The sequence below is a fragment of the Microcoleus sp. B5-D4 genome (genome assembly GCF_036705145.1).
Classification (GTDB): domain Bacteria; phylum Cyanobacteriota; class Cyanobacteriia; order Cyanobacteriales; family Microcoleaceae; genus Microcoleus.
This window is the reverse complement of the sequence record NZ_JAUBTV010000068.1, coordinates 1-43161: the sequence shown is the minus strand read 5'-3', so window position 1 is coordinate 43161 and position 43161 is coordinate 1. Positions and strand designations below refer to the sequence as shown.

Annotated in this window: 48 protein-coding genes and 1 pseudogene; 28 read left to right on the top strand and 21 right to left on the bottom strand. The window is 45.5% G+C overall.

Annotation, left to right across the window (positions count from 1 at the left end; translation table 11 throughout):
• Positions 1–426 precede the first annotated feature (426 nt).
• A complete protein-coding gene (gene serS, locus QUB10_RS25165; protein ID WP_333205942.1) occupies positions 427–1707 on the top strand; it encodes a serine--tRNA ligase in 1281 nt (426 codons plus the stop codon).
• A 224-nt stretch (positions 1708–1931) separates the two neighbouring features.
• Here the strand turns inward: serS and QUB10_RS25160 are convergent, their stop codons facing one another.
• Positions 1932–2948 (bottom strand): hypothetical protein, encoded by a 1017-nt coding sequence (locus tag QUB10_RS25160; RefSeq protein WP_333205941.1) that lies wholly within the window; start codon positions 2946–2948, stop codon positions 1932–1934.
• Between the two features lie 246 nt (positions 2949–3194).
• Between QUB10_RS25160 and QUB10_RS25155 the strand changes: the two genes are divergently transcribed.
• Positions 3195–5063 (top strand): 3-oxoacyl-[acyl-carrier-protein] synthase III C-terminal domain-containing protein, encoded by a 1869-nt coding sequence (locus QUB10_RS25155; protein ID WP_333205940.1) that lies wholly within the window; start codon positions 3195–3197, stop codon positions 5061–5063.
• Positions 5063–5992 (top strand): DUF6999 family protein, encoded by a 930-nt coding sequence (locus tag QUB10_RS25150; RefSeq protein ID WP_333205939.1) that lies wholly within the window; start codon positions 5063–5065, stop codon positions 5990–5992. The genes QUB10_RS25155 and QUB10_RS25150 overlap by 1 nt, the downstream gene beginning before the upstream one ends.
• A gap of 259 nt (positions 5993–6251) precedes the next feature.
• Here the strand turns inward: QUB10_RS25150 and QUB10_RS25145 are convergent, their stop codons facing one another.
• Positions 6252–6389, bottom strand: a complete 138-nt coding sequence (locus QUB10_RS25145; RefSeq protein ID WP_333205938.1) for a hypothetical protein — start codon at positions 6387–6389, stop codon at positions 6252–6254.
• 317 nt (positions 6390–6706) lie between these two features.
• Between QUB10_RS25145 and msrA the strand changes: the two genes are divergently transcribed.
• The 4 genes from msrA to QUB10_RS25125 all read left to right on the top strand — a co-directional run bounded on the left by msrA (position 6707) and on the right by QUB10_RS25125 (position 8889).
• The gene (gene msrA / locus QUB10_RS25140) at positions 6707–7360 is read left to right on the top strand and encodes a peptide-methionine (S)-S-oxide reductase MsrA (RefSeq protein WP_333134197.1); all 654 of its coding nucleotides are present in this window, start codon (positions 6707–6709) and stop codon (positions 7358–7360) included.
• A gap of 126 nt (positions 7361–7486) precedes the next feature.
• A complete protein-coding gene (locus QUB10_RS25135; protein WP_333205937.1) occupies positions 7487–7810 on the top strand; it encodes a hypothetical protein in 324 nt (107 codons plus the stop codon).
• 121 nt (positions 7811–7931) lie between these two features.
• Positions 7932–8273 (top strand): YtxH domain-containing protein, encoded by a 342-nt coding sequence (locus tag QUB10_RS25130; protein ID WP_333205936.1) that lies wholly within the window; start codon positions 7932–7934, stop codon positions 8271–8273.
• A gap of 37 nt (positions 8274–8310) precedes the next feature.
• Positions 8311–8889, top strand: coding sequence for a DUF948 domain-containing protein (locus QUB10_RS25125; RefSeq protein ID WP_333205935.1), 579 nt, complete (start codon positions 8311–8313; stop codon positions 8887–8889).
• A 14-nt stretch (positions 8890–8903) separates the two neighbouring features.
• Here the strand turns inward: QUB10_RS25125 and QUB10_RS25120 are convergent, their stop codons facing one another.
• Both QUB10_RS25120 and QUB10_RS25115 read right to left on the bottom strand, forming a co-directional pair.
• Positions 8904–9740, bottom strand: coding sequence for an Rpn family recombination-promoting nuclease/putative transposase (locus tag QUB10_RS25120; protein ID WP_333205934.1), 837 nt, complete (start codon positions 9738–9740; stop codon positions 8904–8906).
• Positions 9741–9899: 159 nt separating this feature from the next.
• A complete protein-coding gene (locus tag QUB10_RS25115) occupies positions 9900–10400 on the bottom strand; it encodes a DNA-binding response regulator (protein WP_333205933.1) in 501 nt (166 codons plus the stop codon).
• A 227-nt stretch (positions 10401–10627) separates the two neighbouring features.
• Here QUB10_RS25115 and QUB10_RS25110 point away from each other — a divergent pair, with 227 nt between their 5' ends.
• Both QUB10_RS25110 and QUB10_RS25105 read left to right on the top strand, forming a co-directional pair.
• Entirely contained in the window at positions 10628–10843 is a 216-nt protein-coding gene (locus QUB10_RS25110; RefSeq protein ID WP_333205932.1) for a hypothetical protein, read from the top strand.
• A gap of 312 nt (positions 10844–11155) precedes the next feature.
• Entirely contained in the window at positions 11156–13510 is a 2355-nt protein-coding gene (locus tag QUB10_RS25105; RefSeq protein WP_333205931.1) for a dynamin family protein, read from the top strand.
• 213 nt (positions 13511–13723) lie between these two features.
• Here the strand turns inward: QUB10_RS25105 and QUB10_RS25100 are convergent, their stop codons facing one another.
• The 4 genes from QUB10_RS25100 to QUB10_RS25085 form a co-directional block, all read right to left on the bottom strand.
• Positions 13724–14095 carry a XisI protein gene (locus tag QUB10_RS25100; RefSeq protein ID WP_333205930.1) on the bottom strand — a complete coding sequence of 124 codons (372 nt, stop codon included), beginning with the start codon at positions 14093–14095 and terminating at the stop codon, positions 13724–13726.
• Complete coding sequence (locus QUB10_RS25095; RefSeq protein ID WP_333205929.1) at positions 14083–14502, bottom strand: element excision factor XisH family protein; 420 nt, start codon at positions 14500–14502, stop codon at positions 14083–14085. Before QUB10_RS25095 ends, QUB10_RS25100 begins: the two co-directional genes overlap by 13 nt.
• Before the next feature lie 241 nt (positions 14503–14743).
• Positions 14744–15142 (bottom strand): type II toxin-antitoxin system VapC family toxin, encoded by a 399-nt coding sequence (gene vapC, locus QUB10_RS25090; protein WP_333144407.1) that lies wholly within the window; start codon positions 15140–15142, stop codon positions 14744–14746.
• Positions 15139–15339 (bottom strand): type II toxin-antitoxin system VapB family antitoxin, encoded by a 201-nt coding sequence (locus QUB10_RS25085; protein ID WP_333144406.1) that lies wholly within the window; start codon positions 15337–15339, stop codon positions 15139–15141. The genes vapC and QUB10_RS25085 overlap by 4 nt, the downstream gene beginning before the upstream one ends.
• A 436-nt stretch (positions 15340–15775) precedes the next feature.
• Between QUB10_RS25085 and QUB10_RS25080 the strand changes: the two genes are divergently transcribed.
• Positions 15776–15985, top strand: a complete 210-nt coding sequence (locus QUB10_RS25080; RefSeq protein ID WP_333205928.1) for a BrnT family toxin — start codon at positions 15776–15778, stop codon at positions 15983–15985.
• Between the two features lie 186 nt (positions 15986–16171).
• Entirely contained in the window at positions 16172–16468 is a 297-nt protein-coding gene (locus QUB10_RS25075) for a hypothetical protein (protein WP_333205927.1), read from the top strand.
• A gap of 119 nt (positions 16469–16587) precedes the next feature.
• On the opposite strand, the gene QUB10_RS25070 is transcribed toward QUB10_RS25075, so the two are convergent.
• Together QUB10_RS25070 and argB are read right to left on the bottom strand one after the other, a co-directional pair.
• Positions 16588–16851, bottom strand: coding sequence for a DUF4926 domain-containing protein (locus tag QUB10_RS25070; RefSeq protein ID WP_333156511.1), 264 nt, complete (start codon positions 16849–16851; stop codon positions 16588–16590).
• Positions 16852–17014: 163 nt separating this feature from the next.
• Entirely contained in the window at positions 17015–17926 is a 912-nt protein-coding gene (argB, locus tag QUB10_RS25065) for an acetylglutamate kinase (protein WP_333079227.1), read from the bottom strand.
• A gap of 246 nt (positions 17927–18172) precedes the next feature.
• On the opposite strand from argB, the gene QUB10_RS25060 reads away from it, so the two are divergent.
• Entirely contained in the window at positions 18173–18964 is a 792-nt protein-coding gene (locus tag QUB10_RS25060) for an HAD family hydrolase (RefSeq protein ID WP_333205926.1), read from the top strand.
• A gap of 80 nt (positions 18965–19044) precedes the next feature.
• Here QUB10_RS25060 and mreD read toward each other — a convergent pair whose 3' ends face one another.
• The 3 genes from mreD to QUB10_RS25045 all read right to left on the bottom strand — a co-directional run bounded on the left by mreD (position 19045) and on the right by QUB10_RS25045 (position 21513).
• A complete protein-coding gene (mreD, locus tag QUB10_RS25055) occupies positions 19045–19611 on the bottom strand; it encodes a rod shape-determining protein MreD (RefSeq protein ID WP_333205925.1) in 567 nt (188 codons plus the stop codon).
• Complete coding sequence (gene mreC, locus QUB10_RS25050) at positions 19611–20414, bottom strand: rod shape-determining protein MreC (protein ID WP_333205924.1); 804 nt, start codon at positions 20412–20414, stop codon at positions 19611–19613. The genes mreD and mreC overlap by 1 nt, the downstream gene beginning before the upstream one ends.
• Before the next feature lie 91 nt (positions 20415–20505).
• Complete coding sequence (locus QUB10_RS25045) at positions 20506–21513, bottom strand: rod shape-determining protein (RefSeq protein WP_006632285.1); 1008 nt, start codon at positions 21511–21513, stop codon at positions 20506–20508.
• A 146-nt stretch (positions 21514–21659) separates the two neighbouring features.
• Here QUB10_RS25045 and QUB10_RS25040 point away from each other — a divergent pair, with 146 nt between their 5' ends.
• From QUB10_RS25040 to QUB10_RS25025, 4 genes are all read left to right on the top strand, one after another.
• Positions 21660–21854 (top strand): hypothetical protein, encoded by a 195-nt coding sequence (locus tag QUB10_RS25040; RefSeq protein WP_333205923.1) that lies wholly within the window; start codon positions 21660–21662, stop codon positions 21852–21854.
• On the top strand, positions 21844–22203 hold the full coding sequence (locus QUB10_RS25035; protein ID WP_333205922.1) for a single-stranded DNA-binding protein: 360 nt from the start codon (positions 21844–21846) through the stop codon (positions 22201–22203). The genes QUB10_RS25040 and QUB10_RS25035 overlap by 11 nt, the downstream gene beginning before the upstream one ends.
• A gap of 47 nt (positions 22204–22250) precedes the next feature.
• A complete protein-coding gene (locus QUB10_RS25030) occupies positions 22251–22772 on the top strand; it encodes a tetratricopeptide repeat protein (RefSeq protein WP_333205921.1) in 522 nt (173 codons plus the stop codon).
• A gap of 824 nt (positions 22773–23596) precedes the next feature.
• Positions 23597–25429 carry a hypothetical protein gene (locus QUB10_RS25025; RefSeq protein WP_333205920.1) on the top strand — a complete coding sequence of 611 codons (1833 nt, stop codon included), beginning with the start codon at positions 23597–23599 and terminating at the stop codon, positions 25427–25429.
• Between the two features lie 269 nt (positions 25430–25698).
• Here QUB10_RS25025 and QUB10_RS25020 read toward each other — a convergent pair whose 3' ends face one another.
• Complete coding sequence (locus QUB10_RS25020; RefSeq protein ID WP_333205919.1) at positions 25699–26760, bottom strand: hypothetical protein; 1062 nt, start codon at positions 26758–26760, stop codon at positions 25699–25701.
• Positions 26761–26812: 52 nt separating this feature from the next.
• Here QUB10_RS25020 and QUB10_RS25015 point away from each other — a divergent pair, with 52 nt between their 5' ends.
• From QUB10_RS25015 to QUB10_RS24995, 5 genes are all read left to right on the top strand, one after another.
• Complete coding sequence (locus tag QUB10_RS25015) at positions 26813–28117, top strand: metallopeptidase TldD-related protein (RefSeq protein ID WP_333205918.1); 1305 nt, start codon at positions 26813–26815, stop codon at positions 28115–28117.
• Between the two features lie 213 nt (positions 28118–28330).
• Positions 28331–29155 carry a DUF3153 domain-containing protein gene (locus QUB10_RS25010; protein WP_333205917.1) on the top strand — a complete coding sequence of 275 codons (825 nt, stop codon included), beginning with the start codon at positions 28331–28333 and terminating at the stop codon, positions 29153–29155.
• A 200-nt stretch (positions 29156–29355) separates the two neighbouring features.
• On the top strand, positions 29356–29745 hold the full coding sequence (locus QUB10_RS25005) for a LapA family protein (protein ID WP_333205916.1): 390 nt from the start codon (positions 29356–29358) through the stop codon (positions 29743–29745).
• Positions 29746–29811: 66 nt separating this feature from the next.
• Entirely contained in the window at positions 29812–30630 is an 819-nt protein-coding gene (locus tag QUB10_RS25000; RefSeq protein WP_333205915.1) for a segregation/condensation protein A, read from the top strand.
• Positions 30631–30947: 317 nt separating this feature from the next.
• The gene (locus QUB10_RS24995; protein ID WP_333156524.1) at positions 30948–32111 is read left to right on the top strand and encodes an NDP-sugar synthase; all 1164 of its coding nucleotides are present in this window, start codon (positions 30948–30950) and stop codon (positions 32109–32111) included.
• A 252-nt stretch (positions 32112–32363) separates the two neighbouring features.
• Here QUB10_RS24995 and speA read toward each other — a convergent pair whose 3' ends face one another.
• From speA to QUB10_RS24980, 3 genes are all read right to left on the bottom strand, one after another.
• Positions 32364–34373, bottom strand: a complete 2010-nt coding sequence (gene speA / locus QUB10_RS24990; RefSeq protein ID WP_333205914.1) for a biosynthetic arginine decarboxylase — start codon at positions 34371–34373, stop codon at positions 32364–32366.
• Between the two features lie 310 nt (positions 34374–34683).
• The gene (locus QUB10_RS24985; protein ID WP_333205913.1) at positions 34684–35832 is read right to left on the bottom strand and encodes a helix-turn-helix domain-containing protein; all 1149 of its coding nucleotides are present in this window, start codon (positions 35830–35832) and stop codon (positions 34684–34686) included.
• 175 nt (positions 35833–36007) lie between these two features.
• On the bottom strand, positions 36008–36598 hold the full coding sequence (locus QUB10_RS24980) for a DUF3611 family protein (protein ID WP_333205912.1): 591 nt from the start codon (positions 36596–36598) through the stop codon (positions 36008–36010).
• Between the two features lie 167 nt (positions 36599–36765).
• On the opposite strand from QUB10_RS24980, the gene QUB10_RS24975 reads away from it, so the two are divergent.
• The 6 genes and pseudogenes from QUB10_RS24975 to QUB10_RS24955 all read left to right on the top strand — a co-directional run bounded on the left by QUB10_RS24975 (position 36766) and on the right by QUB10_RS24955 (position 39853).
• Positions 36766–36936: a hypothetical protein gene (locus QUB10_RS24975; protein WP_172186391.1), complete on the top strand. Its 171-nt coding sequence runs from the start codon at positions 36766–36768 to the stop codon at positions 36934–36936.
• A 354-nt stretch (positions 36937–37290) separates the two neighbouring features.
• On the top strand, positions 37291–37584 hold the full coding sequence (locus QUB10_RS24970) for a hypothetical protein (protein WP_333134164.1): 294 nt from the start codon (positions 37291–37293) through the stop codon (positions 37582–37584).
• A gap of 111 nt (positions 37585–37695) precedes the next feature.
• A complete protein-coding gene (locus QUB10_RS24965) occupies positions 37696–38271 on the top strand; it encodes an IS607 family transposase (RefSeq protein ID WP_333205911.1) in 576 nt (191 codons plus the stop codon).
• A pseudogene (locus tag QUB10_RS34310) lies at positions 38249–38296 on the top strand (hypothetical protein); the annotation flags it as partial. The gene QUB10_RS24965 and the pseudogene QUB10_RS34310, both read left to right, overlap by 23 nt.
• 6 nt (positions 38297–38302) lie before the next feature.
• Positions 38303–39352, top strand: coding sequence for a transposase (locus tag QUB10_RS24960; RefSeq protein ID WP_333205910.1), 1050 nt, complete (start codon positions 38303–38305; stop codon positions 39350–39352).
• Positions 39353–39424: 72 nt separating this feature from the next.
• Positions 39425–39853: a heavy metal-responsive transcriptional regulator gene (locus tag QUB10_RS24955; protein ID WP_333205909.1), complete on the top strand. Its 429-nt coding sequence runs from the start codon at positions 39425–39427 to the stop codon at positions 39851–39853.
• Between the two features lie 469 nt (positions 39854–40322).
• On the opposite strand, the gene QUB10_RS24950 is transcribed toward QUB10_RS24955, so the two are convergent.
• Positions 40323–41246: a fused MFS/spermidine synthase gene (locus tag QUB10_RS24950; RefSeq protein ID WP_333205908.1), complete on the bottom strand. Its 924-nt coding sequence runs from the start codon at positions 41244–41246 to the stop codon at positions 40323–40325.
• 402 nt (positions 41247–41648) lie between these two features.
• Here QUB10_RS24950 and QUB10_RS24945 point away from each other — a divergent pair, with 402 nt between their 5' ends.
• On the top strand, positions 41649–41912 hold the full coding sequence (locus tag QUB10_RS24945; protein ID WP_333205907.1) for an ISAs1 family transposase: 264 nt from the start codon (positions 41649–41651) through the stop codon (positions 41910–41912).
• A 162-nt stretch (positions 41913–42074) separates the two neighbouring features.
• On the opposite strand, the gene QUB10_RS24940 is transcribed toward QUB10_RS24945, so the two are convergent.
• The 3 genes from QUB10_RS24940 to QUB10_RS24930 form a co-directional block, all read right to left on the bottom strand.
• A complete protein-coding gene (locus tag QUB10_RS24940) occupies positions 42075–42302 on the bottom strand; it encodes a type II toxin-antitoxin system HicA family toxin (protein WP_333205906.1) in 228 nt (75 codons plus the stop codon).
• Positions 42295–42507: a type II toxin-antitoxin system HicB family antitoxin gene (locus QUB10_RS24935; RefSeq protein WP_333148509.1), complete on the bottom strand. Its 213-nt coding sequence runs from the start codon at positions 42505–42507 to the stop codon at positions 42295–42297. The genes QUB10_RS24940 and QUB10_RS24935 overlap by 8 nt, the downstream gene beginning before the upstream one ends.
• Before the next feature lie 145 nt (positions 42508–42652).
• Positions 42653–43072, bottom strand: coding sequence for a LeoA/HP0731 family dynamin-like GTPase (locus QUB10_RS24930; RefSeq protein ID WP_333205905.1), 420 nt, complete (start codon positions 43070–43072; stop codon positions 42653–42655).
• Between the last annotated feature and the right edge of the window lie 89 nt (positions 43073–43161).

Sequence of the window (43161 nt, the reverse complement as noted above, 5' to 3'; positions counted from 1 at the left end):
CGTCCTTTTTGGACGGGCGGGACGCCCATCCCACAATAACAATTAAAATTGTAAGTTATTTAATTCGCGATCCTAACCTAGTCCAGGACGCAAAAACCCTGTTTCTTGACGTAATTGCCTCATTTGAGACGATAATCGCGAGAAACCGGGTTTTTTTAGACTGATAGTGCATTCAGGGCTTCAATTCCATGCCACACAACAAAAAAACCCCTACCATCGCTGGCTGGGGTAGAAAATTATCAGGGTGCATCTACTAATATTTGCAACTATAACATACATTTGTGGGGTGTCACCCTTCAGGGGTAACACCCAACGACGATTTTAGGTCAGAATAAATTATGATTTAATATGCCAATGATTAACAAAGCTTTTATATCATCTCGTTCTGTCCCAGCCGATCTAAAATTTAAGATTTAGAATAAATCTGTGCTAGACCTCAAATTAATCCGAGAAAACCCGCAAGCCGTGCAAGAAAGCCTCAACCTGCGCGGAGGTAACTATGAAATCGAGCCGATCGTCCAATTAGACAAACAGCAGCGGGAGTTGGAAGGCAAGCGATCGCAACTACAAGCCCGCAGCAACGAAATTGCCAAACTCATCGGTCAAAAAAGAAAATCGGGTTTACCCCTCGAATCTCCCGAAATTCAGGAACTGCAGGCAGAAGGCAACGCAGTCGGCACTGAATCGAACGAATTGCAAGCAGAGGAAAAAGACCTAAAAGCTCAAATAGAAGCTTTATTGCTACCGCTGCCAAACTTGCCGGGTTCCTCAACGCCGATCGGCAAAAATGAAGAGGAAAACGTCGAAATCCGGCGCTGGGGAGACGAATACATTCCCCAAAATTCCGGTATTTTGCCGCACTGGGAAATCGGCGAAAAATTAGGAATTCTCAACTTTGAACGGGCAGTAAAAATTGCTCAGCCCCGCTTTGTGAGCTTAATGGGAGCTGGTGCAGCCATGGAAAGAGCGATTATTCAATTCATGCTAGACCGCCACACAAAAGCCGGTTATGTAGAAGTAATTCCCCCATTTTTAGTTAACACAGAATCCCTCACTGCTACGGGTCAATTACCCAAATTTGCTGAAGAAAGTTTCAAGTGCGACCAAGATGATTTGTGGTTAATTCCTACTTCCGAAGTTCCGGTTGTCAATTTGTACAGAGGTGAAATTTTGACAGCCGAAGAGTTGCCAATTTATCACTGTTCTTACACTCCTTGTTTTCGCCGCGAAGCTGGCAGTTACGGCAAAGATACGAGGGGATTAATTCGATTGCACCAATTTAATAAAGTTGAATTGGTAAAACTTGTGCATCCGAGTACCTCCGAGGCAGAGCACGAAAAGTTAGTGCAGGATGCTGAGGGAGTTTTGCAGGCGCTGAAATTGCCTTATCGGGCGATCGCACTGTGTACCGGCGACTTAGGTTTCGCGGCCGCCAAAACCTACGATTTAGAGGTGTGGCTGCCATCGGCGGGCAAATACCGCGAGATTTCGAGTTGTTCCAACGTGGCAGATTTTCAGGCGCGGCGGGCAAATATTCGCTTTAAAGAAGCGGGTAAAAAAGGCACTCAATTCGTTCACGCCCTCAATGGTTCCGGTTTAGCTGTGGGCCGGACAATGGCGGCAATTTTGGAGAATTACCAGCAGCCAGACGGAACTGTAAAAGTGCCGGAAGCCTTACAACCCTATTTGGGGCGGGAAGTTTTATAGACAAGATGATTCGGCGATTAACTGGTTGCCCAGGCTCTGCCTGGGAACCGAAGTACAGAGGCTCTGCCTCGCTTGCTTGCGAAAATTGGAGGCAGAGCCTGTGGAGCTGCGTTACCAGGCTCTGCCTGGTAACGAGTAGAATATCCTCCTTATTTCTTAGTCCGCGTAGGCGGACTTTGTTTGAGAAGGAGCGGTTTCAACCGCCGAATCATCGCCGAATCATCTTACAGTTTAACTAATGCTTCCTTGATATCCAACGCTAAAAATCTATCCAATGCTAGATACATCCAATAAACAGATAATTGACTATCGCTGCTAGTCTTCTGAAATCCCAAAGCCAGGGACTGTTTTTCGTACATGGGGTGAATCATCAGGGTGTACAAGTCGCAAAGATTGGGAAAATCTGTTTGCATTTCGCCTAAAACTTTTTGTGCGTCTTCGAGAAAAGCAATGCGGTATTCTGACAAATACTGCGGATCGATCATCCAACTGCGGACAAATACTGACTGGCAATTTTGATCTCCTGGTAGCGCCATCTTGAAAGGATCGATATCGGAAATAGAACTTAAATGAAGGCTTTTGCTAGGAGCGTTAAAAAAATTGACTTCTGATTCGCTAGCTGTGGGATAAAGTAAGTAAAACCCGACTGGATTGAGATTATCTGAGCGGCGCAAAACTCGCATTCCCTTTGAGTATTTATCGGCCAAAAGCCGCAGGATTTTAGCAATTTTGTGGGGAACGGCGTTAGTGTTGCGGTTCATCCAGTTGTAATTGGTAGCTAATAAATTGGCAACGATAATTGCGTCGCACCGAGGGTTGAAATCATCTAATTCGAGTTGTACAGGCTTTTGAGGTTCGGCGGTTTCTAAAATTTCTGAAACTGGTTGAATTTGAATTGCCGTAGCGTTACCATCAAAGTGTTTTGCGATTAATCCGAGTGCTGCTAATTTATCTAACATCATTCCGGCGGCGCGATCGCTCCCGCGATCGGAATCGCAGTAAAATAGTTCGGCGGCTTCCCGGTGAGTGCACTGCACTTCTGTTGCTGGCACTTCCAGTTTCGCCAGCGGTGGTTTGAGACGGGGCTGGCTTTCCTGAAGCTGTTTCACCGATAAGTAAACCCAAAGCCTGATAAAGCATTCAGCCCTAGTGCGAGTTACGCCTACTCGTTTCATCAACAGCGAAACAACCGTGCGGCGTTGAGAAGGAGAATACCAAGTATCTAGTTTTGCAATATCCATTTCAGTCGGGAAGCTGCGAAGGAACTCTAGTTACATATTGGCTCAATTACATAAAACTTCACCCCGCTTCAGGTAACTTGTTGTCGCTGTTGCTCAACTTGCCTGATTTCCGGCGACTCTACAAGATAGCTGCTTCCTCCTTGCAACTTCACTGCTTCCCAAAGCACAATCAATTTTAGATGTTTTCTGGCTTGATTTAAGAAACCAACGCACCCGACTAAATTAGCAACTTTGGAGGTTTACGCCATGTACAGTGCTTATATCAATCGGATTGGAAAATTTTTGCCGGGAGAACCGATTAATAATGATGATATGGAAGAATATCTTGGCAAAATTGCCTCGCGCCCTTCGAGAGTCAGGCAGCGAATTCTCAACAGCAACGGGATTCAACAGCGCTACTACGCGATCGACAAACAGCAGCAAACACTATATTCTAACAGCCAAATGGCAGCGTTTGCCGTCCGTGACGCGATTTCTCAGTCAAATCTGGAACCAGGGGCGATCGACTTATTGGCCTGCGCTACTACTTTACCAGATTTATTAGTACCGGGATTTGCCAGCACAGTACATGGGGAACTTTCCGAATTATCTCCCCTAGAAATAGTCTCAACTCAAGGAGTTTGCTGTGCCGGAGTTAGTGCTTTAAATTACGCCGCCTCTCAAATCGAACTCGGCAAAAAACAAACCGCCATTGCCGTCGCTTCCGAATTTCCCTCGCGCCTGTTCAAAAACACCAAATTTGAAACAGAGACTTCACTGCAAGCGGGAAAAATCCTGCCTTTCGATACAGAATTTCTCCGCTGGATGCTCTCCGACGGTGCCGGAGCATTGTTGCTCCAAAACCATCCCAGCGCAACAGGAATTAGTTTAAAAATAGAATGGATTGAACTCGTTTCTCACGCCAATGCTTATCCTGTTTGTATGTATTCAGGATTAGCCAACGAAACATCCACTAAAAGCTGGCTGGATTATTCCTCCTACCTCGATGCAGCCACAGCAGGAGCTTTTGACTTGCGGCAAAATATTCGCTTGCTGGACAATGTAATGAAATTAGGCGTTGAAGGTTGGCTGCGGTTGATTAAAGCCGGGAGAGTTTGTCCGCAGGAAATCGACTGGCTGCTGTGCCACTATTCGTCTCACTTTTTCCGGGGGCAAATTGTAGAACTTCTGGAACAAGCAGGCTGCATGATTCCTGAAGAAAAATGGTTTACCAACTTATACACACGGGGAAATACAGGCTGCGCCTCGATTTATTTAATGTTAGAGGAATTGTTCAATTCGGGCAAGTTGCAGCCGGGACAGAAAATCTTTTGTTTTGTCCCGGAAAGCGGGCGCTTTACAACGGCATATATGATGTTAACTGCTGTGGAAAATACCCATAAGCCTATGATTTCTCAATTCTCTAACTTTCATGAGGTTCCGGAAGCTTCGCCTCTCGAAAGCGTTAAACCCGAACACCCCAACTCTCCGCAAGCTTATTTGTTGCGGGAGTTAGCCTGGATTTGGCTGAAGTTCGAGCGCGAAATTCGTTCTGTTCCTATTGTCCGCAAATTGTACCGCGGAGAGTTTACAATAGAAGATTATCAAGCTTTGCTGTGCAATCTCCGGCCGCAAGTTGTAGAGGGAGCTCGCTGGATTGCTCGCGCTGCTTCTAACATGAGTGACTTTCGCCTGCGATCGACTTTTATCGGCCATGCCCAAGACGAACATCGCGACTATCAAATGCTAGAACAAAATTATGTTTCTGTGGGCGGTGAATTGGCAAAAATTGTGGAATATGATAAGAATATTGGCAGCGAAGCGCTATCAGCTTTTATCTTTCACCAAGCATCGCGGGACAATCCGGTTGATTTAATTGGCAGTATGTTTATTATCGAAGGTTTGGGCAATCAGTTGGCGGGAAAGTGGGCAAGACAAATTCAAGAAACTCTCGGTTTGCAATCAGAACAAGTATCGTTTTTAGCTTATCACGGATCGAATGACGAGTCGCATTTAGCCAAACTGGAAAATTTGATTAATGCCGAATGGATGACAGATGATATTGCCCGTCGCATTGTCAAAACCGCTCGCGTTACTGCTCGTTTATATTTGCTGCAATTGGAGGAAATAGGCTAATGCAAAAGCTGCAAAAACAAGATACCGAAAATCTCCCAGATGAGCGAAAAATTCCTTACGCTACTAAACCCTACAACCGCCGAGATCCGAATGTTTGGGATGTGCTGTTTTGCGATCGATCTATTCCCGTCGATTTAGTGGCAAAAGCCTACATGATCCGGGATTTGCAAAACTGGACTCGCAGTTATTTGCTGATTCCGATCAAAGTAATTGCTAACTTGTTGCTGGCGGTAATTATGACAACAAAGCGCCTGTTGCCATTTCAATTCCGCGCTTACACTTTAATGCACAAATCGGCTGCATTTTTCCTAAATAATTTTGTATCGCCAGAAGCTTGTTATTTAATTGTCCGACACATCTGCATCGGCTCCAACATTATCAACTTCTTGATTGACAACGGCCCCGACACCCAGATAGAAAAGTCAAAGCTTTATCCGCGCACTGTTAGCGATTTAGCTGAGAATGCGTTTCTCGAACACGACTTAATTCTCTATAACTTTGTCTGGGATTACAACCAGGCAATGCTGACAAATCCTAACTGGTTGCAAGTCGTCAAAAAACGGGGAATAAATTATGATAGCATTCAACCTGTAGAAGTTGCCATAGATTTTGAAAAACGCAGATGGCTAAACATTCTGGATTTAGAATCGGCGATCGAATTGTTTAAAGTTTTTTATTCTTTGTGTTTGACTAGCGACGAATTTGCGCGAGCAGTGATGTCGCTTCAGTTAGATGAAAACTTCGGAGTGTACGTCAGCGAGATTATCGGAAATTGCGACTGGAATCATGTAATTGTCAATCGCCATCCGCTAGCGCCAAACAGTCCGTTTAATGCGGCACGCGACTTGTTTTTGCACGGGATAGTTTCGGAATATCTCTATCGGTATTTGGAACTGCAAAAAGAGATGAAATTAACTCCGATTAAATAACCATAAATACCCGTAGGGGCGGGTTTTACCAATAATATTTAAGAAGCGCAAACAATCTAGATAAACCCGCCCCCACACAATGAATAATCTACATCAACGCTGTCTGTGAACGAATGGAAAAAATGTACATTTGGATTGTTCGTCTTGGGAGGGCGGGTTTGTCAGATTATTCGTTTCCGACATAGATGGTTGGTAAAACCCGCCCCTACGCAATCTGAAATTATAGTTGATTTTTCAGGTATAAAATTAAGAGGAAAACTCAAGCGGCTGCTAGCTGTGCTTGTTCTGCGGCTTGGGGCAAATTTTGACTTACGACAATCCACTTGCCTGTAATTGGGTCGCGGTAAGTAATAAACGGATTAGATTTTAAAGGTTGACTGCAAGGTTTAGCGGCCATTTCTACACACTCCCAATAAATGGTATTGAATAACTACTACAACACCATACCTTTAATAATCGGCTGTTTTGCCTAAAATCCGCGTGATTTATACCTCAACAATAAGTGATATTTTAAGTATGTTTTGGTGACGTAGAACACTCCCTAATGTGATTTAAAACTAAGTTAGCAGTGAGCAATATCACCAAAAACCTTCCGTAAAAAAAATCGGCCTTCTGGTTTTTAGCTTCTACCTTTAAGAGGGCCACTATTTTCAGTATACATCTGATATTATTAAGTAAGGTAAAGACGTTTATCAGAGATCCCCTCACAAACTTATGGTGCTATTTGGATTTGGCAAAAAGTCGAGCCTGCCCTCTCCCCAAGAGGCATTACCGGGACGGGCAGAGTCGATGTCGGTACCGGCAAGTCACTTTGTTAACGGCAATCCGCTCAAACCTCCCTTTCCAAACGGCATGGAGACTGCCTTGTTTGGCCTGGGCTGTTTTTGGGGAGCAGAACGCAAATTTTGGCAACAAAATGGAGTTTTTTCGACGGCTGTTGGCTACGCGGCGGGGATTACTCCGAATCCTACTTACAACGAAGTTTGCAGCGGGATGACGGGACACAATGAAGTAGTTCTGGTTGTGTTCGATCCGAAAGTAATTAGTTACGAAACGCTGCTCAAAGTTTTTTGGGAAAGTCACAATCCTACTCAAGGAATGCGTCAGGGCAATGATTCGGGTACTCAGTATCGATCGGGAATTTACACATATTCAGCCAGCCAAAAGCAGCTAGCTGAAGCTTCGCGCGATGCCTACCAGCAGGCTTTGACTCCGGCCGGTTATGGCAAGATTACTACTGAAATTATTGATGCTCCTGAGTTTTATTACGCAGAAAGCTATCATCAGCAGTATCTTGCTAAAAACCCGAACGGTTATTGCGGCTTGGGCGGTACTAAGGTTTGTTTGCCTGCCATGTCTCAGGCTTAAAACTTTTACAAGGGGTATCTTGGGGCTGTTGCAGTCCGGCAGTCCGGCAGGGGTTTAAACCCCTGCCTCAAAGCTTAAGTCGTCTGAAGACGACTGACAGGTTATTGAGATGGTGAAAGGGATTAGTTGAAAGCAGGTAAAATAATGCTGGCTGGTGTGGTAATTATCAATTTAATGATATCTCTTGTCTGTTTTTATATCGCTGCGAAGGTGGGGAAAATTAGGCGGACGATCGCACGTTTGGAACTTCGGATCGCAGCAATCGAACGCTGTAGCAGCAATGTCCTCAGTACGTCGCCGGATTTCCTTGGTAAAAGGCAGCAAGGTACTCGCCAACTGCGACGGCGTTATCAACAACTAGAATTGCAACTGCAACAGGTTCAGCAACTTTTGGGATTGCTGGGTTTGGGACGGATGCTTTGGCCCAGGCGCGATCGACGTTTGAGGTAAGCTATCCTAAAACTGCCGCCCGTGCTAACTCCGTAGGATTTTCAACAATATTTCTACCTTTGTAAAGGGCTGCGATCGGGCAAACGCCCCTAAAATTGGTGTATGGAGAGAAGTTATAAAAATGTCAACTAAACGTTCAGGATTATTTATTGGCGGTTTGCTTGTGGGTTCTGCGATCGGGGCCGTGACTGGCTTGCTGATGGCACCGCGACCGGGCAAGGAGACGCGGCAGATATTGAAAAAATCGGCCGATGCTTTGCCGGAGTTGGCGGAGGATTTATCGACTAGCGTGCAGTTGCAGGCCGATCGACTTTCTGAAACTGCAATCCGAAATTGGGACGAAACTTTGATTAGACTCAAAGAGGCGATCGCGGCCGGTTTGGAAGCGACTCAGCGGGAACGCCAAACACTGGCGGAAACTGAAGCTGAAGTGAGTCCCCCGTCGCGCCCTCCCATCCGCTAAATGGCATGAAATTCTCAACCCCCAATCCGAGATTCAAGTGAGTGATCCCATATTTTGGCTAGGACTTTCGATTTTGCTAGTGGCAGTTAGCCTGACTGCTGTTTTAGTGACTTTAATACCTGCAGTGCAAGCGCTGGCCCGGGCGGCCCGCAGCGTGGAAAAGCTCGCTGACACGCTTTCTCGCGAATTTCCGCCCACTTTGGAGGCGATTCGGTTGACGGGGCTGGAAATTAGCGAGTTGACGGATGATGTCAGCGAGGGAGTACAAAGTGCGGGCGAGGTTGTCAAACAGGTCGATCGAAGTATTGGTAGCGCCAAAAAGCAGGCGCAAAATGTGCAGGTAACTACTCGCAGCCTGGTGACTGGGGTTAAGGCTGCTTGGAAAACTTTAACTCGGAAGCCGCCGATTTCTGGGACAAATCGCCGATCGACAGATAGATTGTCGCCGAGTCAAAGAAGTGCGATTTCGCTGAGGGATTCGGGTTTGGAGGATAGGTATTCTGGGGTTTACGGTGCGGGTGCGAGTAATGGGGAATCGCCACGGTTGAGGGGTAGCGAGGGTTCGGGTTTGCCGGGGGATGCTGAAGAGTTTGAGGAAGTGTCGAAGGATTCTTGATAGTCGATCGCTTTTTACCTGGCTTGTTTCAACTTTTGAATTTCCTCCATACTCAATCCTGTTGTTTGACTAATTGTTGCTTCATCTAACACATCCAGAAGTCCTTTGGCAATGTCGATCGCTTTTGCTTTCACAGCCTGCTTCACAGCTTTAATAGTAGCATTCCGCTGGTCTTGTATGTAAATTTCCTGATGTTCTAAATCTTCCAACTCTTCGCGGGTTAAATCGGCGCGATTGGCAACTTCAAAAGCTTTCTGAATTGCTTGGACTTCTCCCATTTGTTCCGGTACAACTTCTAAACTTTTGGCATTTTTCAGAAAATATATCCACTTATCGGTTAGAGTTTCTAATTCTTCTAATTTTTTGCCAAATTTCGGTAATTCAACAAACACTAACTCGATATCGTAAATTAGATAGTCAACCAGATAATCTCTTTCTTTGAGGACAAAGCGGGAAATTACTTTGTCGAGATTGGGAAACATTTCAAAGTCAGTAATAGTTAAGGCAATTACCGGATTGAGTAGCGTGTAATCTACTCCCGTGTCTAGTTGAATCGAATAAGCTTTAGCAGCATTGTACAAGATCCGCTTTTCAAAGCCTTCTACATTCAATACCTGCATTTTGATAATGACTGTTGGCTCGTTATTCAGCTTGGCTCGGATATCTAAGTAAGTATCTTTAACTCCTCTAATTTTGGGAGGTTGATAGGGATTGAGGATTTCTAAAGATTCGATCGCCGAATTACCTTGGTAGAGGATGGCGTTGAGAAAACTGATGAGGATTTCTTTGTTTTGTTCGTCGCCGAAGATTTTTTTCAATGCCAAATCTGTTTTGGGATTGATAAATCTCATTTTTAAAACCTCCCATGTGAAGGAATCGCTCTGGATTATAATTATACCATTTATACTGTTTGGTTGAGGGTATGATTAGAGCGCAAAGCTTTTCTATAAGATTGGTGGTTGAGGGGCGAGATCCCTTCAGTTAGATTAGTTATAGGGGCGATCGCCCATCTAATCCTCTTTATCCAAATCTTCTTTTTTCGGAGTTTCTGAAGTTGAGGGGAATTCTAGTCGAATGTTGATATCAATTGATACTGTACTTTCTTTAAAACCTATATTAACTATCTTTATTAATGCTTCTGTAGGTACAGAATTATTTATTTTAAATTCAGGAGAAGACTGAGTTTTATATCCGGCTTCCTGTAGCCGATCGCAAATATTGCGCCAATTTCCTACAGGTTCGTTAGGTACATCTGCGAGTTTTTTAACATATTGGTATAAAGTTTTACATAAATAAACCTCTGCACTTTTGGAACTCTGAAACAGTTGGCGGGCGATTTCGGCGGGACTGCAACCGGAAAGCAATCCTCGCAGGTAGAGTTTTTCTGTTTCTGTGAGTCCCCTGCGCGATCGAGGAGAGATTTGCCGTTTAGCTTCTGCAAAAGCTTGGTACAGCCTTTCTAAGTCCCAGTGTTTGGCGGCTTCGGCAAATAAGTCTTCTTTTGATGCCATTGTCGGGTGTGTTGAGATGTGGCTAACGATAGCATAACCGAAATTGCTAGCGTTTGTTAGTTGTTTGCTAACAATAGGTAGTCTAGTATTAAATTACCGACTCATCATCTAAGTGCAAATACTTAGAAAAGCGGGAAAGTGCGATCGTGATATTTCAAATTTTGCCTGTTTAGTTAACTTTCGTTAGTCAAAAAGTTAGTTTTTGTTCCTTACACTGAGGTATTTCAATGGCTAAAGGTGATGAAATAGCGAAAGCGGCAGGTTCCGCTGCTGCGGGTGCTGCTGCGGGTGCTGGTGTGGTAGCTGCTACAGGTTTGACGGCAGTTGGTGCCGTTGGCGGAGGTGCTGGTATTGGTGCTGCTGCTGGGCCCGTTGGTATAGCCGTAGGTGCATTAGCAGGTTTGGCATTTTACGGGATTAGCAAGGCTTTTTCTGACGACTAAACATTGACTCGCGCCAGGGACTTCAGTTTGCACCATTGTCAATAACGGGCAAGATGCCCGTTCCACAAAGAGTGAATTTCTTGTGGGATGGGCATCCTGCCCGTCCCTTCCACAAAGAGTGAATTTCTTGTGGGATGGGCATCCTGCCCGTCCGTTCCACAAAGAGTGAATTTTTCGTGGGATGGGCATCCTGCCCGTCCCTAAAAGGCTTATTGAGAATGGTGCAATACCTCAGTTAAAACCGACTGGAAACGCTCAGGCAATTATCTTTGTGTCTGTTCTCATATTTTATTCAATCAAGATTATTAACTTATGTCTTCTCAAGAATTTCAAGCAGCATACACCAGCATTGACAGTACAGGCACTTTCCTCTTAAAATATCTCAAAGAATTCCGTGACGGACTCCGCATTCAGGGAGATGAAAGTCAAGGACTACAAAGCATTGAAGATGAAATCAACAAAGCTTTAAAGGCTTTGCAAGATCAGAAGTATCAAGTAGCCGTCATAGCAGCAATGAAAGCTGGCAAAAGCACCTTCTTAAATTCTATCATCGGTGCTGATGTACTGGCGAGTGAAACGGCCGCCTGTACTATCTGCCGCACAGATGTCCGACACATTAAACCAGGCGAAACTCCTAAACTTTTAGAGTATCGAGAAGGACAAAAGAAACCAGTCATTCTTGTTGAGGGTGGCGCTGGCGAAATTCAGCAAAAATTCCTGCAGCGTACCCGTGAAATCCGAGAACAAGGCAATCCTGATAACACTACACGCTTTGAGATAGAGCATCCGATTGAAGCAATTAGCCAATTATCTTCTCTCACAGGCTTTACCTTAGTTGATACTCCCGGCCCTAATGAGTGGGAGTCTGCAAACTTCAACATAAATGAACTGAAGCAGACAGCACTAGAAGCACTGCGAACCTGCAATGCCATCCTGTTTATTTTAAACTACGCTTCCTACAAAGATAATGCAGTGGCTGATTTGTTTAAGGATGTAGTTGAAAATCGTAAGGATTTTATAGCTGAGAACACGGGAAAAATTTACTTTATTTTGAATAAAGTTGACCAAAAAACAGAGAGAGACAAAGAAATTGTTGATGTCATTAAAGATTTAGAGCGAGAGTTAGTTGGCTTTGGCTTTTGCAATCCAGTTATTTACCCTGCTAGTTCTCGACAAGGACTTTTAGCGAAACTGATTCAGCAAGGAAAAGCAACTGAAAAGGAGATAAAAGATTTTGAGGATTTCTTTAGTGCCAAATATGCTGAGAGAGATGAAAAAGGTAGGAGAGTAATTCCTTTACCTGAAGAGATTGCACCAAGAGCTTTGCAAGATAGCGGTATTCCGAGCATTCAAGAAACAGTCATTCAAAGGATTACGCAAAATTCAGGCTGGAATCTATTGAGTGAGGTTGTGGCAGAACTTGATAAAGCTGCTAAGGCAATTGAGGATACTCAGAATACACAGATTAGGGGTTGGGAAATAGGAATTGAAGCCCTAAAAGAAAAAGTAGAAGACTACAGAAGACGTTCGGAGAATGCGAGGGCGAACATTGAATCTGTAAAGAAAACTGTAGAGGAACAGAAGCAAACACTAATCAAAGGATTTAGTCAAGGCATTACCACATTTGCTAATGAGGCTAAAGCTCAGATAGCCAGTGAGATAGATAAAATTGCAAAGTCTCGTTCCGCCAACTCTCCAAAGCCAAAAAAAACTCAACAAAGTCGTCAACTACCACCAGCAACATCTGATAATATAGGCTGGGGACAAAGAGTAGGAGACATGGGAGAAGCCGTATTAGAATTAATCCCTGGCTTTGGTCAAAGCCTAGGGAGAGTCTTTAAGTTAGGTGCATCCTTGTTGGATATACTGGGTGAGTCTATTCCACAAGCTTTCAGTACCTCTGCCTCTGAACAGATTGTTGATAGTGAAGAGTTCGATCCGTGCATTATCCGGTGTAAAACGAAGGCAGAAGCTGGGAAAATTGTTGAAACTATCAATGAGTTTTGTGCGCCACACATTCATAATTGGTGGATAGATACTCAAGATGAGCTTGTTCGAGATGGAACAAATATTCGCAAAGAGTTAGCCAAAATAATTCAAAAAGATATCCAAAAAATCTCAGATGAACTGTCTGCTTATCTGGGCGATGCTTTGCAGGTGAAACTAAACATCAACCCGATTCAATTTCCCAGCTTTGATTTTCCCGGAATTGATGCACGGATTAAAGATGTCCAATTAGCAGTAGTTGTCGGAACTAGCAAGAAAGAAACAGGGAGAAAAAGTCGCTGTTGCAATTCAGATGAAGTCTATCATGCTGATGTTCCTGTAACGGAAAATCGCTCCTTCTTTGAAGTTGATTTACGCCAAACATTAGATTCGATCAACCGCAAAATAGATGAGCAGACAGCTAGAAATAAAAAACTGTTAGAGCGAGTCATTGGAAAACAGGTGGAAGCTGATTTCCGAAGTGCAGAACGGCAAATCAATGATTATATCAACAGGTTTCAGAATGACTTCGATCGCGTTTTGAAGGAACGGGAAACGAAAGAAGCAGAAGCGCCGGAAATTCTAGCTCGTCTTGAGTATCAAAAAGCCAAGCTTATTGAGTACCTCAGCCAATTAAGTTCGATTCGGGAATCTCTCAATAGTTGGAAGCCAGTTAAGTAAAGTTAGAGAAAGTACGATCGCCCTTATTGTCCCAAAGTGCGATCGTCCGTCTCTTGTCCCAAATCCATCCTTCGCTGCTACTTTAGCTTGCGTAAGTCAGGCAAGTCGGTATCTAGGAGGACTCGTCAAAGCTCGATCGCCCTTATTGTCCGAAAGTGCGATCGCCCTTTTCCTCCAAATAACCAAAAGGGCGATCGCTCTTCCCCTGCAAATTTAACCCACTTGCAATAATTCTTGAGACTGTATGGAATTTGGTACGCCATAAGCTGTATAAGCTCTTACTTCTGGCGGTTGAAGTCCTAAAACAATTAACTTAGGGGGAATGCCCGCTGCTACTAATTCTTCAGCGATCGAGCGATCGGTATTATTGGCTTGAATCCAAACTTGACCGTCGATAATATCCATGTGTATAACACAATCGTGAATTCTTCTCCCCTGAAACCATCCCATTGATAGTAACATATACCGATCGTTCTCTAAATCGAAAATTACTTGACTTTGTACCTCAATTTCAGAAGCAAAAAACCCTGAGTATTCAGTGAGAATCCCTTTAACAATCTGGCGGCAATCTACTAGGGTATCCATTTAACAATCTCCTCTATTTGTGGATTAAAAACAATCAACTTCAAATGATTATCGACCAATAAAAGATCGGCAAACTTATCTTCAATAAAAAGCTCCTCAAAAGACATCGCAGGTATGGCAAGATAGAGCGTTCTTTCCGGTTCAGTTTGTTCTAAAATTTTCTGATAAAGAATGTATTGTCCCAAAGCCTTCTCTAAATCTAAAATTTTAGAGTCACTGATAAAACTTTTAACTTCAACAGCTATCTTAGACTGATTATTTTCAGCGCCAATCAGTTTTTCTGCTCCGATATCTACAAATAGTTTTCGCTTAGCCCATTTCAATAACAACGGGTCATGAGTAACTTTCCAGCCAGCTTTAACAAGTGCCTGTTTCACAACTGGATGATAGTAATCTTTGGCTGACACTCTTGCTCCTTTTAAACGCTTTCGGACGATGCTTTAAGTATAGCAAAGAAATTACCGACATTACTACCAATGACCCGAAAGATGAATCTTTAGCTTGCGTAAGCCAGTTTGTCGGCATCTATGAGGACTCGTCAAAGCTCGATCGCCCTTTCCTTCCCAAAGTGCGATCGGCCCTCGGACATCTCAAATCCCAAAGTGCGATCGGCATCTCTAAGTTAAGATATAAACTGAGAAATTACCCTCATAGCAATACAACAGGAATGTGCGATCGGAAATTCTCAAAATCTTTATCAGTAGTGAAAATGCTGTAACCACGACGATGAGCAACGGCACATAACAGAAAATCAGTATTTGAACCCTGAATGCCATTACTGCGACAGGTATTGAAAAACTCTGCGGCTAACTCATAATCTTCAGTTGTTAGCTCTAAATCAGGAAAAGCACGAAGATACTCTTGTAATCGAATAAACTGTTCCTTGTAGCGCACCCCAGAAAGCACCTCCTGACGAATAGCCCCCAGTAAAACAACTCGTCCATCTGCAATCAAATCGCGTAGGACTTTAACGATCGCGATCGCATCATTTGTTGTGTTACGCCGCAAAGCCAGCGACCAAACCGAACTATCAACAAGAACATTCATGTTGTTTGTCGCTGTTGCTTGTAGTTATAATCTTCCTCGTATTCAATAGTACCAAACAATTCTAATATTTTTAATTGTTTGCGACGTTGGATGTACTCGCGTAAAGCTGCTTCGATTAATGTAGTAGGTGTTTGATGGTTACTCAAATCAAGGGCTTCTTGAAGAAGAGTTTTGTCAATTTCGAGCGTAGTTACCATGTATTTTCCTCGTGCAAGTAGGGTATCACGTAATTGCCACCGAACAAGGCTGTAATTTTAGTGTAGCACTGAAACTCTATCAATGGGCGATCGCTTTCTGCAATTAGTTCGCGGGAGAATGAAAGGCCTGTTTAGCTTGCGTAAGTCAGGCAAGTCGGCATTTATGAGAACTGCTCAAAGCTCGATCGCGATTTGGAAGTTTTGATTGCAGCCGGCATCCCGCGTCATTTATTTAAAATACTGACTTCCAACGATGACATCGATTTGAAGCCTGTAACGCAATACCTCAAAGCAGTCTCATAATGTCTTGAGTGTAGCGCAATTGTTCTTTTTCCGAAAGTGCGTGAAGCGGAGCTATCCCGTAGGGAATCGTCCTTATTGTCCGAAAGTGCGATCGCTCTTATTTAAATAATGTTAATATCGAAGCCTGGATAGTGTGTACAGACTTCAAGGCGTTGAGTTTGAATGGGACACAAACAAATTTCAGATTAACCTAGAAAAGCATGGCGTTAGCTTTGAAGAAGCCGCAGAAGTTTTCTTCGATCCATTCTATCAGGAGGGAGATGCAACGGCTAATGACGAACAGCGTAACTTTATCCTCGGTTACTCCCGCACTCAACGCCTATTACTGGTTGTTTATGTATAGCGATCCTAAATGATTCACAAAATTTGTAGGGGTAGTGCCCCTGTGCCTACCCCAGATAGAGAGGGGCAACCACGGGGGGATTGCCCCTACCAGAATTATACAAATGATTTAGGATCGCTATAGAACGCAGCTTGCGAATACGCATCATTTCTTCCCGTCCTGCTACCCGCACTAAAAGGAAATTCTATGAACAATTCTGAAGAAGAAATAAAATTGCAATTGCGACCTCGTACAGCGGAAATAGTCTCGCTAAACATTCCAATAGATACTTTAGCATCACTTCAGAAAATAGCGGCGAATCGAGATATGTCTGTAGAAGCATTGCTTAAGTTTTATATAGGGCAAGGCTTACGGGAAGACTTAGCTAAAGTTTTTTCGGAACGCTTGCTGGACAAAACTGCTCAAGTTTTGGCTAGACACCTAGAGTCAGCCGAAGAAATATCAACTATTATTCGAGAAATTCAAGCTGAAACTGCACGTTAAATGATGGCGCGATTTAAGTGCAAAACTAAAAGGCGATCGCCCTTATTTTCCGAAAGTGCGTGAAGCGCAGCTATCCCGTAGGGAATCGCCCTTATCTAACTTCTATTCTCCTCACATTACTAAGCAACTGCAAGTTCATATTGCAGAACTAAAATTTCATCAGCTTTCAACATAGCCATAGCATATTCACTCCCTTGACTATCAGCAAACTCCACCAAATACTGACATTCCTTTCCCATATCATACACTTCAATAATAGTTCCCACAAGTCCAACTGGCAAACTAGAAATAAAGGCGTATTCTGGTTCCACTAGCGCTAATCGCGTATTTGAAATCGGCTTAAGAATCGCAACAGAATCCAAAACTCTAAAGTGTTTGCTCATAGTTTAAGAAAAGCTGAAATTCAACAACGGTTAGAATTAGTTAAAGTAATTTCCCAAAAGTACCTTCTAAAGGTTGGTAGGGGCAGGTTTAGTTAGGATATACGCGATCGCAGCGAGTTTACCCATTTCACGCACCCGCCCTCCCCACGCTAGGATTTACGCCTTACTTAGGCCTTAAGTTCGCGCTGCTAAACTCAGAAGCAACAATCATCGACCCAATCCCCGCATCCGTAAATATTTCTTGCAGCAAAGCATGAGGAATTCGACCGTCAATAATGTGAGCACCCTTCACACCCTGAGCTAAACTCCGCACACAACAATTAACTTTCGGAATCATCCCCCCAGACACAACTCCCGACTCAACCAACTCTCTTGCTTCTTGAATATCTAACTTAGCAATCAGACTCTCTGGCTTGTGATAATCCTCTAAAATTCCCGCAGTATCAGTCATCAAAATCAACTTTTCTGCTCCCAAACCAGCCGCGATTTCTCCCGCCACCGTGTCAGCATTAATGTTGTAAGATTGACCTTTTTCATCCGCCGCCACGCTCGACACCACCGGAATATAACCGCTGTTCACCAAAGACTCCAAAATCTGGATTTTCACGCCGCTGACTTCACCAACAAATCCAATTCCTTCCCGGCCATCTGGACGAGCTTGAATCAGATTGGCATCCTTGCCACACAATCCCACTGCTTTGCCGCCAGCTTGGTTGATTAAGGAAACAATTTCCTTATTTACTTTCCCCACCAAAACCATTTCTACAACTTCCATTGTCGCCGCATCAGTCACTCTCAAACCATCCTTGAATTGCGGCTCAATTCCCAGTTTTTCCAGCCAAATATTAATTTCCGGGCCGCCGCCGTGAACCACAACCGGACGCATCCCCACGCAAGCTAGCAGCACAATATCCCGAACCACCTTGTCTTTGAGATTGCTATCTTTCATCGCCGCACCGCCATATTTGACCACTATGGTGCGACCGGCAAAGTGTTGAATGTAAGGCAGTGCTTCGGACAGCACCTCTACTCGATTAGTGTCCGAATTCCTAACAAAATCGCTTTGTTTGAGCATGGGTAAATTACACAAGACTAAAAACTTAATTCTAAACTTTAATGGCTAAAGCACATATCAACAGCCACAAAAATCACTTTTTCCCTTGAATTTATCCACGCACAGGCTCTCTGGCCCTTATTGAACCCCATCCTCAAAAAATTCATAGGTTTTTTTAATAAAAGCATTAAAATTTATGTATTATAACTTATACATTTTTTGCTACAGTCAAGAAATGTATAACTCCCTAGATTTACTTAACGTTTTATGTTAACTGCTGTCGCCCAAGACTCCGAAAACCTTCAGTACAAGCTACCATCAGAGGCTGACTCGTCCCCCCGGATGACGGTATTTTGCGATTTAGACGGGCCCATAGTCGATGTGTCCGATCGCTACTATGCCACCTATCAACAAGGATTAGCCGACACTCAAGCAGCTTATCTCGATCGGGGAATCAACCTCAACCTTCAAATACTCAGCAAACAGCAGTTTTGGCAAATGAAACAAAACCGAGTGCCCGATGCTGAAATCGCCAAAAGTTCCGGCTTGTCGGGAGAAGAAATTCACGTTTTTCTCGGATGCGTCAGTCAGATTGTCAATCAGCCAGACTTGTTGCACTTAGATCGTATCCAGCCGGGAGTGCAATGGGCGATCGGACTTCTGCACTCCCGGGGCGTGCGGCTGATTTTAGTCACCCTGCGGCCGAGAAATCAAGCCGTTCAACTGTTACAAAATTACGGTTTAGCCAGACTGTTTACCAGCATTCGCGGAACTCAGATGGCGGATGCCGCCTATCACAACTATACAGCCTTAAAAACTGAATTGTTGGCTGAAGTTGCAGAAGAATTTGAGTCATCGCTGGGTTCGGCTTGGATGATCGGAGATACAGAAGCAGACATCCTCGCAGGAAAAGCATTAGGAATACCTACAATTGCCGTTACCTGCGGAATTCGCAGCCGCTATCAACTCCAAAAGCACCAGCCTAATTTCATTCTCACCGACTTGATTATTGCCGTTCATCACTTATTAGGTTCGCGCCAACAAGTCATAGTAGAATGACTCCAGTTAACTGTTGACTGTTAACTGTTAACTGTTAACTGTTGACTAATGACTAATGACTAATGACTAATGACTAATGACTAAGACTTTTCTAAATTCCTGGTCATTTCCCACAAGCGATTGAGGGGAAAATAAATCACCGGAGCCCAAAGACTGCTAAGAATAGCAGAACACAAAGCCACTCGCTGGTGATAGCTCCAAATTTCCAGTAAACCCCGATCGCCCATAGAAAAAAATTGCAGCCCCATCACCGTTTCCGCTACCACTGCCATCCCAAACACAATTAACGCGATCGGAATCGGATCTCTCTCAACAATATCTACCGGAATCGACCAGGTTTTCTGCAAAACAACTGTTAAGACTCCTACAACAACTAGACTCACAGCGTGGCTGGGATGAGGAGCCGTCATCGCATCTTGAAGAAACCCCAAAACCAAGCCCATGCTAGCAGCTCCCCAAACTGTACGTTTCCGCTTAATACTCCAAGCTACCAACCAAATTAACAGCCAGTTAGGCCCAATTCCCAACAATTCCATTCCCGGCATCCGAGTGGGCAATATCAGTATGCACAGCATCACAGATAGAAATGTAACGGCGAAATTGAGAAATTGGCGCGATCGCGAAGACATCCGAGATAAAGCTTTCATTATTGCTGTGCTCCCTCAGATGCTGCTGAAGATTGACTCGGCGAATCCTTCGGTTCGGCTTGCTTAGAGTGGGGGTAAACCACCGCCCACTCCAGAGCATTCATCGGTGCAGAAAACTCAACCACAGCCTCTGGAGCCGGAGTTTTATTCATATCCACCGAAACCACTTTTCCCACCGGCAAACCAGGAGGGAACAACTGACTGTAAGAAGAAGTTGAAACCACATCCCCAGGCTTGACATTGGGAACATTCTCAAAAAACTCCATCACCGCCTGATTTCCGCCTTTCCCGCGCATAAAACCCATGTGACGACTGCGGGTAATTCCCACACCCAATTGACTCGTAGCGTCGCTAACTAACAGCACCAAGCTAGTATTAGGAGTAACGCTGACAACCCTGCCTACTAAACCGCCCGGACTCATCACAGTAAAATCTGTTTTGATGCCATCGTTACTGCCGCGCCCCAAGGTTACTTGCTGCCACCAGTGGTCGGCGCTGCGACCCACAATAGGAGCTACAATCCCTGCTGGTTTCTTAGCCGACACGTAACCTAAAAGCTCTTTTAGCTTCTGATTTTGATTGTCTAATTCTAATACCTGCGCTTGCAATTCTTGAGTGCGCGCTGAGATGAGTTCCTCTTGCGCTGATCCGTTGGCGTGAAACGGACGAGTCACCCAATTGTAAACTTCAAATACTGCCGCACCTTGTGTTTGTCGAACTCCCCAAGCGGCAGTTACAGCGAAACCTAGAAGAGCAATTTGCAGCCGCAGATCCCACCACTTTCGGAATGTATTTTTTAGCATAATTTCACTAATCTAAAATTGTTAAGTCAGGATTTTAGATTTGAGATTGCAGCCGTATTTATTTCTAAATCCACAATCCCAAATTTGTTAACTACATATTACGCGACGACTGCCCGCTGAAAACCCGTTCCAACTGTTTGTTTTCCAATACTCTACCAGTTCCCAAAACCACGCAGCACAGAGGATCGGCTGCCACGTGAGTGACAATTCCTGTTTCGTGACTGATCAGAGTATCTAAACCTTTCATCAGCGCGCCACCACCAGCCAGCATAATTCCCCTGTCAATAATATCTGCTGCTAATTCCGGCGGGGTGCGTTCCAAAGTACGCTTGACAGCTTCCACAATTACTGAAAGCGGTTCCGACATACTTTCGCGAATTTCTGGGCCCTTGATAGTAACAGTTCGCGGCAAACCCGACAGTAAGTGCAAGCCCCGCACTTCCATCATTACATCGTCATCCTCTGGAGTTGGATATGCAGAACCAACCTGAATCTTAATTTCTTCAGCAGTGCGTTCGCCGATGACCAAATTGTGAACTTTTTTCATGTATTGGACGATCGCCTCATTGAGTTCATCGCCGGCTACCCGCACAGACTCACTGATCACCGTACCTTGCAAACTCAAAACCGCAACTTCCGTAGTACCTCCACCTATATCTATAATCATATTGCCAGTCGCCTCAGCAACAGGCAGTCCAGCCCCGATCGCCGCCGCGATGGGTTCATCAATTAACCGTACTTCTCTAGCACCGGCCTGAGTCGCCGCCTCAATGACAGCACGCCTCTCGACTCCGGTGACACCGCTGGGGATGCCAATAATGATCCGTGGCGAAACTAAGCTTCGGCCTTCGTGAACCCTGCGGATAAAAGTCTTGAGCATTAGTTCTGCCGTATCGAAGTCTGCAATTACCCCGTCGCGAAGCGGGCGCAGTGCTATGACATTCCCTGGCGTGCGGCCGAGCATTTTTTTGGCTTCTTCTCCAACAGCCAGCGGTATTTTTAAATCTTGGTCGATCGCCACTACAGAAGGTTCCTGCAGAACAATACCTTTGCCCGATACATAAACGAGCGTGTTAGCAGTACCGAGGTCGATACCCATATCTCTAGATAACGAAAATCGATTGAGAAGACCCACTGATTCGTACCCCCCCCAAAAACTAAAATACTATTGTGTGCAATAATGTTGTTACAAAAGTGTAACCGAGGTGGATTCTATTACGTTTTTCATCCTGAGTCTAGTCAGAAATGTACATTGTCGAGCTCAGGTTGAGCGCAGACTTGCCAATCATCCACCATCAATATGTTCTCCTAACTCGGTGTACAATCAGGATGAAGCCTCACAAGCGTTGTTCCAAGTTCAGTTTGGAGGCTAATGCCCGTATGGACTGTTTAACTACATCACCGATCGACCACATTCCCAAAAAAGTTTATGAGTCTTAATGTTGTGCATTTAGTAGGCCGCGTCGGCGGCGACCCGGACGTAAAATATTTTGAGTCGGGTACAGTTCTGTGCAAGTTGACGCTGGCAGTGAATCGCAGAACCAAGAACAGCGATCAGCCAGACTGGTTCAATCTGGAAATCTGGGGCAAAACAGCGCAAGTCGCTGCTGACTACGTTCGCAAAGGCTCTCAAATTGGAGTAACAGGCTCTTTGAAGTTCGATCGCTGGCAAGACCGCAGTACAGGAGCTAATCGCTCGCTACCTATAATTAGAGTAGACCAGTTAGACTTGCTGGGTTCCAAACGCGACAACGAGTCGGGTATGTCGCAACACAACAGCGAATTCTAGTGTTTGGGGAATTTGGGAAGTAATATTTGTGAATTGGGTGGGTGCTCGTGACTTCAGAAAAGTTAGAAATTGTTCAAACTGAGTACCAAGCTGGGCAAGTAGCTTTTGAGAGTGGCCGGTATGCTCAAGCTGTGCAGAGTTTAGAAACAGCTACCGGTTTAGTCGATCGAAATTCCCGGTTGGGCGGTGAGGTGCAGATGTGGTTAGTGACCGCCTACGAAGCCTCTGGCAATACAGAAAAGGCGATCGAGCTTTGCCGTGCGCTCACCCGCCATCCCCGCCAAGAAACCCGCCAGCAAGCAAAGCGCTTGCTGTTCATTCTCGAAGCTCCCAAACTCACTATCCCTCCTGAATGGATGGTGAAAATCCCTGATTTGGCAGCTTTAGATGAAAATCAATCAATTAATTTTCAAGCTAATCCGAACGCTGATATCAAGTACGCTAAACCCAAGCCAGCCGTAGAGGAACCTGTAGATTTGAGTCAGGTTAATACGAAAGATAATAGGTTTATCTGGGTGGCGTTAATTGCAACAATTGTAACTTTTTGTTGTTTAGTATGGCTAAGTTAGTCATAATTAAATTTATAGAAGGGATAGCCGATTCATCAGGTACGGTAACAGCAGCTTTTCAACCAGTTTGTTAGATGTTACTGACTCCAAGATCCTCTATTTATCTGCCATCTGCTATAGGTTAAACGCAACCTTTGTAACAGGGTAAACGCATCTAATTTTTAAATTCCCATATATAGCGTTTGAGCAGAGACAAAAGCGCTACACGTGGATAAATCGTTCTCAATAAACAACAATAAAGCCGAGTCCGCAGTGCTAAAACCCCTCGTTATTGACAAGATGCGTTTACCCTGCTGCCGTGCGCTTGCGGTGCAACTATTATCGCTCGCCTGCAACTAGAGCGAGTGAACAACTTATTGATAATGATAATCGCTGGTGGTGGAGAGTCCGCAGACGGCGGACTTTCGCACTCTTACTCCTTGTTTGATTATCATTATTATTATTATTTAATAATATATCTACCCAAAGGGGTATTGACAAAATCTACTCCTTTTTAAAATTTTACCAAGGCTCCTTGACAGACTAGGAGATATTTGCTAGAGTTTCACAAGTAGCATTAGCAATTACGAAGTAAACGAGTTGAGTATTTGTTCAGTCTGACCTCAAAGCTCACGGTTGTAGATTAATATTGTTATTTTCCTGTAAGTTTCGATATTTTTCAACGTAACTTCTGATCCGAGTGTGTTAGCAAAACACTACTTCAAGAAAGCATCGAGAAAAAACTTGCATTTCTCGATCGAGTTGTCAGGTGCATCTAATATATTCCTGGAACACCTTTGAGAGTGTTAGTAAATTAAACAATTCTAAATTGGTATTTTTTGATAATGGCAAATATTTTAGGTACAGCAGCAATTGACTTTCTAAATGGAACCCCCAATGCCGACATTATCAGCGGATTGCAAGCACCCGACAAAATATGGGGGCTGGCTGGCAATGACCTGTTGTTTGGAGATCAAGGCAACGACATCATATACGGCAACCAAGGTTCCGACTCCATCTTCGGTGGCCAAAATGACGATGTTATTTACGGCGGCACGGGTAATGACTCTATCTCCGGCGGCAAAGGTAACGATTTTCTGATTGGAGAGCAAGGAGTTGACACACTGACAGGTGGCGCTGGCAATGACATATTTATGGTTGGGAGGGGCAGCGGCTTCAATGTACTAGGAGGACTCACGACTGACGAAGCTGATTCGATTACGGACTTTACTCAAGGTAAAGATCATATAGCTTTGGTAGATAGGTTGACTTTTAATGATGTGGCGGTTGTCTCTGTGAATGGCAACACAGCAATTCAGGAACTGGTAACAGGGAATTTTTTAGCGGTGCTGCCCGGTACGGTCAACCTTACAGAAACGGACTTTATTACATTACAAGTTGCTGGTGAGGGATTCATCACCATTCCTTCGCAAATTGCCGGACCAGCAGGTCCAACCGGTGCAACGGGCCTTCAAGGTCCAGCGGGAGTGCCGGGCCCAACCGGACCTCAAGGTTTAGCAGGAGTAGCGGGCGTCACGGGTGCAACTGGTGCTACTGGAGTTCAAGGGGTGCAAGGATTTACAGGAGCCACAGGAACTGCCGGAACTGCCGGAACTACCGGAGCCACAGGAGCCACAGGAGCCACAGGAGCCACAGGGGCCACAGGAACTACCGGAGCCACAGGAGCCACAGGAGCCACAGGAGCCACAGGGGCCACAGGAACTGCCGGAACTGCCGGAGCCACAGGAGCCACAGGACCTGCCGGAACTACCGGAGCCACAGGAGCTGCCGGAGCCACAGGACCTGCCGGAACTACCGGAGCCACAGGAGCTGCCGGAGCCACAGGAGCCACCGGAGCCACCGGAGCCACAGGAGCTGCCGGAGCCACAGGAGCCACAGGAGCTGCCGGAGCCACAGGAGCCACAGGAGCCACCGGAGCCACAGGAGCCACAGGAGCCACAGGAGCCACAGGACCTGCCGGAGCCACAGGGGCCACAGGAGCCACAGGACCTGCCGGAGCCACAGGAGCCACAGGAGCCACAGGAGCCACAGGAGCTGCCGGAGCCACAGGAGCCACAGGAGCCACAGGAGCTGCCGGAGCCACAGGAGCCACCGGAGCCACAGGAGCCACCGGAGCCACCGGACCAACCGGACCAACCGGACCAACCGGACCAACCATACCAACCGGACCAACCGGAGCCACAGGACCAACCGGAGCCACAGGACCAATCGTACCAACCCTACCAATCGTACCAACCATACCAACCGGACCAACCGGACCAATCGGACCAATCGTACCAATCGTACCAACCCTACCAATCGTACCAACCATACCAACCGGACCAACCGGACCAATCGGACCAATCGTACCAATCGTACCAACCCTACCAATCGTACCAACCCTACCAACCGGACCAACCATACCAACCGGACCAACCGGACCAATCGGACCAATCGTACCAATCGTACCAACCCTACCAATCGTACCAACCCTACCAACCGGACCAACCGGACCAATCGTACCAATCGTACCAATCGTACCAACCCTACCAACCGGACCAACCGGACCAATCCTACCAATCGTACCAACCCTACCAACCGGACCAACCGGAGCTGACGGCTCCACAGGCTCCACAGGTGTGGCATCGGCGGATGCGGGGGGACTGCCACCGGAATAGGTATCGGAGGCATAATCTGAGCCAGCCGGAGCCACGGGAGCCAGGGGAGCGCCCTAGATGCCCTCTCCTGGGAGGGCCCCTCAATCATCAAGTCATCAGTTATCAGTTATGCTATTAACTTTTGACTGATGATTCTGTATCTCAAACTCCAAAAACTCAACGCTAAAAAATTAGGTAACTTGTGCGAAAGTAGGTTGTGAGATTTATGGATTGGGAGTTTACTGCCTTTAGATTTATGGGCTTGCTTCGGCTTTCATGCTTCGCTTAACCTACTTATCAATTCCACAATTCCGCATCCGCAGTTGGTAAGCATTTTGATAAAGTTGTTCTGCCAACTTAGCTCCCGCTTCATCTCCGCTGCGGAGCAAGGCATATTTCAGGACATCGTAAGGTTTTTCATACTGTGCTTCCGGGTATTGAAATCCTATCCTTTGAATACCTTTGCCATAGCCTTGATGTTTGCCCATTGCTATTGACAAATAAGCCCAATTAATCGCTTGAGAGTTCAAGCCTCCATAGTAAGACGCATAGGCTGCTAGCCAAGCTAATTCTGCAATTCCAGCGTGTTTGGTCAACCCTTTGGCACAGGCATTAATGGCTTCTCGCCACTCTTCTAAAGCCAGCAAACACTCCGCTTCTCGGTAGCAAGCCCAAGCTGCTTCTTCGTCCCAACCGTTCAAATTTGCACAATCTCGATAAGCAATTATTGCCTGTTGGTTATTGCCTAAACTTTTGAGAGTTTCTCCCAAGTAAAATAACCAGCGAGTATTAGTTGGTTCCTGTTTCACAAGTCGGCTGAGTATTTCTAAATCTCGGTTAAATTTAGCTAAACTAGCCGCAGCAGTTTTTGGAACTTCGGAAAATGCAAGCGCTTCCATAAAAGTGCGAATTCCTATGCCCACGTCGAAGTATTCGTGAGTCGCGCCGATATATTTTCCTGGTGTCGGGATTCTAAACAACTTTTCTTTGCAGTAAGTTCTGTTAGTTTCGTAAACCAGGAAAATGTCACCGACTAGACTATTTATTACATCTCGAATATTATTTAGATCGAGGTGAATGCGTTCGTCTGTATCTAGGATAATTGCCCAATCAGCTTCTATTTCTTTGGCAACATCAAAGCCAAAATTCCGAGCGAGAGCAAAGTCTGATACCCACTCGAATTTGCGCTCTACATATTTTTCTCTAGCAATGGCTGAGGCAATGGCTAGACTTTCGTCAGAGACGCCGGTATCAATTACAATACAAGCATCTACCCAATGGACGACACTGACTAAAGCAGCTCCTATTAAGTCGGCGTTATTGCCGGTAAGGGTGATAGAGACAATTTTCATGCGAGACAATCGCTAAAATTAAAAAAGAACAGCATAACAGGTTATTATTATTGTGAGCGATTCAACCGTAGACCAGATTTTGAAATTGGCATCTCAACGCGCCGATGCTGCTGAAGTATACTACCTGTCGAGTCAAGACACCCCCATCGAATTTGAAAACAATCGCCTCAAATCCCTACAAACCAAAGCACTGCAAGGCGTAGCACTGCGGCTGATTTCGCACGGCAAAATCGGTTTTGCTAGTTCCACAGATTTAACGCGGATAGACGATTTAGTAGATGCAGCGATTCAAACAGCCGAAATCGGCGACCCCGCAGAATTTGAACTCGCCTCCAGCTTCCACCTAAAAGGCCCGGAAACCACCTACACTCCGCCCACAACTCAAGAATTAGTGGAAAACGGCAAAAACCTGATCGAGCAAGTTCACGCCTACAATCCCGATATTATGGTAGATGTCGGCTTCCACGTCCGCAGCGGCCGCGTGAAAATTGCCACGACGCAAGACTTGTATGCCGAAAGAAGCAGCCAAATAGTCAGCGGCACTATTGCTGGCAATTTGGTAAAGGGAGAAGACTTTATGCAAGCATACAGTTACGACGTAGCGCGCGATCGTCCCCTGGACACCAACAGCATCCTCCAATCACTCCTCGAAAAATACCGCCTCGCCGAACATTCAGCCACCATCGCCAGCGGTTCCTACCCAGTATTATTTACCCCCAGAGCCGCCGCTAGCACCCTCGGCGGCCTCTTTGATACCATCCTTTCAGGCCAAGCAGTAGTTCAAAAAGCCTCTCCCCTAGCCGACAAAATCGGCGAAACCTTATTTGACGAACGCTTTACCTTTTTTGAAGACCCCACTTTAGGCCCTTCTGCTTGTCCCTTTGACGACGAAGGTACACCCACCACCCGCAAAGTCTTGATAGACAAAGGTACTGTCACCGGATTTTATTGGGATCGCAGGTGGGCCGCTCGCGCCGGTGTACAATCAACCGGCAACGGTTTTCGTGGCGGATTGTCTCGCCCAGGCCCTGATTTGACTAACTTTTGCATTTCCCCAGGAAATACCGCCACTCAAGACTTGATTGCTAGCATGGACGAAGGTCTAATAGTAGAGCAGGTTTTAGGTGCCGGTCAGTCCAATCAGTTAGCTGGCGAATTTTCTGTCAATTTGGACTTAGGCTATAAAGTAGAAAAAGGCAAAATTGTGGGTCGCGTCAAGAATACAATGGTGGCAGGCAGCATTTTTGAAGCCTTTAAAAATTTGGCAGATTTAAGTAGCGAAGCCGAATGGGTAGGCGGTGCAGCCTATTTGCCAAGTATGCTGTTTCAACAGTTGGGTGTAGCTTCGAGGCAATAAGTTCAGTGCGGTTTTACTCGTTACCAGGCTCTGCCTGGTAATACAGATGATGAGGCTCTGCCTCGAATTTGGATGAAAGCTTGCGAGGCAAAGCGTCTGGACATGGGTTCCCAGGCAGAGCCTAGGAACCAGTTAAACAAACATAGAAACAGTGTCGGCAATTCAACGCTTTGCTAATTCATGCAAATAGGTAAAAATAGGGAAAAATATATAATGAAAGAGCAAAATGTCAAGGATGGAACTGGGAAGAAGAAAAAGCACTTTTTCTTTCTTTTACCTTTGGTTTTTTGCCTTTTAACTCTAGTGACTGGATGCGTTCAGTACGATGTCGGGGTCAACTTTGAGAGTCAAACTCGCGGCGAAATCGTGCAGCACATTAAACTAGGGGAAAGGTTGACGAGCTTCAGCAGCGAAACTGTTGCAGAATGGTTGAAAAGCGTAGAACGCCGGGTGAGGTTGCTGGACGGAAAAACTAAACGGGTTTCCCCCACAGAAGTTCTAGTGAGGATTCCTTTCAATAATGGAGCAGAGTTGCAAGACAAGTTCAACCAATTTTACAATCCCGTCGCACCAACGACAAAATCTCTGGTTTCAAGTCGGCTAGAAACCGATTTGCCGAAGTTTGAATCTCACCTGAATGTCAAGCAGAATAATTTGTTATTGGTGCTGAGAAATCGGTTGAGTTTGGAATTGGATTTGCGCTCTCTCTCTTTGCTTTCCTCTAACGGCAGTCTGCTGCTGAGTCCGGGGGGACTTTTGGAGCTAGACTTTAGCTTGAACACGCCTTGGGGCGCAGAAAGTATTGAAACTGTCGCCGGTGCGCTGGTTCCCGAAAGCTATCAGCAAGGAAAACAGTTAGTGTGGAAGCTGAAACCCGGAGAAGTTAACTATTTGGAGGCGATATTCTGGATTCCCAGTCCCGTAGGAATTGGGGCGCTGATTATTGCCTTATTTGTGGCGGTGGGCATTGCTTTGAAATATCAAATATTGCCAGCACTGGGAATCGGCAAGAAACCGCAAAACATCGGTCAAACCTAAAGAGGATATGTCCTGCAGGGGCGGGTTAACCAATCTCTTCAATCAACTCTCAGAGCTGCAATAAACCCGCCCCTCCCCGGATATTATGGTTAATTGACCCGATTTGATTTTATAAAAAAAACTGAGAATATCTGCCAAAAAACAGTTGACAAGTGGTAAATAATTTGCTTAACCTGAATTGAGAATTAGGAACAGAGAAAATGCGATCGCTAAATTTCTTCTTCATCTTTCTGATTTGCTTGGCTCTAGTATTATTCAGCATCGAAAATACACAGCCAGTCGCCATTCAAGTTATCGAAGGCGTCCAAGTTAAAGCTCCGCTGTGCGTAGAACTAATTGTAGCGACCGGATTAGGAGCCACACTAGCGTGGCTGTTCAGTCTGTGGTCGAGAATGCAGCGAACCCTCGCCTCGCGCCAACAACTCCGCCAAGTTCGCGAAAAAGAGCAGCGGATTCAGGAATTAGAACAAAATCTTGAACGCTATAAAGCCGAAGTAGAAGGCAAACAACCTTTGTTAGAAAGTGCAGAACCGATAAGTTTAGAAATAGCAGCCATTGAGGCCAAAGCTGCTGAAATAACTGCCAATTAACTTGATATGCTCTCTGGTTTTCTCAGAGGCAAAATCTAAAATCTAAAATCTAAAATCTAAAATCGAATGGCCGTTTCCCGAGACCAAGATGGCTTAGAAACGATTTCCGAGGGGATCGCAATTTTAATTGACCTAGCCGAACGGGGAGAAATTGATCCTTGGGACGTTAAGGTAATTGAAGTGTTCGATCGATGTCTGAGCAAGCTTACGAACGCCTGCGATACAGATCAGAGTAAGGATTTCTCCGATTTGTCCCACTCCGGCCAAGCGTTTTTGTACGCTTCAATGCTGGTTTTGCTCAAAGCAGAAAGTATCGTCCTCTCCGAACCCCCCGCGAATCCCGACTCGGCCGACGAGCCGGCAGTAGAAGACGCAGAGCACTCAGGCGGGCGACACTTGCCGCAGCATTTAGAACGGCAATTGCGCCGTCGCGGTGTAGCTCAACTACCGCAAAAACGCCCGGTGACTCTCCCAGAACTGATTGAGCAGTTGCAGCTAATGAAAGCAGCAATGGAGCAGGAGACAGTTACCCCCCGGCGCCGCCCTACCTCAAAAATGCGATCGCAAGCGGCCCAGGCTATCTTTGAGCTAGCTCACCAAGAAAATCTCGTAGAAACTGCTAGTGAACTCGAACGGTTTCTGGCTCAGCGCGGGGCGGAAATTGACGAGGGTTGGCTGGACTTGGACAAATTGCTAGAACTCTGGCATGATAACGATTTGCACTCTCCTGTCAACCCAGAACACCCGGTATCGACTGGGGAAGTTCACTTGCCAAATCATGACCGCGTGGGTATTTTTTGGGCGTTGTTGCTGCTATCGGCTCAGTCTAAAGTAGAGTTGCTTCAAGAGGAGTTTTACCAAGACCTCAAAATCCGCGCGCTTTGAGCTTGCAGGGTATTAGGTTCTCGGAGGAAACTAATAACTATGCCACTGCGTCGGTTAAGATTCCAGGCAGAATCTCGCTCTATGGCATTCTGTTGCTGAGCCCCGGATGCGGAGAGCGGGAGTGTGAAGTTATTATTGCTGGTTCCCGATACCTGGTTTCTTAAATCCAGGTAAATTCGGAATAAATGATTGATAGCCTGGTACGATGTCGCCTATAAAGAGGTCAGGATTTTGCTGTGATCGATCGATTCGAGCGCAACCGCTAGCATCTAATTGTTCAGTTGATATCAGTTAACAGAGGGTTGAGGAAGTTAATAATGAAAGCGATGATTCTGGCGGCCGGTAAAGGCACTCGCGTCCGTCCTATTACTCAGACAATACCCAAACCGATGATTCCCATCCTGCAAAAGCCAGTGATGGAGTTTTTGGTTGAATTGCTCCGCCAGCACGGATTTGACCAGATTATGGTCAATGTTTCCCACCTGGCAGACGTGATTGAAAACTACTTTCGCGACGGTCAAAAGTTTGGGGTACAAATTGCCTATTCTTTTGAAGGGCGAATTGAGGAGGGAGAACTGATTGGAGAGGCTCTCGGTTCTGCTGGTGGCATGAAACGAATTCAGGATTTCTCGCCGTTTTTTGACGATACTTTTGTGGTGCTGTGCGGCGACGCTTTGATTGACTTGGACTTGACTGCTGCTGTGAAGTGGCACCGGGAAAAAGGGGCGATCGCTACTATTGTTATGAAATCGGTTCCCCGCGAGGAGGTTCCCAGTTACGGAGTGGTGGTAACAGACGAGTCTGGCAAAATTAAAGATTTCCAAGAAAAACCTTCTGTAGAGGAAGCTCTGAGTACCGACATTAACACTGGTATTTATATTTTTGAACCGGAAATATTCAAATACATCCCTTCGGGCCAGGAATACGATATCGGTTCGCAGTTATTTCCCAAGCTAGTAGCAGAAGGCGCGCCTTTTTACGGAATTAGCATGGACTTTGAGTGGGTGGATATCGGCAAAGTTCCTGACTATTGGCGGGCAATTCAGAGCGTGCTGCTGGGACAAGTTAAAAATGTTTCGATTCCGGGAATTGAAGTACGCCCCGGCATTTACGCTGGTTTGAATGTAGCTGTCAACTGGGATAAGGTTGATATTACTGGGCCTGTTTACATCGGCGGGATGACGATCATTGAGGATGGAGCAAAAATTATCGGCCCGACAATGATCGGCCCAAATTGTTGGCTTTGCAGTGGCGCCACTGTGGAAAACAGCGTGATTTTTGAGTATTCCCGTTTGGGCCCGGAGGTGCGGTTGGTTGACAAACTGGTGTTCGGGCGCTACTGCGTTGATAAAACCGGGGCTGCGATCGATTTGCAAGCGGCGGCTCTCGATTGGCTGATTACTGACGCTCGCCAAGTTTTACCGACTCAACACGGAGAAGAGCGGCGCGCGATATCTGAAATTCTCGGTAATGGTGGATAATTGCTAATTGCTAATTGCTAATTGGTAATTGCTCAAGGTAAGGTGCGCTAGGCGCACCCTACTTTTACATTTATGATCTCAGCTTTTAATTCTGGTAATGTGCTTAGGTTGCACCTCACCTCTTCCACCATTCTCAAGAACAGGCAAGATGCCTGTTCCACAAAGAGTAGATTTTCTTGTGGAACAGGCCGGAAAGCCTGTTCATAAAAGGCTTATTGACAGTGGTGCAACATCTCAGTTACACCCTACATTTTAAGACTGAAGATAAGTATATTGGCTGAGACTCCGCTCGTAATTTTGCAGCAAAAGTTGAGCCTCGGAAAGAGTAATTTTATTTTGCTGCAAAGCTGCTTCTGTCTGACGGCGGATGCTTTCCACCAAATTTTCTGCATCATACTGTACGTAGCTGAGGACTTCTTTCATCGTGTCTCCTTTCACAACGTGTTCGATATGATAGCCAGAAGGTGTTAGCTGAATGTGAACTGCATTAGCATCGCCGAATAAGTTGTGAAGGTTGCCCATAATTTCTTGATAAGCACCTCCCAAAAATAGCGCCAAATAGTAAGGTTCTCCAGGTTTGAGAGTATGCAGTTCCAACACAGACTTGACATCTCGCAAATCGATGAATTGGTCGATTTTGCCGTCGCTGTCGCAGGTGAGATCGGCTAAAATACCGCGTTGAGTTGGTTCTTCGTCGAGTCGGTTAATTGGCATTATTGGGAACAATTGGTTAATTGCCCAACTGTCTGGTACTGACTGAAAAACCGATAAGTTGATGTAATAAATGGACGCCATCACCTTTTCTAAATCTTCCAAATCGTCCGATACATATTCTTTTTGCCGCGCGATCGTCTGTATCTTATCGCAGCAAGCCCAGTACAACTGTTCGGTTTTCGCCCGTTCCGCAATTCCCAAATAGCCTAAGTTAAATAAACTGACTGCTTCTTCCTTGAATTGGATAGCATCGTGATAAACTTCTTGGTAATTTTCGGGACTGATAGATTGGTAAATTTCGTAGAGATTGCGCGGAATTTGGTGCGCGTTTTCATCTACTGGTTCTGGTACTTCTCTGGGGACATCGCTAGTACCGAGTACGTCAAAAACTAACACTGATTGGTGAGAAGCGATCGCCCGCCCGCTTTCGCTAATGATAATGGGAACCGGGATTTTGCGCTCGTCGCAGGCATCTTTCACTCCCGCTACTACGTCGTTAGCGTAGTTTTGCATATTGTAGTTTTTGGAAGCGTGGAAGTTGGTTTTAGACCCGTCGTAGTCAACGCCGAGTCCACCGCCTACGTCCAAGTAGTTCATATTAGCTCCCAATTTAGCTAATTCTACATAAATGTGGCTGGCTTCTCGAATGGCGTCTTTGATGACGCTAATTGAGGAAATTTGAGAGCCGATGTGGAAGTGCAGTAACTGCAAACAGTCGAGCATTCCAGCTTTTTCTAGTTCGCCGACTGCACGGATAATTTCAGGAATTGTCAAGCCAAATTTTGCCCGATCGCCCGTGGAACCTCCCCAGCGGCCAACGCCTGTAGTAGTGAGTTTTGCTCGCACTCCCAAAATCGGTTTAATTCCTAATGCTTTGCTGGCGGCGATTGCGAGTTCTACTTCCTCTATTTGCTCCAGCACAATTACGGAAGTTTGCCCTAGTCGCTGCGCCAAAATAGCAGTTTCTATGTATTCGCGGTCTTTGTAACCATTACAAATTAACAAAGCGCCTGGGTTTTTTAAGGTAGCCAAAGCTATCATTAATTCCGGTTTCGAGCCGGCTTCCAGTCCGAAGTGATGGGGTTGACCGAAACGCACCAAATCTTCTATTAATTGTCGGTGCTGGTTGCATTTTACTGGAAAGACACCGCGATAGACATTTTTGTAATTGTACCGAGCGATCGCTCTGGCAAAACAAGAATTTAAGCGCTCGATCCGGTCTTCCAAAATATCAGAAAATCGAATCAGCAGGGGCAAAGCCAAATTTCGCTGTTTTAGGGATTCTACCAGTTCGCACAAGTCCAGGGAACCGCCGCGATCGCCCTTGGGAGAGACTGTAACGTGACCGGCTGCATTGATCGAAAAATACGGTTCGCCCCAACCTTGAATTCGGTAGAGTTTCTCACTATCTTCTATTGTCCAAGATGCTTGTGGCAGTTGAGCCGCCGTTACCAAAGCACTGTCTGGTGCCGCCAAACTCGTGACTGTTGGCGAGTGAGTCGATAACGGATCAAGATCGGAGAAAGCAGCGGTGGCTGGGGAACTCATCTTATGGGAAACCTCTTTTAGGAGTGGTCAAATAGATAGTTTATCGCAGATATCGGGTTTCCTGATGCAGTTGAAAAATCACTTTGAGTACACGGGCGGGCGATTTTAGATTTTAGATTTTAGATTTTAGATTTTAGAATTGACTCTACAGATAGATGAAAAGCGGGGATTGAACTACAATCTCAACCGTATTTGCTTTGCGGGACTTATTTCTTCAAGCAAGTATCCCTATGCAGGTGAACTCTGAAACCGAGTTTCAGAGTTCACCTGCGCCAAGAGAGTTATCGGACGATCGCTCGCCCGACACACACTAACCAAAAATCACCTCCGGCGGCGCCATGTCAGCCCCCATCCTCAATCCCCCGTTATTAGACTTCTTCAAGCCCGGTTGAGGTGCTTTTTCTGGGGTCTTCTGAGCCGGTGCAACTGAGGCTGGCGGTGTCACCTGCGGTTGAGGTACTGCCTGTGCTCCTGGCACCACGGGTTGCTGCGACAGCCAACCCAAACCCCCTACAGCCCCAGCCATCAAAGCGGTGTAGCCGATGTACAAATGCACCGGACGCATTTGAAAGCCTTCGCCTGAGTCGGAATCGGAAACAGACACATACATACTGGGAATTGGAGTCGGAGCGGGTTTGGGCAAAGCATTCGCCATAGCGCTACCGTCTAGTCCCAAGGCGTCGCCAAGTCTGCGGATAAAACCTCTAACGTAAATATCTTGGGGCAGTTTGTCGATTTCCCCATTTTCGATCGATTCGATGTGGTGCACCGGCACGAGAGTTTGACTGTGGAGTTGCAGCAGGGATAGGGAGCGAATTTGCCGTCCCTTACGCAATTCTTTACCCAACTCCCGCAGGCACTCTTCTCGCTCTTGAACGGCTAAAGCTGCTTCTTCTTCCTTGGTGAGTTTTTTCGGCTTTTTGGGAAAACCGAACCCTGGGAAGGATTTTCCGGGGACAGTGACAGTTGCAGGTGGAGCCGACTCGACTTTAATTTCGTCTTGGGGCGCTTCTTTGCTGTCTTCAGAAGTGTTAGTGTCTCGATCGGAAGTTTCAGTGTCGGACTCGGTTTGGGGCGGCGCTTCCACACTAGCGCTGCGCCAATAGAAGACAGGAACAGCTACTGGTGGCTCCAATTCTTGAATTTCTGTCACCGTCTCAATGACGGGACTTACAGCAGTAAAACTCTCTTGGGCTACTTGCGGTTCAATTTTGTTTTGTTTGGGAAATCGATCGAATGCGAGCTTGACGGCTTCTCTGCTAACTGCTCTAATTAAAATTTCGGCAGCGGAGGCTGCTTCGCCCAACATTGTTTGCAAGCTAGCTAGAGCTTGGCTATAGGTGTCGCTACAGAGGAGTTCAGCTTCTATTTGACCTAGGACAGAACGAAAACTTTCTTGAGAAATTTCAATAGTTGGGTGATCTGTCACCCCAAAATAAGCCTCGGGTTTCAGTGCCATGATATTCATGTTGTCTTCGTAGAAGGTATCTGAGTACGTTCTTCGACAGCTTGGCAGTGATTCCGGATGTGGGTTGGGGGAGAGTGGGGCATCGGGCATCGGGCATCGGGCATCGGGCATCGGGCATCGGGCATCGGGCATCGGGCATCGGGCATCGGTTGCCCCTCACCAATAACTATTGCTTGTGGATGCGATCGAGCAACCAAAGAGCCCCGAAAATCCCGACAAAATGGGCAACAGTGGCGTGAGTATTGGCGAGTACCACAAATATATCTAGGGGCTGAATAAATCGGCCCACATCAACTGCGGCACCGAACAAGGCTTGCGGCTGAGCTAGAGATTTGGCTAAAAGCGTGCCGCTGATGGCTTCTGCGCCGATCAGCGTCAGCACCATTCCTGACAAGTTGCTCATCAGTGACAGGCGCACCTCTTTGATGGTGTCTGCTTTTTTGGGGCGGACAGCGTTACCGGGCGATCGCAGTTGTCTCGACAAACGAGTGAAGCGGAAAGAGCGATATACGCTGTAAGCGAGTACGGCCAGCCCGCAAATGGCAAAAAATACGCCGCCGCCGGTGCCGGCACTGGTTGAACCCGCACCGGCGGTAGCCCTGGGGAGGGCGAAGGGGATGGCAAAGAGCAAAATGATCGCCGCTACCACCCCTAGCACTACCTGTACCCAGAAGCAAACCCAGCCTGTTGTACGAAGGGCAAAGGCTACTCGCTGTACGGCGACAGGAAGCTTATCGTTATCTAACTGATTAGTCATATTTTGAGCGGGTATAATTAATTGGCATTAGTTGGCAGCAGTTTTTTCTCTTCCGGGACGGTTGACGGCGGTTAACCCTCTTTATAATAGAAGTAGCAATGTTTAAGATTTGTAACTAACATTGGATTTCACATTTGAATAGCGTCGATCGCCAGGTACCCAAAGCAATGACACAACTACAACCCACCGTCACCCCCAAACTGGAACAGCCAAAGTTTGGTTTCAACAGCTACGCGGAACGCCTTAACGGTCGAGCCGCGATGATCGGTTTTTCTCTAACTTTAATTATCGAGTATGTCACAGGCCAGGGCTTGCTGTCCTGGTTAGGTCTCAACTAATTTTAGCAATGGCGCGGTCAGCCTTACACTTTGTCTTGACTGGAACGGCAGCGGGTGTGGCTTCTGCTGACCGCGACAAATTCGGGAATTGATTAAAATATTAATTAGAAACAAGCCCAGCGACTTCTCTGTCGAGAGAGTTCTGTTCCCGAATGCAATAGCTGGCTTTTGGAGGTATATATGGGGTGGAATTTTGATTTGACAAGCTTGGCAATTTTGCCTCGCTCCCGTACAATTCCCCACAGGCGAGAAGATTAATTTAGGTGAAGCTACTCTTTGAGCTAGAAATCCCGATCGTTCCGCCAACTCTAAGTTTTAGAGATTGTAAATAAATATAGAACAGAGTAAAACCAAATGAATGCTTCGTGGACGCGACTTTTGAGGTCAGCTTACCGTAGAGAACCAATTACCAGCTTTGTTGTGACAGTGGGCGTTGTCGATGCAGCCATCGGCAGCATGGGTGCGAGTGGCTCTTTATTGGCTTTTGGGCTGGGGACTGCTGGGGTGGCGATGGCTCTCCGCTGGTGGCAATTTTACCGCTCTGCAGCCGAACAAACCGCACCTGCTCCCGAATACTATCTTCCTCCTCAGTCTTCTAGACCTCAGTTGCCAGTGCTTAACGTGTCTAAAAAAAATCCTCCTTATTAAGATTACTGGGCAATGGTGACTGGGCGAGGTGCCGATCGACTCCCTGGATCGGAGGTTGACGCACAGTAAAGTATTTGCTTACATTTGTTAATGTATGCTACTATTGGCTGCATGGCGTACATACCACTCAGAAAAGCAGTCGAATTTCTGGGCTTGCATCCACACACATTAAGAAAATATGCGGACTCCGGGAAGATCAAAAGCATCAAAAACGAAGCAGGGCAACGACTCTACGATGTCGAGTCCTACCAGCGCGGTGCAATTAGAACTACCGTTGTTTGCTACTGTCGCGTCAGCTCACCGAAGCAGCGAGACGATCTCACCCGGCAAGTTGACTTCATGCGACAGCAATACCCCGACGCCGAAATCATCCAAGATATCGGGTCGGGACTCAACTTCAAAAGAAAAGGACTGCAAGCCCTACTGGTCAGATTTATGCGAGGCGAACAACTTACGGTTGTTGTTGCCTGTCGCCACAGATTGTGCAGGTTCGGATTTGAATTATTCGAGTTCATGGCCCAACAAAACGGTGGACAAATCCTGGTTCTTGACCGAACTGTTCACTGCACAGAAGCCGAACTCACAAGCGATCTTCTTGCCATCCTTCACGTCTTCAGTTGTAGAATGCACGGACTCAGAAGTTACAGCAAGAAGATCAAGGAAGATCCGTCTATTCCTAAGTCCTGAACAAAAAGCTTTAATCAGGCAGTGGTTTGGAGTGAGTCGTTTTGTTTACAACACGACCATCAAATACCTCCAAGAACCAGGCACGAAAGCTAACTGGATGACGATCAAAACTGGAATACTCAACAGTTTACCAGAATGGGCAAAACCTGTACCTTTCCAGATCAAATCGATTGCCATCAAAGATGCTTGCTCAGCAGTCAAAGCAGCTAAGCAAGGTTTTAAAAAAGATGGGCAAATCCGCAAATGCAAATTTCGCAGCAGAAAAGATACTAGACAATCTATATATGTGCCGAAGTCGGCTATAAAATATTGCGGCGTCTACCATTCCATTCTAGGTAAGTGTCGGTTAACAGAATCTTTGCCTGAAAATTTCAGCGATGGAAGGTTAACTCTCGGTTATGGAGAATACTACCTAGTTGTTTCTGAAGAAGTGCAACAAGCCAAGACCGATAACCAAGGTCGGCTTGTTGCCTTAGATCCCGGTGTCCGCACGTTCATAACGTTTTTCTCTGAAGATTCCTATGGCTGGCTCGGAAATAATTCTAATTTGTACATCCAGAAATTGTGTTTTCGGCTAGACAAGTTGATATCGAAAATCTCTAAAGCCCCCAGCCGGCAGAAAAGAAGATTCAAGAAAGCAGCCAGTAGGCTTCGTTGTAAAATCAAGAATTTGGTTAGAGAGTTGCATCACAAAGTAGCTAAGTTTTTAGTAGATAATTTTGATGTAATCTTACTACCTACGTTCGAGACTTCTCAGATGGTGTCTAAGTCCCGCCGTAAAATAAGGAATAAAACGGTGCGACAAATGTTAACCTTGAGCCATTGCGAGTTCAAGACTTTCCTAAAGTGGAAAGCTTGGGAAAATTCAAAACTCGTAATTGACTGCAACGAAGCTTACACGTCAAAAACTGTGTCATGGACGGGCGAAATTGTCAAAAATCTAGGTGGCGCTAGAACTATTAAGTCCGCAGCCACCGGGCTGAAGATGGATCGGGATTTAAATGGTGCTCGCGGGATTTTCCTGCGGGCATTGGTTGACACGCCTTTGTTGAGAGATTCTCTTAACTTATATGTTTGTTAGCATTTGTTAGCAAAAAAGTGTCGGCACTAAAAGATAGGGCAAGAAAGTATTTCGATCTTGGATGCTTGGTTTATGAATATTTCTGTTGCCGAGAAACTGTACAAAATTGGCTCTGTAGCTGCCTTTAGTGGTTTGTCGGTGAAAACTGTTCGTTACTATGAGGAGATGGGCTTGCTGTCTCCTGCGGTGGAGCGATCGCCCGCTGGTTATCGCTTGTTTGGCGAAACGGTATTTAATAGGTTGGCGTTTATTAAACGCTCTCAGGCTCTGGGTTTGAGCCTTCAGGAGATTAAGGATATTTTACAGGTTCGCGATCGGGGAGAGTTGCCTTGCTCTGAAGCGAAGCAGCATCTCACGGCTAAGGTAGAGGAAATTTCTGTGCAAATTGCAGCCTTAGAAACTTTGAAGAGGGAGTTGCTAGGCATTCTCAACTGCTGGCAAGAGCAACCCTCCGAGGCGAGCATTAGTAGCACGATTTGTCCGAACATTCAGCGGGATTGAGCGGCGGAAAGATACAAAAAAAGGGAAGGAATTATGGGTTTCCTTCCCTTGATGGTTTTGTGGGTGGTTTTGTGGGTGGTTTTGTCGATCGTTTTGTCGATCGTTTTGTCGATCGTGTTGAGCTTTTAACTGTTTTCGCAGAGTTTGCTGTTGCTTTTTGAGTTGCCGAGCCCTGGCTGAGCCGCCTTTACCTTTGGAGTTTCTACCCTCGCTGCGAGGAGACTCCCAACTTTTTAGTCTCATGTTTTTCATTCTATGCACTACTTCTATACTACACTGCCAGATTTTCACTGTCAAGTATTTTTTAGAGCGATATTTCCTAGTGTCAACTTTTGACTGATGGGGATTTGCTACAGACATAGGGATGCTGGGCCCCTAAACACCCTACAGCCCGATGATACCCCCATAAGCACCCTACAATTAGAGTTTTTTGTCGGATGCCGTTAACAGCCCTAATTGTGTATATTTATCAGTCCAAATATCCGGCGGGTATTTCAGCATCTGTAAAAATTGGCAGCGTTTCCCAAATTTTCACCCATTCCGGCAATTGGGCTACTTTTTTTAGCTGGAGCGAAATTTCTATTAAGGAAAATCCTAAATTGTGGAAATCTTGAATAAGTTCGGCTTTCAAGAAAATTTCATTTTTAGCTAAATCGGGAGCATTAGTCGCAATGACAACGCTGTTGCCGGCTTCTAAATTGCATATATAAACTTGTGCGAACACAGTTTGAATTGTTTTCACCGCTGCCGCATTAAACTCTTGTTTGTGGAACAGGTGGACAACTAGAACACCTGCGCTTGACAAGCGAGTTTTGCACAGTTGGTAAAATTCTTGTGTCACCAATTTATAGGGCATATAGCCGCTGCCAAAACCAGCATCCACGATAATTATATCGTTTTTTACTGTGGAATTTTGTTGGGCTAGATATTCGCGCCCGTCTTGAATGGCTACTTTGAGTCTGTCGTCGAATTGAATGCCAAAAAATTTTTGAGCTACTTCGACTACTTTTTGGTCAATATCTGTACATTCGACTATGGCGTTAGGGAAATAGTGGTGAAAAAATCTGGGGAGGGTGCCGCCACCAAATCCAATTACATAGATTTTTTTTGGGTGAGTTTTCCAGACTAATGCTAGCAGCACGGATCGGGAATAGGGAAAGATTAAATTTAGTGGATTGTTGAGGTCTAGGATTGATTGAGCTACATTTGTGATTAAGGTTTCTCTGTCTGCTAAAAGCAGTAGTAGAACTGAGTTTATTTTTTTTACTGCGATGCAGTTGTCGCCGGAGTTTTGTTGAAAGAGGATGCCGTCTGGCTGTTGCTGAAGCCAATTGATTTGTTGGTGAATAGCTGCTAAATTGCTAGTTTGTCGATCGCCTTTATAATCAGTCATACGATTTTAGATTTTAGATTTAAGATTCAGGGTAAACGTATCTTAACTTTAACCCAAAATATGCTACAGTTATCTGCGACTATTTTTTTTGTGTAGTTTATTCTAGTTCATGAGTGTTATCAATGGCAAGAGGTTTTAGTAAAACTGTAACTTGCCAACACAAACAAATAAATTCATTGTCTTCAGTGAATATTTTAACTGCCATTTTTTTAAAATATTTTGCCACCTTGAACGACCAAAAAATAGAAAGAAGTAAATAAGATTTGCTCAAAGATATTAGATCGATTGCGATTCTAGCTATCATCAGCGGTGCCGACGGATTGGTGGCAATAGAAGCCTATGGTAACGCCAAATATGAATGGTTAAAAAGCTTTCTATAATTACCGAATGGTATACCATCTCATGACAGGTTTAGTCTCCTTATTTGCCCGAATTGAACCGCAGCAGTTTCAAGAATGTTTTTTGAGTTGGGTAAATGCGATAGTCGGGGAATTAGAACTAAACGTGATTGCCATTGATGGCAAAACAATGAAACAATCTTATGACCGAAATGACCAGCAAAAAGCGCTACATATAGTCACTGCATGGTCTTCATTTCATCAATTAGCGTTAGGGCAAAAAAAAGAGATAAAAAATTTAATGAGCTGGATGAGTATGAACCCGTAGAAGGGCGGCTGAGTGTGTCGGAGTTAGTTTGAATAATTCATGTAGGGGCGATCGCACTTTGTGACAAGTTGGGATGTAAGGGCGATAGCTATTTCATTACGATCGCGATCGACCCCTACAAGCTACAAAAACTCATCTACTGGGAAACCCGTTTATTCTCACTTATAAATTAGCTATAAACTCATCAGGTGTGACCTTTGCTTGCTTTAGAACACCGCTGAGAGTACCAATTTTTAACTCGCGGTGGAGTGGCACAACGCAAACAATTTCTCCGTCTGGAAGAGGCTTTTTAAGGACAACGTAACTACCCGTTTGTCGGGCTTGATAAAAGTCTAAACGCTCTAGTACGCGAATTACTTCTAGGCTTGATATTCTGGGCAACCTAGGCATAGCTAACCTCTATGCTAGTTACAAACCTGGGAGTGATTTCGTCGGGTAAAGGACACTCTTCGAGATAGAGCCTTGTAGCTTCTTTGAGATTGGCGATCGCTTGTTCTATGGTTTCGCCTTGGTCAATTGTGCCGACTTCTGGACATTCGGCAATGTACATATCTTCTTCTTTGTAAATGATGACTGTGAAGCTTTTAGTTTTCATTATATTTTTGCTTTCAGCATCAGAGGTTGCTTAGTTTCTATTTCCTAGTTTATCTTGGATGTAATTTTTTTGCAAGTACAGGGGAAGAGGCGCGATCGCGCTTTGGGACAAGTTGGGACGTAAGGGCGATCGCACTTTTTCAGCTTCAAGTATTCGGATTAGCTGTTGCCTTCGTGATGTACTGGATAATCGCGTCAAAATCCTTACGGATTTCTGCCAGTTGTTTTACCCAAGTATTAGAAGCAGAAATCGCTTCCTCTCCCTCCTGACGAGCGGCTGCAATTTGCTTCTCAATCTCTCCGTAAACTTGTTGCTCACATTCAAAGAGCTGTATTTCAATTTGATTTTCCAAGTCTTTTGCTATTAATTGAAATTGACTCGTAATATCGCGACGAACATCAGACATTTGCTTTTCTCGCTCATGTTCCTGTTGCATTTGTAAAATATCTAGTCCTACTGAAACAAGTGCTAGAGCTGGCCCCAGGAATTTAGCAGCATTGCCGATGTTTTTAGCCATACCAACCGCCTGCCAAGGCTTAAACTTAAAGCCGACAAATTTTCCCACAGCCACAACACCCAGGGTAAGAGCATCTTAATCAGGCTTGACACAAGCACTTGAGAATCTGCATCATATAGTCATCATTCATCGCCGCT

Coding starts and splice junctions, on each gene's coding strand:
- QUB10_RS25160 (WP_333205941.1), bottom strand. CDS start 2,948: ATGGATATTGCAAAACTAGATACTTGGTATTCTCCTTCTCAACGCCGC.
- QUB10_RS25155 (WP_333205940.1), top strand. CDS start 3,195: ATGTACAGTGCTTATATCAATCGGATTGGAAAATTTTTGCCGGGAGAA.
- QUB10_RS25150 (WP_333205939.1), top strand. CDS start 5,063: ATGCAAAAGCTGCAAAAACAAGATACCGAAAATCTCCCAGATGAGCGA.
- QUB10_RS25145 (WP_333205938.1), bottom strand. CDS start 6,389: ATGGCCGCTAAACCTTGCAGTCAACCTTTAAAATCTAATCCGTTTATT.
- msrA (WP_333134197.1), top strand. CDS start 6,707: ATGGTGCTATTTGGATTTGGCAAAAAGTCGAGCCTGCCCTCTCCCCAA.
- QUB10_RS25130 (WP_333205936.1), top strand. CDS start 7,932: ATGTCAACTAAACGTTCAGGATTATTTATTGGCGGTTTGCTTGTGGGT.
- QUB10_RS25120 (WP_333205934.1), bottom strand. CDS start 9,740: ATGAGATTTATCAATCCCAAAACAGATTTGGCATTGAAAAAAATCTTC.
- QUB10_RS25115 (WP_333205933.1), bottom strand. CDS start 10,400: ATGGCATCAAAAGAAGACTTATTTGCCGAAGCCGCCAAACACTGGGAC.
- QUB10_RS25110 (WP_333205932.1), top strand. CDS start 10,628: ATGGCTAAAGGTGATGAAATAGCGAAAGCGGCAGGTTCCGCTGCTGCG.
- QUB10_RS25105 (WP_333205931.1), top strand. CDS start 11,156: ATGTCTTCTCAAGAATTTCAAGCAGCATACACCAGCATTGACAGTACA.
- QUB10_RS25100 (WP_333205930.1), bottom strand. CDS start 14,095: ATGGATACCCTAGTAGATTGCCGCCAGATTGTTAAAGGGATTCTCACT.
- vapC (WP_333144407.1), bottom strand. CDS start 15,142: ATGAATGTTCTTGTTGATAGTTCGGTTTGGTCGCTGGCTTTGCGGCGT.
- QUB10_RS25085 (WP_333144406.1), bottom strand. CDS start 15,339: ATGGTAACTACGCTCGAAATTGACAAAACTCTTCTTCAAGAAGCCCTT.
- QUB10_RS25075 (WP_333205927.1), top strand. CDS start 16,172: ATGAACAATTCTGAAGAAGAAATAAAATTGCAATTGCGACCTCGTACA.
- QUB10_RS25070 (WP_333156511.1), bottom strand. CDS start 16,851: ATGAGCAAACACTTTAGAGTTTTGGATTCTGTTGCGATTCTTAAGCCG.
- argB (WP_333079227.1), bottom strand. CDS start 17,926: ATGCTCAAACAAAGCGATTTTGTTAGGAATTCGGACACTAATCGAGTA.
- QUB10_RS25060 (WP_333205926.1), top strand. CDS start 18,173: ATGTTAACTGCTGTCGCCCAAGACTCCGAAAACCTTCAGTACAAGCTA.
- mreD (WP_333205925.1), bottom strand. CDS start 19,611: ATGAAAGCTTTATCTCGGATGTCTTCGCGATCGCGCCAATTTCTCAAT.
- mreC (WP_333205924.1), bottom strand. CDS start 20,414: ATGCTAAAAAATACATTCCGAAAGTGGTGGGATCTGCGGCTGCAAATT.
- QUB10_RS25045 (WP_006632285.1), bottom strand. CDS start 21,513: ATGGGTATCGACCTCGGTACTGCTAACACGCTCGTTTATGTATCGGGC.
- QUB10_RS25040 (WP_333205923.1), top strand. CDS start 21,660: ATGTACATTGTCGAGCTCAGGTTGAGCGCAGACTTGCCAATCATCCAC.
- QUB10_RS25035 (WP_333205922.1), top strand. CDS start 21,844: ATGAGTCTTAATGTTGTGCATTTAGTAGGCCGCGTCGGCGGCGACCCG.
- QUB10_RS25025 (WP_333205920.1), top strand. CDS start 23,597: ATGGCAAATATTTTAGGTACAGCAGCAATTGACTTTCTAAATGGAACC.
- QUB10_RS25020 (WP_333205919.1), bottom strand. CDS start 26,760: ATGAAAATTGTCTCTATCACCCTTACCGGCAATAACGCCGACTTAATA.
- QUB10_RS25010 (WP_333205917.1), top strand. CDS start 28,331: ATGAAAGAGCAAAATGTCAAGGATGGAACTGGGAAGAAGAAAAAGCAC.
- QUB10_RS25005 (WP_333205916.1), top strand. CDS start 29,356: ATGCGATCGCTAAATTTCTTCTTCATCTTTCTGATTTGCTTGGCTCTA.
- QUB10_RS25000 (WP_333205915.1), top strand. CDS start 29,812: ATGGCCGTTTCCCGAGACCAAGATGGCTTAGAAACGATTTCCGAGGGG.
- QUB10_RS24995 (WP_333156524.1), top strand. CDS start 30,948: ATGAAAGCGATGATTCTGGCGGCCGGTAAAGGCACTCGCGTCCGTCCT.
- speA (WP_333205914.1), bottom strand. CDS start 34,373: ATGAGTTCCCCAGCCACCGCTGCTTTCTCCGATCTTGATCCGTTATCG.
- QUB10_RS24985 (WP_333205913.1), bottom strand. CDS start 35,832: ATGGCACTGAAACCCGAGGCTTATTTTGGGGTGACAGATCACCCAACT.
- QUB10_RS24980 (WP_333205912.1), bottom strand. CDS start 36,598: ATGACTAATCAGTTAGATAACGATAAGCTTCCTGTCGCCGTACAGCGA.
- QUB10_RS24975 (WP_172186391.1), top strand. CDS start 36,766: ATGACACAACTACAACCCACCGTCACCCCCAAACTGGAACAGCCAAAG.
- QUB10_RS24970 (WP_333134164.1), top strand. CDS start 37,291: ATGAATGCTTCGTGGACGCGACTTTTGAGGTCAGCTTACCGTAGAGAA.
- QUB10_RS24965 (WP_333205911.1), top strand. CDS start 37,696: ATGGCGTACATACCACTCAGAAAAGCAGTCGAATTTCTGGGCTTGCAT.
- QUB10_RS24955 (WP_333205909.1), top strand. CDS start 39,425: ATGAATATTTCTGTTGCCGAGAAACTGTACAAAATTGGCTCTGTAGCT.
- QUB10_RS24950 (WP_333205908.1), bottom strand. CDS start 41,246: ATGACTGATTATAAAGGCGATCGACAAACTAGCAATTTAGCAGCTATT.
- QUB10_RS24945 (WP_333205907.1), top strand. CDS start 41,649: ATGACAGGTTTAGTCTCCTTATTTGCCCGAATTGAACCGCAGCAGTTT.
- QUB10_RS24940 (WP_333205906.1), bottom strand. CDS start 42,302: ATGCCTAGGTTGCCCAGAATATCAAGCCTAGAAGTAATTCGCGTACTA.
- QUB10_RS24935 (WP_333148509.1), bottom strand. CDS start 42,507: ATGAAAACTAAAAGCTTCACAGTCATCATTTACAAAGAAGAAGATATG.